This is a genomic window from Cobetia sp. PDI-12MA (genome assembly GCF_059507695.1).
Map to the genome: position 1 here is coordinate 687,979 of NZ_CM183351.1, position 57,671 is coordinate 745,649.

Consider the following 57,671-nt stretch of genomic DNA (forward strand, 5'->3'; position numbering starts at 1 on the left):
CACGTTGGCGTAGCTCTCCAGCGCGCACAGCGATGGCACCTTGACGCTGCCGGGCGCGGAGACGCGGCCCAGGTCATTGCGCAGCAGGTCGACGATCATCACGTTCTCGGCGCGGTCCTTGGGGCTTTCCAGCAGCTCGGTGGCCAGCCGCGCGTCCTCTTCCGGTGTCGCGCCACGTGCGCGGGTGCCCTTGATCGGCTTGGTCTCGACCGCGCGGTGATTGACCTCGACGAAGCGCTCCGGCGAGACGGAGACGATCGCCATCTCCTCGCCCTTGGCGTCCTGCCAGCTCAGATAGCCGGCGTAGGGTGTCGGCGTGGCCTGACGCAGGCGCAGATAGGCATCCCAGCTGTCGCCACTGCAGTCGGCGGAGAAGCGCTGGGTCAGGTTGATCTGATAGCAGTCCCCGGCATGCAGATACTCCATCACCTGGCGGAAGCGCTCTCCGTAGCCTGCGCGATCCAGCAGCGGCGAGAAGGGGGTGTCGAGGGCGAAGTCAGCGCTGCGCGGCGCCGGTTGCTCCAGCCACTCAAGCACCTGCCTACGCCGTTGGGGCGAGGCGATCAGCCAGCTCTGCTGGCGCTGATGGTCACTGATCAATGCCCAGTCATAGAGACCGAGACGCGCCCAGGGCAGCGCGATGTCGTCCTCGGTCGTGGCGGGCAGGTCTTCCAGCGCGCGCCCGAAGTCGTAGCTCCAGTAGCCCATCAGGCCGGCGATGAACGGCAGGTCCTCGGCTGTCAGGTCATGCCGGGCGAGCTCTTCGCCTGCCAGCGTCTGCGGAAGCAGGGTCAGCAGCTGGCGCTGGGCTTCGATCACCGGCAGGCGGGCGAGGCGCTCCAGTGCTTCACTTAACTGGCTCAGGTCACGCATCGTCTCCGGCAGCGGGCCAGTGAGCTTGCCACCCTGTGGGCCTTGCTCCAGTACGGCCAGCGGGTCGCTGCTGATGATGTCGAAGCGACCGCCGGCCAGCGAGGGCTGGCCGCTGTCGAGCAGCACGGCGTCGGGACGTGAGCGCAGGCGTGCGAAGCGCGACAGCGTGGAGGCTTCATCCTCGGCGGCGAGGGCATAGGGTAGGGCGTTGATTTCGAGCGAGATGGTCATGACAGCTTCCGTTGGCGGACAGGGCATTCTAGGCATCCGAAGGCGTTTTGTCCGCCCATGCGTGCGGATTCCGGTGAGGGGCGGCCCTTGTTGGCTTGCCGTTCTCCCGCGTGCTGATTAAGGTGCCTGCCTCTGAATGCCCTGCGTTGTCATCGATGACGGCGTTGGCGCACGTGCAGACATTCGCCCAGCCCTATTGCCCAGCCCCTGGCGCCCCACCGGAGCCCCTGCATGCATCCCGAGTTCGAACATGGCCAACACCTGCTGTCACGTCCCGATCAGAACATCTTCTGGCAGCGTCTCAAGCGGCATGACGCCCAGGGCGGGCGCCGACTGCTGATGTTGCACGGCGCGGGGGTGGCCGGCACGCTGACCTGGGCACCGCTGGTCGGGCATCTCACGGCCCATGATGAGCTGATCATCCCCGACCTGCGTGGCATGGGGCAGACGCTGGCGCCACAGGGTGGCGAGCCTCCTTTCACTCTCGAGCAGGTGGTCGAGGACGTGATGGCGTTGATCGAGACCCAGCGCATCACGCATTTCGACCTGATCGGCTACAGCTTCGGCGGGCTGGTCGCCATGCGTCTCGTCCAGCGCCTGCGCGCCGAGCGCCCGGAGGTGAAGGTCGGCGACATCAGTCTGCTGGAGCCGGCGCTGCTGGAGCGCGAATGCCACGCCACCATGGTCAAGGTGCGTGACGGCTACGCCGAGGCGGCGCGTGCCATGCGCGAAGCCCCAAGCCCCGAGGCGGGCATCACCGCCTTTCTCGACCTCATCTCGCCGCATCGTACGCGCAACCCGCGCGCCGAGCGCATGATGGTGGCACGTCTGGCGCATCGCCATCTGGGCTTTGCCAATGCGCTGGACTGTGTCACCCATGCCGTGCGCGAGATCGACCGCGAGGCGCTGCTGGCCGACGTGCTGGCCTCAGGCAGCGAGGTGCGCAGCCTGGTCGGTGGCAAGAGCCCGCAGACCCTGCGCGACTATCACAGCCTGCTGGCCGAGCGTCATGTAGGTTGGCAATCGCTGGAAATTCCCGGCACCGATCACTCGCTGCCTTTCCAGAAACCCCGCCGCATCGGCGCGGAGCTCAGCTTCACATAAATTGCGTGATTGTCGACAAGCCGGCCGATGAACGGTCTGGCCTTGAGACGAAAGACGCCCCGTCAGCCTGTGCTGACGGGGCGTCTTTCGTCTCGGCCTCTGCCAGCTGGAATGCCTCTGTCCTGTCGGTGTGTGAAGGCTGACATGGCGGCTTCTCAGGCGGTTCGTCCTTGTTCTTGCAGCCGTTTATCCAGCGCATGCCAACTCTCTTACGCCAAAGGTGTAGAGGATTTGGCGGATTGCGTCTTGACCCACTCAGGCTCGCTGGCTAGTCTGGCAGTCATTGAATGATTGTCGACAATGGTGCTGGAAGTCCCTCATTGCCATTGTCCTGTCTCAGCCCCTCGTCCAGCCGGATCGCCTGACCACCATGACCACCGATGCCTTTCACAATGCCACCACCGCTCGAAGCCTCGCGCGCGGCGCCACTGCCGAGGAGGCAGGCCACACCGCCTCCGCGAGTGCTCCGGCGCCTGAGGTGCGCACCCTGGCCGAGCGCGTCTTCCACCAGCTGCAGGACGCCATCGTGCGCGGCGAGCTGGCACCTGGCAGCAAGATCACCGAGCCGGGGCTGGCACAGGCCTATGGCATCTCGCGCGGCCCGCTGCGCGAGGCGATGCGTCGCCTCGAGGTCCACCGCCTGATCGAGCGCGTGCCTCACGTCGGCGCGCGGGTGGTCAAGCTCTCGATGACCGAGCTGCTGGAGCTGTTCGACGTGCGTGAGGCGCTGGAGAGCATGGCCGCGCGCCTGGCGGCGCGGCACATGACGCAGGAGGAGGTCACGCGACTGCGCAGCGTGCTCAAGACCCACGAGCAGCAGTCGGACCTCAAGACCGGCACCGCCTACTTCCAGAAGGAAGGCGATCTCGACTTCCACTATCAGATCGTCCTCGGCAGCCACAACCACATGCTGATGACGATTCTCTGCGACGACCTCTACTACCTGGTACGCATGTATCGCACCCAGTTCAGCGCCAGTGGTTCGCGTCCGCAGAAGGCCTTCGTCGAGCACCACCGTATCGTCGATGCCATCGAGGCCGGCGACGAAGAGCTGGCAGAACTTCTGATGCGGCGCCACGTCAGCGCCTCGCGGGAGAACGTCGCCCGCCGCTATGCCGCCACGCTCAAGGAAGAGCAGGGCGAGGAGTGAACTGCCACACCGCTTGCGACCGGATCATCACCAACAATTCCAACCCCGTCATGGGCCCAGCCCGGGAGATGTCATGTCACGCCATCTGAGTTCCACCGCCTTGCCAAGCCCCGGCGCCCGCTTCCGCGCGGCGCTGGAAGCCAACCGTCCGCTGCCCATCGTCGGCACCATCAATGCCTATACCGCCATCATGGCCGAGCGCGTCGGGCATCAGGCGATCTATCTGTCCGGTGGCGGCGTGGCCAACGCCTCCTACGGTCTGCCGGACCTGGGCATGACCAGCATGAATGACGTGCTGGAAGACGCGCGTCGCATCACCGCCGCCAGCGAGCTTCCGCTGCTGGTGGACATCGACACCGGCTGGGGCGGCGCCTTCAACATCGCGCGCACCATTCAGGAGATGGAGCGTGCCGGTGTGGCGGCCGTGCATCTGGAAGACCAGGTCGCCCAGAAGCGCTGTGGTCATCGCCCCAACAAGGCCATCGTCTCCAGTCAGGAGATGGTCGACCGCATCAAGGCCGCTGCCGATGCCCGCCGTGATGACGACTTCTATCTGATCGCGCGTACCGATGCCTTCCAGAAGGAAGGGCTCGAGGCCGCCGTGTCGCGTGCCAACGCCTGTGTCGAAGCCGGAGCGGACGCCATCTTCGCCGAGGCGGTGCATACCCTCGAGGACTACCGCGCCTTCTGCGAGGGCGTCGACGCGCCGATTCTGGCCAATATCACCGAATTTGGTGCCACGCCGCTGTTCAATCAGCGCGAGCTGGGCGATGTCGGCTGCCGGATGGTGCTCTATCCGCTGTCCGCCTTCCGCGCCATGAATGCCGCCGCCCTCAAGGTCTACCAGAACATCCACGACAAGGGTGATCAGAAGGACGTGGTCGACGACATGCAGACCCGCATGGAGCTCTACGACTTCCTCGATTACCACACCTTCGAGCAGAAGCTGGACACCCTGTTCGAGGCCGAAAGCCGCAAGGATTGATGCCAGACGCTCGAGGCGGACGCCATGTCTCGTCTCATGAGGCCATTGGCTTCACGGGCCGGCACTTTCGGCCCGACCGTTTCTCCCTCGCTGGCAGACGCCTGGCCGGCGAGGGGCTTGACGCTTTATGCCCTACAAGAAAAAGAACAACCCAATGACGTCACTGCCAAGGAGATCGCGCCATGTCAGATACCATCGCCAACCCGGCCACCGCTACCCCGAGCACAGGTGCTCCCAGCGGCCTGCGCGGCCAGAGCGCCGGCGAGACCGCTCTGTGCACCGTTGGCCAGACCGGCTCCGGCCTGCGCTATCGCGGCTACGATCTGGAGGATCTCGCCGCCCACGCAAGCTTTGAAGAAGTCGCCTATCTGCTGCTCAAGGGCAAGCTGCCCAATCGTGAAGAACTGGACGCCTACATCGCGCGCCTCAAGGGGCTACGTGGTCTGCCGGATGCCCTGAAGGCGGTACTGGAGCAGATCCCGGCCAGTGCCCACCCGATGGACGTGATGCGCACCGGGTGTTCGATGCTCGGCAATCTGGAAACCGAAGAGAGCTTCGAGGAACAGTCCAACCAGGCCGACCGCATGCTGGCGGTGTTCCCGTCTATCATCAATTACTGGTATCGCTTCAGCCATGACGGCGTGCGCATCGACACCGAGACTGATGATGACTCCATCGGCGCGCACTTCCTGCACCTTTTGCACGGCGAGGCCCCTAGCGAGCTGCATGCCGCGGTGATGAACACCTCGCTGATCCTCTATGCCGAGCACGAATTCAATGCCTCGACCTTCACCGCGCGTGTCTGCGCCTCGACGCTCTCCGATCTGCATTCCTGCGTGACCGGGGCCATCGGCTCGCTGCGCGGCCCGCTGCATGGCGGTGCCAACGAGGCGGCGATGGCGATGATCGAGCACTGGCGCTCACCGGAGGAAGCCGAGCGCGAGATTCTCGGCATGCTGGAACGCCGCGAGAAGATCATGGGCTTCGGCCACGCCATCTACCGTGAACGTGACCCGCGCAACGCCATCATCAAGGAGTGGTCACGCAAGCTGTCCGAGGATGTGGGCGACACTCAGCTCTACGCCGTCTCCGAGCGCGTCGAAGCCGTGATGTGGCGCGAGAAGAAGCTGTTCTGCAATGCCGACTTCTTCCACGCCAGCGCCTATCACTTCATGGGCATCCCCACCAAGTTGTTCACGCCGATCTTCGTCTGTTCACGCCTGACCGGCTGGGCGGCGCATGTCTTCGAGCAACGCGCCAACAATCGCATCATCCGACCGAGCGCCGATTACACCGGCCCGGAGCATTGCGACTGGCTGCCCATCGAGCAGCGCGACTGACCCTTTCCTCGGCCAGTCCGCGTGCTGGCCGATCGTTTTCTTGACCGCCTGATGAGTCCGGATGCCCATGAATACCGAGTATCGCAAACCCCTGCCTGGCACGGCGTCACCGGGTACCCCGGTCGACTACTTCGATGCGCGTGCCGCCGTGGAAGACATCGCCCCCGGCGCCTATGCCGGTCTGCCCTATACCTCTCGCGTACTGGCCGAGAACCTGGTGCGTCGCTGCCCCCCGGACCAGCTGCGCGACAGTCTCGTGCAATTGATCGAGCGTCGGCGTGATCTCGATTTTCCGTGGTACCCCGCGCGCGTCGTGTGCCATGACATCCTCGGTCAGACCGCGCTGGTCGACCTTGCCGGTCTGCGCGATGCCATCGCTGAGCGCGGCGGAGACCCGGCCAAGGTCAATCCGGTGGTGCCGACCCAGTTGATCGTCGACCACTCGCTGGCGGTGGAGCACGCCGGCTTCGACAAGGACGCCTTCGCCAAGAACCGCGCCATCGAGGAGCGGCGCAACGAGGACCGCTTCCACTTCATCGACTGGACCCGTCAGGCCTTCGAGAACATCGACGTGATTCCGCCGGGCAACGGCATCATGCACCAGATCAATCTGGAGCGGATGTCGCCGGTGATCGAGTCGCGCGCCGATGAGAAGGGCCATCAGGTCGCCTTCCCGGATACCCTGGTGGGTACCGACAGCCACACGCCGCATGTCGATGCGCTGGGCGTGATCGCCGTCGGCGTCGGTGGGCTCGAGGCCGAGAGCGTGATGCTGGGGCGCGCCTCCTACATGCGCCTGCCGGACATCATCGGCGTGCGCCTCACCGGGCGTCCGCAGCCGGGCATCACCGCCACCGACATCGTGCTGGCGCTGACCGAATTCCTGCGCGCCGAGAAGGTCGTCTCCTCCTATCTGGAATTCTTCGGCGAAGGCGCGGCCAGCCTGACACTGGGCGATCGTGCCACCATCTCCAACATGACGCCGGAGTACGGCGCCACGGCGGCGATGTTCTACATCGATCAGCAGACACTGGACTACCTGACCCTTACGGGGCGTGAGCCGGAGAACATCGCGCTGGTCGAGCGCTACGCGCGTGAGACCGGGCTGTGGGCCGATGAGAGCGGCCATATCGAAGGCGCGGTGGAATATGAGCGCGAGTTGACCTTCGACCTGTCCTCGGTGGTGCGCACCCTGGCGGGCCCCTCCAACCCGCACAGTCGCGTGCCGACCAGCGAGCTTGCCGCGCGTGGCATCTCCGGGGTGATCGAGCATGAGCAGGATGAGGACGGGCGCGACCTGATGCCGGATGGCGCGGTGATCATCGCCGCCATCACCAGCTGCACCAACACCTCGAATCCGCGCAACGTCATCGCCGCCGGCCTGCTGGCCAGACGCGCCAATGCGCTGGGGCTGACGCGCAAGCCGTGGGTCAAGACCTCGCTGGCGCCGGGCTCCAAGGCCGTGCAGCTGTACCTGGAAGAGGCGGAACTGCTGCCGGAACTCGAGCAGCTCGGCTTCGGCATCGTCGGCTTCGCCTGCACCACCTGCAATGGCATGAGCGGTGCGCTGGACCCGGCGATCCAGCAGGAAATCGTCGAGCGCGACCTCTACTCCACCGCAGTGCTGTCCGGCAACCGCAACTTCGATGGCCGTATCCACCCCTACGCCAAGCAGGCCTTCCTGGCCTCGCCGCCGCTGGTGGTCGCCTACGCCATCGCCGGCACCATCCGCTTCGACATCGAGAAGGATGTTCTCGGGCATGCGCCGGACGGCTCGCCGATCATGCTCAAGGACCTGTGGCCGAGCGACGAGGAAATCGACGCCATCGTCGGCGCCAGCGTCAAGCCGGACCACTTCCGTCAGGTCTACATCCCGATGTTCGAGGCCCGTCAGGATCGCGACGACACGACCAGTCCGCTCTACGACTGGCGCGAGATGAGCACCTACATCCGTCGTCCGCCGTACTGGGAAGGTGGCCTGGCAAGCGCGCCGACGCTCAAGGGCATGCGGGCACTGGCGGTGCTGGGGGACAACATCACCACCGATCACCTGTCACCCTCCAATGCCATCATGGCCAGCAGTGCGGCGGGCGAGTACCTGGCCGCGATGGGCCTGCCGGAGGAGGACTTCAATTCCTACGCCACCCACCGTGGCGATCACCTCACCGCGCAGCGGGCCACCTTCGCCAATCCCAAGCTGATCAACGAGATGGCCGTGGTGGAAGGGGCGGACGGCAAGCGCGAGGTCAAGCAGGGCTCGCTCACACGCCTGGAGCCGGATGGCAAGGTGGTACGCATGTGGGAGGCCATCGAGGCGTACATGCAGCGCAAGCAGCCGTTGATCATCATCGCGGGCGCGGATTACGGCCAGGGCTCGTCGCGTGACTGGGCGGCCAAGGGCGTGCGGCTGGCGGGTGTCGAGGCCATCGTCGCGGAAGGTTTCGAGCGTATCCACCGCACCAATCTGGTCGGCATGGGCGTGATGCCGCTGCAGTTCGCCGCCGGTACCACGCGCAAGACGCTGGCGCTGGATGGCAGCGAGATCTACGCCGTCGAGGGCGAGCCGGCGCCGGGGGCAGAACTCACGCTGGTGATCGAGCGCACCGCCGGTGACAAGGCGGGTCAGCTCGAGCGCGTGCCGGTCACCTGCCGTCTCGATACCCGTGAGGAGGTCTCCATCTACTCGGCGGGCGGTGTGCTGCAACGCTTCGCCGAGGACTTCCTGAACTCGCAGGCACCGGGCGAGACGGCGGCGGAGGTGACGGCATGAGCCAGCAGGCACAGCTCAGGATTCCCGCCACCTACCTGCGTGGCGGCACCAGCAAGGGCGTGTTCTTCCTGCGCGATGAACTGCCGGAAGCGGCGCAGGTGCCGGGCCCGGCGCGCGATGCCCTGCTGCTGCGCGTGATCGGCAGTCCCGACCCCTACGCCAAGCAGATCGACGGCATGGGGGGGGCGACTTCCAGCACCAGCAAGACGGTGATCATCAGTCGCAGCGAACAGCCGGATCACGACGTCGACTACCTGTTCGGCCAGGTCTCCATCGACTCGCCCTTCGTCGACTGGAGCGGCAACTGCGGCAACCTCTCGGCGGCGGTCGGGCCCTTCGCCATCGAGAAGGGCCTGGTGCCGACCGAGCGCCTGCCGCGTGATGGCATCGCCGAGGTGCGTATCTGGCAGGCCAACATCGCCAAGACCATCATTGCACGGGTGCCGATGTGCGAAGGGCGCGTCCAGGAAACCGGCGACTTCGCCCTGGATGGCGTGACCTTCCCGGCCGCCGAAGTGGCGGTCGCCTTCCGCGACCCTGCCGCCGGCGAAGGCAGCATGTTCCCCACCGGAAATGTGGTCGATACGCTGGAAGTGCCGGAATCGGTGGTCGCGGGCGGGAGAATCCGGGCGACTCTGATCAATGCCGGCATCCCGACCATCTTCGTCGATGCCCGCGATCTCGGCTATCAGGGCACCGAGCTGCAGGAATCGATCAATGGTGACGCCGAGGCCCTCGCGCGCCTCGAGACATTGCGCGCCCACGGCGCGCTGCGCATGGGACTGATCAATGATCTCGCAGAGGCGGCCACGCGCCAACACACCCCCAAGGTCGCCTTCGTGGCGCCGCCGGTGGATCACGTTGTCTCCAGTGGTCGCGAGATCAAGGCCGACGAGATCGATGTGCTGATCCGCGCCGTGTCGATGGGCAAGCTGCACCATGCCATGATGGGCACCGCGGCCGTCGCCATCGCCGCGGCGGCTGCGGTACCGGGCACGCTGGTCAATCTTGCCGCCGCTGGCGGAGCCAGTGCTGAGTCTGGGGCCGGGCAGACAGTCACCGCGCGTGACTCGGTGTGCTTTGGTCATCCCTCCGGCACGCTCAGGGTCGGTGCGAGTGCCCATCGTCAGTCACCCTCGGGCCAGGTCGGTGGCGGTCAGCAAGGCGAGGGCGAGTGGACCGTCAGTGAAGCGGTGATGAGTCGCAGTGCGCGTATCCTGATGGAAGGCTGGGTGCGGGTGCCTGCGGAGACCTTGATGCGCTAGCGCCGGTATTGGCAGGCGATGGTCTATTGTCACTATATCCCTCTTTGCGGCACCCCGATGAAAGCCGGCCTGGCATGCATGTGCAGAGGGCCGGCTTTCGCGTGTCTGTGGTGTGTACACAGGTATTTCGGGGGATGTGCTGGTGTCGCGGGAGCCGCACACGGGCAAAGACGATTCACGACAGGAGGTCATGTATGAGCACGCCATCCTCTGATCAGAAAGGCGAAAGCCGTCTCAGCGCCACTCAAGCCAGTACAAGTCAGGCCAGTACCAGCCAGGCCAGTACCAACCAGGCCAGCGCCAATCAGCGCCCGGACTATGACTCGGAGCTGCAGCAGATTGCCGACTATGTGCTGGGGTATTGCGACGATCCCCTTATCGCGGATTCGGATGCGGATGTCCGGGCTGGCAAGCACGAGCGCTCAGGTCCCACGGCGGAGGCGATGGACACCGCTCGGCTGTGTCTGATGGATACCCTCGGCTGCGGCATCCTGGCGCTGCGCTTCCCGGAATGCACCAAGCATCTCGGGCCGCTGGTGGCCGAGACCGTGGTGCCGCATGGTGCGCGGGTGCCTGGCACCGCCTTCAGTCTCGATCCCGTCAAGGCGGCGTGGGATATCGGCTGCACCATCCGCTGGCTGGATTACAACGATACCTGGCTGGCGGCGGAGTGGGGGCATCCCTCGGACAATCTCGGCGGCATTCTGGCGGTGGCGGATCACCTCTCGCGCCAGCGTGTCGCGCAGGGCAAGCCGCCTCTGGTGATGCGTGATGTGTTGGAGAGCATGGTGATGGCCCACGAGATCCAGGGTGTGCTGGCGCTGGACAACAGCTTCAATCGCGTCGGGCTCGACCATGTCATGCTGGTCAAGGTGGCGACCACTGCCGTGACGGCGCGCTTGATGGGGGCGAATCGCGAGCAGTTGCTGTCAGCGCTGTCGCACGCGTTCGTCGATGGCCAGAGTCTGCGTACCTATCGTCATGCGCCCAATGCCGGCTCGCGCAAGAGCTGGGCGGCGGGGGACGCCACCTCACGCGGCGTGCGGCTGGCGGATATCGCCCTGCGTGGCGAGATGGGCATCCCCGGCGCTCTCAGTGCGCCGCAGTGGGGCTTCAATGATGTTTCCTTCAGTCACGGCAACAGCGATCTCGCCCTCAAGCCTGAAAACGAACGGCACCTGACGCTGGCGCGCCCTCTGGGTAGCTATGTGATGGAGAACGTGCTCTTCAAGGTCTCCTTCCCGGCCGAATTCCATGCCCAGACCGCCGCCGAGGCGGCTATCTGGCTCCATCCCGAGGTTCGCGACCGGCTCGAGGAGATCGAGCGCATCGAGATCACCACCCACGAATCGGCGATCCGCATCATCTCCAAGCAGGGTGCGCTCGCCAATCCGGCGGACCGCGATCACTGCCTGCAATACATGGTCGCGGTGCCGCTGATCTTCGGCGAGTTGAACGCGGACCACTATGAAGATGGCTTCCATGCCGCTCACCCGGAGATCGACCGGCTGCGTGACAGGATGGTCGTCAAGGAAGAGGCGCGCTTCACCCGCGAGTATCTGGAAGCCGACAAGCGCTCGATCGCCAATGCCCTGCGGGTGGTTTTCCACGATGGCAGTGCCACTGAACAGGTGACGGTGGAATACCCGCTGGGACATCGCCGGCGGCGTGAAGAGTCGCTCGTCCCGCTCGAGGACAAGTGCCGGGCCAATCTGGCCACCTGCTTCCCGCCTTCGCGTTGCGACACCTTGATGGCGTTGCTGGGCGATCGCGAGCGACTCGAAGCACTGCCGGTGCACGAGTTCATGGCGCATTGGGTGCCGTGAGGTTGCCGGCCGCATGATGCCCCGTTGGCAATCAGTCATCCAATTGTCTGGTGCCGTCATCCGGTATGGGTAAACTGGAAGCGGATTGCACAGGAAGCCCGGCAGGGGCGCTTGTAAAGACTCGCTGGAGAGTGGGGCAACGCCTGCCGAGCCTTCATGGCAAAGGCATCATGGCAAAGGCTTCATCACAAGGGACTCATCATGAAAACATTTCTGCTGCTGGGCGCCATCGCGCTGATCGTCATCTACGTGATCTCGATCTACAACAAGCTGGTCAGCCTCAAGGCGCGCTTCGAGAATGCCTTCGCGCAGATAGAGGTGCAGCTCAAGCGGCGCTACGACCTGATTCCCAATCTGGTCGAGACGGCCAAGGGCTATCTGAGTCATGAGCGTGGCACCCTGGAAGAAGTGATCAATGCCCGCAACAAGGCGATGGTTGCCTTGAATGCCGCAGCGGCGCATCCCGGCAGCATGGACAAGCTGGCCAGCCTGGCCGGTGCCGAGCAGGGGCTGGCAGCGAGTCTGGGCAAGCTGGATGTGGTGGTCGAGGCCTATCCGGAGCTCAAGGCGGACCAGACCATGAGCGACCTGATGGAAGAGCTGACTGCCACCGAGAACCGCGTCGCCTTCGCGCGTCAGGCCTACAACGATGCCGTCACCGACTACAACGTCTATCGCCAGAGCTTCCCGCAGGTGATGTTCGCGCCGACCTTCGGTCATCGCAGTGATGCAGGTCTGCTGGCCTTCGATGACAGCGTGAAGATCCGCCAGGCGCCGGATGTCAGTTTCTCGTGAGTCGACCGGCTGATGCTTCTCTCGCAGCGGTCTTGCGCTGTGATCCGTGACTGGGTAGATGGCGAGCGCGAATGAATTTCTATCATGAGCAGGACAGTGCGCGGCGTCGTACACGGCTATTGCTGATGGCCTTCACGGTCATGTCGCTGGTGGTGTCTCTTGCCGCCGGCGCCGTGGTGCATGTCGCGATCAGCAGTTTCCTGGGGCGCCCGGCCACCACGACGTTTGAATATGTCTGGCCAGTGGCGAGCATCATCTTCCTGTGCAATGCACTGGTCGCAGCGCGTGAGCTGCGGCGTCTGCAGCAGGGCGGCGCGGTCGTGGCCGCACGCCTGGGTGGCAAGCTGGTGGATGTCGAGACGCAGGACTCGAGCGAGCGGCGGGCACTGAATGTGGTGGAAGAGATGGCGATCGCCGCCAATCTGCCCACGCCGCAGCTGTTCCTGCTTCCGCATGAGGCGATGATCAATGCCTTCGCGGCGGGCTATCGGCCACATGATGCGGTGATCGCGCTGAGTCGCGGGGCGTTGGAGCAGCTGGATCGCAATGAGCTGCAGGGCGTGGTCGCTCACGAGTTCGCCCATATCGCCAATGGCGATATTCGCCTCAACCTGCGTCTGGCGAGTGCGGTCCATGGCCTGGTGTTTCTCTCCGAGGCGGGACGCTTCCTGATGGGGACGGGGCGCATCGGCTTCGTGTTGGGCAGGGCGCGTTCCTCCGGCTCCGACAGGAAAGGCGGCATGCCACAGCTGATGCTGGTCGGTGTGGCGCTGTGGTTGCTCGGCAGTCTCGGCGGGCTGGGCGGCAGGCTGCTGCAACGCGGGGTAGCGCGCTCACGCGAATATCTCGCCGATGCCAGTGCGGTGCGTCTGACGCGCTTCCCGGATGGCATCGCCTCGGCCCTCAAGCGTATCGGTGGCATGGGCTGGCAGGGGCGCATCCAGCATCCGCGCGCAATGACCTACAACCATCTCTTCTTCGTCGAAGCGCGCCCGCCATGGCTGACGGGCTGGTTCGACTCGCATCCGCCGCTGGATGAACGCATCAAGCGCCTGGAACCCCGTTGGGACAGGCAATATCTGAGCGCGCGTCAGCAACCGGTGCATACCTTCGAGCAGCAGGGGCCCATCGGGGCAGAAGTGCTTGGCGGGGGCATGGCGGGTATCGCCGGCGCGGCTGTCCTGGGCGAGCTGTCGCGTTCCCGGGGTGAACTCGAGAACCTGACGCTGTCACGCTTTCTCTGCCCGCAGCTGGTGGTGGCGATGATCGCGCCCTCGGAGCTCACCCGGCGTGGGGTCTGGCTCACCGAGCTTGAGCGTCAGCATGACTGGCTGGATGGCAAGCGCGTGCGCGAGGCGCGGCGCAAGCTCGAGTCCTTGCCGCGAGTCGAGTGGATCCCCTTGCTCAACCGGCTGATACCGCGCTGGCGGGAAGCGGATGAGCGCGCTCATCGCATGCTCAAGGCGCAGACACCTCCGCAGGACATGTTCATCTGGTGTCTGTGGCAGTTGTTGTTGGAGTCACTGGACCCGCGAATCGATCGCAAGAGTGACTCGCTGGCCTTGCAGCAATGTCAGCCGGCCTGTCAGCACTGGCTCATGCTGATGGTCGGACTCATCGACGATGAAGCGCTGCGCGAGGGCATCTTCCTGGACGCCAGTGCGGAACTTGGTCTGGCGCTTGCGTATCCGCAGTCGCAGCCGGATGGGGATAATCCTGCGCTGCGCTGCCGTCATCTCACGCAGCTGGCTCACCTGCGCCCGATGGACAAGCAGCGCTGGTTCACGGCGCTTGCCCAGGTGGTGCATGCCGACCAGACACTGGCCGATGAGGAGGTGGCCCTGCTGACACTGCTGGCCCGCGTCATGCAGCTGCCGGAGGCACGCCTGGAAGCGGCGCTTGAGACACAGTCCCATTCGCGTGGTGGCTGGCAGGCGCGCCCAGTATCACGGCCTGCGGATGGCAGGGCGGTCTGAGTATCGATCAGGCGAGCGGCTATTTTCTGCGTCAAAGCTCTTGCCATCAAACCGATTCCTGCGTAAAGTACGCATCCGCTGCCGGGGACGCATGGCGTTGCCAGCGGTGAAAGAGGTTTGCAGGTGATTGTTTTGCTTGATGTTTTTGAAGTCCGCTTCGAAATCATCGATTGACAATCCCGGGCGATTGGCTAGAATACGCCGCACTCCTTGTGGGACAGGTGATCGAGCAATGCTCCTCACCGCTTGATGATGCTTAGAGGCAGTCGATTGACTCATCATCAAGTGCTTGACTTACCAAGCGTTCCGGGTAGAATATGCCTCCTCGCTTCACAGCGACGCTCTTTAAAAATTTGATCAGGTAATTCGTGTGAGCGCTTGCCGATGAGTGGTGACAAGGTCACCAAATATCGGAGCAAGCCTCTCACGAGAAGTTTGACTCTGAACCAAGTTTGGTCTGCTTAACAGACTATCAAGCTTTCAACTGAAGAGTTTGATCATGGCTCAGATTGAACGCTGGCGGCAGGCTTAACACATGCAAGTCGAGCGGAAACGATTCTAGCTTGCTAGAAGGCGTCGAGCGGCGGACGGGTGAGTAATGCATGGGAATCTGCCCGATAGTGGGGGACAACCTGGGGAAACTCAGGCTAATACCGCATACGTCCTACGGGAGAAAGCAGGGGATCTTCGGACCTTGCGCTATCGGATGAGCCCATGTCGGATTAGCTTGTTGGTGAGGTAACGGCTCACCAAGGCGACGATCCGTAGCTGGTCTGAGAGGATGATCAGCCACACTGGGACTGAGACACGGCCCAGACTCCTACGGGAGGCAGCAGTGGGGAATATTGGACAATGGGCGAAAGCCTGATCCAGCCATGCCGCGTGTGTGAAGAAGGCCTTCGGGTTGTAAAGCACTTTCAGCGAGGAAGAACGCCTCGGGATTAATACTTCCGAGGAAAGACATCACTCGCAGAAGAAGCACCGGCTAACTCCGTGCCAGCAGCCGCGGTAATACGGAGGGTGCAAGCGTTAATCGGAATTACTGGGCGTAAAGCGCGCGTAGGTGGCTAAGTCAGCCAGGTGTGAAAGCCCCGGGCTCAACCTGGGAACGGCATCTGGAACTGCTTGGCTAGAGTGCAGGAGAGGAAGGTAGAATTCCCGGTGTAGCGGTGAAATGCGTAGAGATCGGGAGGAATACCAGTGGCGAAGGCGGCCTTCTGGACTGACACTGACACTGAGGTGCGAAAGCGTGGGTAGCAAACAGGATTAGATACCCTGGTAGTCCACGCCGTAAACGATGTCAACTAGCCGTTGGGTCCCTTGAGGACTTAGTGGCGCAGCTAACGCAATAAGTTGACCGCCTGGGGAGTACGGCCGCAAGGTTAAAACTCAAATGAATTGACGGGGGCCCGCACAAGCGGTGGAGCATGTGGTTTAATTCGATGCAACGCGAAGAACCTTACCTACCCTTGACATCCAGAGGACTTTCCAGAGATGGATTGGTGCCTTCGGGAACTCTGAGACAGGTGCTGCATGGCTGTCGTCAGCTCGTGTTGTGAAATGTTGGGTTAAGTCCCGTAACGAGCGCAACCCCTATCCTTATTTGCCAGCGAGTAATGTCGGGAACTCTAAGGAGACTGCCGGTGACAAACCGGAGGAAGGTGGGGACGACGTCAAGTCATCATGGCCCTTACGGGTAGGGCTACACACGTGCTACAATGGCAAGTACAAAGGGTTGCAATACGGCGACGTGGAGCCAATCCCATAAAGCTTGCCTCAGTCCGGATTGGAGTCTGCAACTCGACTCCATGAAGTCGGAATCGCTAGTAATCGTGGATCAGAATGCCACGGTGAATACGTTCCCGGGCCTTGTACACACCGCCCGTCACACCATGGGAGTGGACTGCACCAGAAGTGGTTAGCCTAACCTTCGGGAGGGCGATCACCACGGTGTGGTTCATGACTGGGGTGAAGTCGTAACAAGGTAGCCCTAGGGGAACCTGGGGCTGGATCACCTCCTTATCGACACTGTCTGCTGCTCGCGGCAAGTGCTCACAACGAATTACCTGATCAGGTTAGTTTATCGAGTAGTAGTGTCGGGTCTGTAGCTCAGTTGGTTAGAGCGCACCCCTGATAAGGGTGAGGTCGGCAGTTCAAGTCTGCCCAGACCCACCAAAAGCTTCGTGCTTTTGTCGACACGGTTTTGCCGACTTTTGGGGCCATAGCTCAGCTGGGAGAGCGCCTGCCTTGCACGCAGGAGGTCAGCGGTTCGATCCCGCTTGGCTCCACCATAAAAGTCCGGTTTAGCTTCTACTACCTGATAGCGCTGCACAGTCCACAGTGACAAGCATATCGCCTTCCTCGTGAAGGTTGTGTGACTTCTCACTGTTCTCTGAACAGCCGCTCTTTAACAATGTGAATCATGCTGACGATGGAATGTGCGCCAAGCACATCTCCATCAAACGATATGTCGGAGAGGTCCGACAGATTCGTAATCCTTGACAGACCCCTTGGGGTTATATGGTCAAGCGATTAAGCGCATACGGTGGATGCCTTGGCAGCCAGAGGCGATGAAGGACGTGATAGCCTGCGATAAGCGTTGGCGAGGTGGCAAATACCCTGCGACCCAACGATTTCCGAATGGGGAAACCCACTCACCATCAGGTGAGTATCTATAGGCCAATACATAACCTATAGAGGCAAACCCGGGGAACTGAAACATCTAAGTACCCGGAGGAAAAGAAATCAACCGAGATTCCCCAAGTAGCGGCGAGCGAACGGGGACCAGCCCTTAAGCGTGACAACTGACAGGCGAACAAGCTGGGAAGCTTGACGATACAGGGTGATAGTCCCGTAGTCGAAGTCTGAGTCACGTGAAATCGAGTAGGTCGGGGCACGAGAAACCCTGACTGAACATGGGGGGACCATCCTCCAAGGCTAAATACTCCTGGCTGACCGATAGTGAACCAGTACCGTGAGGGAAAGGCGAAAAGAACCCCGGCGAGGGGAGTGAAATAGATCCTGAAACCGTATGCGTACAAGCAGTGGGAGCACCTTCGTGGTGTGACCGCGTACCTTTTGTATAATGGGTCAGCGACTTATATTCTGTGGCGAGCTTAACCGTATAGGGGAGGCGTAGGGAAACCGAGTCTTAACTGGGCGACCAGTCGCAGGGTATAGACCCGAAACCGGGCGATCTATCCATGGCCAGGGTGAAGATTGAGTAACATCAATTGGAGGCCCGAACCCAAGTATGTTGAAAAATGCTGGGATGAGCTGTGGATCGGAGTGAAAGGCTAATCAAGCCCGGAGATAGCTGGTTCTCCTCGAAAGCTATTTAGGTAGCGCCTCACGTATCACCGCTGGGGGTAGAGCACTGTTTCGGCTAGGGGGTCATCCCGACTTACCAACCCGAGGCAAACTCCGAATACCAGTGAGTGCAGCGTGGGAGACACACAGCGGGTGCTAACGTCCGTTGTGAAAAGGGAAACAACCCAGACCGTCAGCTAAGGTCCCAAAATCCTGATTAAGTGGGAAACGATGTGGGAAGGCTCAGACAGCTAGGAGGTTGGCTTAGAAGCAGCCATCCTTTAAAGAAAGCGTAATAGCTCACTAGTCGAGTCGGCCTGCGCGGAAGATATAACGGGGCTAAATCAGGTACCGAAGCTACGGGTTCATCCTCTGGATGAGCGGTAGAGGAGCGTCGTGTAAGCCAATGAAGGTGGATTGAGAAGTCTGCTGGAGGTATCACGAGTGCGAATGCTGACATGAGTAACGATAAGGGGAGTGAAAAACTCCCCCGCCGGAAGACCAAGGTTTTCTGTTCTACGTTAATCGGAGCAGAGTGAGTCGGCCCCTAAGGCGAGGCGGAAACGCGTAGTCGATGGGAAACGGGTTAATATTCCCGTACCGGATGTGGTTGCGATGGGGGGACGAAGAAGGCTAGGTGAGCCAGGCGTTGGTTGTCCTGGTGAAAGCATGTAGGCCGAGGAATCAGGCAAATCCGGTTCCTCTGAGGTCGAGATGCGAGACGAACTGACCACGGTCAGGAAGTCATCGATGCCACGCTTCCAGGAAAAGCCTCTAAGCTTCAGACCACATGCGACCGTACCCCAAACCGACACAGGTGGTCAGGTAGAGAATACCAAGGCGCTTGAGAGAACTCGGGTGAAGGAACTAGGCAAAATGGCACCGTAACTTCGGGAGAAGGTGCACCGGTTCGAGTGAAGGACTTGCTCCGTAAGCTCCTACCGGTCGAAGATACCAGGTGGCTGCAACTGTTTATTAAAAACACAGCACTCTGCAAACGCGCAAGCGGACGTATAGGGTGTGACGCCTGCCCGGTGCCGGAAGGTTAATTGATGGGGTTAGGATTCGTCCGAAGCTCTTGATCGAAGCCCCGGTAAACGGCGGCCGTAACTATAACGGTCCTAAGGTAGCGAAATTCCTTGTCGGGTAAGTTCCGACCTGCACGAATGGCGTAATGATGGCCACGCTGTCTCCACCCGAGACTCAGTGAAATTGAAATCGCAGTGAAGATGCTGTGTACCCGCGGCTAGACGGAAAGACCCCGTGAACCTTTACTATAGCTTTACACTGGATGCTGATGTTGTCTGTGTAGGATAGCTGGGAGGCTTTGAAACCGCGTCGCCAGATGCGGTGGAGCCAACCTTGAAATACCAGCCTGACATCATTGGCGTTCTAACTCAGGTCCGTCATCCGGATCGAGGACAGTGTATGGTGGGTAGTTTGACTGGGGCGGTCTCCTCCTAAAGAGTAACGGAGGAGCACGAAGGTACCCTCAGCACGGTTGGAAATCGTGCATTGAGTGCAAGAGCATAAGGGTGCTTGACTGCGAGACAGACACGTCGAGCAGGTACGAAAGTAGGTTCTAGTGATCCGGTGGTTCTGTATGGAAGGGCCATCGCTCAACGGATAAAAGGTACTCCGGGGATAACAGGCTGATACCGCCCAAGAGTTCACATCGACGGCGGTGTTTGGCACCTCGATGTCGGCTCATCACATCCTGGGGCTGAAGTCGGTCCCAAGGGTATGGCTGTTCGCCATTTAAAGTGGTACGCGAGCTGGGTTTAGAACGTCGTGAGACAGTTCGGTCCCTATCTGCCGTGGGCGTCGGAAGTTTGAGAAGAGCTGCTCCTAGTACGAGAGGACCGGAGTGGACGAACCTCTGGTGTTCGGGTTGTCATGCCAATGGCATTGCCCGGTAGCTACGTTCGGACGGGATAACCGCTGAAGGCATCTAAGCGGGAAGCCCCCTTCAAGATGAGACTTCCCTGAGGCCTTGCGCCTCCTGAAGGGCCCTTGAAGACTACAAGGTTGATAGGCTGGGTGTGGAAGCACAGCAATGTGTTGAGCTAACCAGTACTAATTGCCCGTGAGGCTTGACCATATAACACCCAAGGGGTTTGCCCAGGCAAACCGCCGGGATTGCGACAGGATCGACGACATATCGGTCAGCATGATTCATATTGCGAGTCGCGAGGTCACAAGCCTCGAGACTCAGGCATCGCAAGATGCCACCGTTTCGCCTGACGACCATAGCGAGCGTGAACCACCCGATCCCATGCCGAACTCGGAAGTGAAACCGCTTAGCGCCGATGGTAGTGTGGAGTTTCTCCATGTGAGAGTAGGTCATCGTCAGGCACTTATACTGAACCGCCCCTGTAGCCTTGCTGCAGGGGCGGTTCTCTTTGTGGTGAGAAAAATTGCGCACGGCAAGAGGCGTACGCGCTTCGCGAGGTGCCTGTCGCGCCCATGATGACGGCCTGAGCGTTGTCACAGCCCCATCACGTACATGCACGCTTGTAGAAGGCAGAGGCGAGAGGCTAGACTCCCGAGCCTTCTGTATTGGAGATGATGATGCAACCTCAAGAACTGTTGCTGTATTGCCGCCCTGGCTTCGAGGCCGACCTAGCCGCAGAAGTCAGCGAGAAAGCGGCGTATATCGGCACGCCGGGTTATCCGATTGCGGCCCGCGACAGTGGCTTCGTGCGTTATGTGGTGACGAGTGATGAGCCCGCCAACGCCCTGCATCGTGACATGCCGCTACAGGCGTTGGTCTTCGCTCGTCAGACCCTGGTGGCACTGGAGCCACTGGTCGGCATGTCGCGGGAGAATCGTGTCTCGCCGATTCTGCAGCAGGTGGTCGACGCCGGCTGGAGCTTCGAGGAGATCCGCCACGAGATGCCGGATACCAATGATGGCAAGGCGCTATCGGGGCTGGGCAAGGCCGTCGGTCGCCCGCTGGAGTCCGCGCTCAAGAAGCGGGGCGCCCTGCGCCGCAAGGCCGGTGGTCGGGCGTTGCACGTCTTCTGGACGGATGGCGATGAAGTCCAGCTGGGCATGAGCTTCCCGGGTAACCGCAGCGAATATGCCAATGGCATTCGTCACCTGCGTTCGCCGAGTCGTGCGCCCAGCCGTTCCACGCTCAAGCTGGAAGAGGCGTGGCACGAATTCGTGCCGCGCGATCAGTGGGAGCGTCGCATCGCCACTGGCATGCAGGCAGCGGATCTTGGTGCCGCCCCGGGTGGCTGGACCTTCCAGCTGGTCGAGAAGGGCATGTTCGTGTTCGCGATCGACAACGGTCCGATGAACAAGGACCTGATGGCGACAGGGCAGGTCGAGCATCTCAAGGAAGATGGTTTCACCTGGGAGCCGCCGCTGCGTCTGGATTGGCTGGTCTGCGATATCGTCGACAAGCCGATTCGTGTGACCGAGATGGTCGAGCGCTGGCTGAAGAAGCGCTGGTGCAACGAGGCCGTCTTCAATCTCAAGCTGCCGATGAAGCAGCGCTGGAAGGAAGTCTCTCGCTGCCTCGACTATCTGGCCGCCAGTCTCGAGCGCTCCAACGTCGGTGCCGAGATTCGCTGTCGTCATCTGTATCACGACCGTGAAGAGGTTACTGTGCACGTGCGTATCACGCACTGATTGGCTGTAGGCTCGATCAGCACGCACGGGCGGCATGCCCCATACAAGAACCCCACGGCCTGTACTGGCCGTGGGGTTCTTGTATGGGGATGGGGGCGCCTGCTGCCTTCGCTCGCCGGAGAGGCGCGTTCAGGTATGCTCCAGCAGGATTATCCGCTCCGGTTGGGATAGCATGGGCGCCAGGCGCGCCATCATGCGATTTCTGGCCGGGCTGACCGACCATTCCTGCCACGCTCGCGCATCGCGCCATGAGGTGATCAGGATGCGGTGGCCCGCGCGGCCGGTTTCCATCAGGTTCTCGCCCGAGATGAAGCCCGGGACATGCGTAGCCTCGCGTACGACTTCACGCGAGGCCTGTTCGTAATCCTGTTCCAGTCCCGGCATGATATGCCGTTCGATCAGAACCTTGATCATGCCTGTCTCCCCTTTTTTGTACGTGCCGCCAGCCAGGGCGGCAGGATTGTCAGGAGTCTTCGATGACCGATATCACATTGCCCGAGGCCGATGCCGAGCTGGAAACCAGTGGCCTGTATTGCCCGGAGCCTATCATGATGCTGCACAACAAGGTGCGTGAGCTTGCCTCGGGTGACCTGTTGCGGGTGGTGGCGACCGACCCTGCCACCACCCGTGATGTGCCCAAGTTCTGCGCCTTTCTTGGCCACACCCTGGAACTGAGCCACGAGACGCCGGAACAGTTCCTGTATTACATCCGCATCAGTTGAGGCCTGCCCGCACCGCTGAGTCGTGGGTCATGGCTGATCCTCAGGCTTCGCGGTCATGGACCTCGACGCAGACCTGGTCGCTCTCGCCGGTCATCATCAGCGCGAGAGCCTCCAGCGTCGCCGGGTCCTGCTCGCGAATCTGATTGGCGATGGCGCGCTGGAAGAAATAGACCACATCATGCCGACTGCGCCCCGGGTACAGGCAGTCGTCGCCGGCCAGCACCGGTGTCTGGGTGACGCGAGTTTCATCGACCAGCAAGGCCTCGATGTTGCCATCGCTGTAGAGACGCCAACCGAAGACCTGCTTGAGCTGCCACTGTGACTCGCCGTTGGTCATGCACAGCGCATGGGTACCCAGCGTGTCCGGCAGTTGCTGCAGCAGTGTCGTCCTGTCCGAGACTTCATAGTCGTAATAGGCCGCGGCATGTTCGAGCTCGAACACCTTGTGGTCAGGCGCCAGCATGAAGACTTCGTCGGTTTCCGGGTCGCGATAGCCGACGAAATGCCCCTGTTGCGGGTCTTCCAGCTCGTGGCAGGGCATCAGGCCCTCCATCCACGGCACCATGCCGACGACTTCACCATCCTCGCGTAGCCCCCAGGCCAGTACCGGAATGCTGTAATAGCTGTCCGGGTCGCTGTCGAGCTGATAGAGCATTTCCAACCCGTCGTGTTCCGGCGCCAGCCGGAGAATACGACGTCGTGCACGCATCCTGTCACGCATGACACTCAGGTCGATGACCTTGGCGGAGCGGGGGGAAGAAACTGGTACGCCCATGACGAACCCTCCTCAGCAGCTTGTCGATCGTCCTCGGCGTGTGCTGGTGCGTTCTCTCGCTTCTGCCATGTGTGTCGTCAGCGAGAGAGCACTGCCTTGAATAACCATTAGCACAGCCAGCGCCTTGACGGTAACCCCTCCTTGGACGAAATGACCGTCTATCGGCTTTGTCGTGTTTAAACGCAAAAGCCCCGCGTCACCTTGTCGGGTGTCGCGGGGCTTTCTCATCAAGGCGTTTCAGGTGGCTGTCAGACCAGTCTCCTGGCTGAGATGCGCACGTTATTTGCCAGGCGTCACTGGCTCGCCAATACCTCGTCACGTACGCCACGGCGCGCGATGATCCACAGGCGCCAGCCCAGCAGCAGCGCTGCCACGGTCAGGCCTGCCACCATGCCGATCCAGTAGCCATAGACGCCCATCTGTTCGATGGGCCAGGGCGAGATCGGGAAGGCCTCACTGCCGACACCCAGCAGGTGTCCGCCTCCCAGCCCGACCACCCAGTAGGCGAACATGGTGATTAGCATGATGATGCGCGTGTCCTTGAAACCGCGCAGTGCGCCTGCCATGGCGACCTGCAGAGAGTCCGAGACCTGATAGAGCATCGCCAGGGTGATCAGCGACATGGCCAGGGCCTGGACCTTGAGGTTGCTGGTGTAGAGCGCCACGGCCGGCTCGGCCAGTACCCAGATCACGATGTCATTCACCAGCGCCACTACCAACGAGAAGGCCACGCCATTCCAGGCCACAAAACGTGCTTCACGCATGTCACCACGGCCGATGGTGTGGCCGACGCGCACGGTCAGGGCCATCGCCATCGACAGCGGCAGCATGAACAGCAGCGAGGTGAAGTTGAGCGCGACCTGGTGGGCCGCAACCTTGATCTCGCCGAAGCTGGCCACGAACAGGGCGATGACCGTGAACAGCGTGACCTCGAAGAAGATCGCGATACCGATCGGCAGGCCAACCTTGAGCAGTTCGCCCATCTGCTTGAAATGGGGGGCACTGGGCTGGCACCACAACGCCACGGCGTGATACGCGCTGCTGTAACGCGTGTAGGCGAACATGCTCAGGCACATGATCCACATCGCAAGGCCGGTGGCGATACCGCAGCCGGCGGAGCCCATGGCCGGAATGTCGCCCAGCAGTCCCGGCAGGGTGATTCCCAGCAGGTCATCCACGCCCGCAGAACCGTAGATCAGCACGTAATTGAGCGGGACGTTCGATATCAGGCCGATCAGACTGATGATCAGTGCCGGGCGGGTATGGTTCATACCGTCCGAGTAGGCGCGCAGAACCTGATAGAAGGCTGCGCCCGGCATGCCCCAGGCAATGGCCATCAGGTAGAGAGTCGCCTGCTCTGCCACGGCCTCAGGCACTTCCATCAGCGTGAAGATCGGCGCGGCCAGATACCACAGCGCAAGCCCGGACAGGCTGCCGAGTACCAGCGAGATCCACAGCGATTGATGCACGTTGCCACGTACCTCACCGCTGCGATTGCCCCCCATCAATTGCGCGACTACCGGTGTCAGGCCCATCAGGGTGCCCGCCATCAGCAGCAGCAGGGGCACCCACAGGCTGGAGCCCACCGACACGGCTGCCAGGTCCGTGGCTGAGGAACGTCCCGTCATCAGTACGTCCACGGCACTCATGCCTGCCTGAGCCAGCTGCGCGCCACATATCGGCAGCGCCAGAGTGACCAGGCGTGAGGTTTCCGCTCTGACGCGGGGAATCAGTGGCGGAGGCGGAGAACCGGGGGCCGTCTGAGGCATGGAGGAGGGGGATGGGTCGGCGGGGGGCACGGCAGGCTCCTGCTAGTAATCGAGAATCATTCTTGCTTGGCGCGCCATCCTAGCAGATAAGCAGGTTTCATGAACGCAAGCTGATGAATTATCACGGCTATGAGTGACACTGTCAGCTGAAATGACGCGCTATAGGCTTGCCACGTACAATGAGCCATCCGGCAGAGCAGGTTTTCCTGCCGCCATCGAATGCTCCCACACTGCCAGCGCTTGCCGAGAATTGCCGTGTCGTCCCATGAGTCCCTAACTGCTGTCCATTCCTCTGATTCCGCCTGCGGGAGCCCTCGTCGTGCGCATGACCTCGCCACCTTGATGGCGTTGTTCGACGGCCTGTTCGGTGGCACCTTCAATACCTTGCTGCGCTGTGATCCCGAGGAGCCGCTCTATCTTCCGGCCGGCATGCAGGGAGAAGGCAGGCGAGTCCCGGAATCAGAACTTGGCTATCACCGTGTCTATCTGGCACGTGGCTTCTTTTCCAGCGCACTGCATGAGATCAGCCATTGGTGCATCGCAGGCGTCAGACGGCGGCTCGAGGAAGATTACGGCTACTGGTATGCACCGGATGGCCGCGACGCCGAGCAGCAGCGCGCCTTCGAAAGTGTCGAGGTTGCCCCCCAGGCGCTGGAGCTGCTTTTCCACCGGGCGGTGGGCAAGCCGTTTCATGTCAGCGTCGACAATCTTGAGCTGGAGGTGGATCGAGACGCCTTCACGCAACGTGTGATGCAGCGTGCCGCCGATGTCGAGCAGCGCGGCCTGCCCGCACGTGCCGCTGCCTTCCGCCATGCACTCGCCGGTGTCTGGCAGCAGGGGATGCCGCTTGAGCAGGCCATCGCCCATGCCATGCCCCTGTTGCCTGCAGTGGGCGAGGACGGCCGGCTGGAGTGAAGCCTTCCTGTGCATGGCAGGCAGCAGTGTCGTCGCTGGCTGGGCTTGCCTCCCGGAACCCGCCTCCTGAAGCGGGATTGCATTATCTGCAAATCAGCGTTGCACTCACGTTGCAGGCGTCAGCGCTTTGTGATTAGAATGATTCGCATTGACACAATGGTTCCGCTTCTACTGGCCTGCAGGTCTGCCCATGGCAGTCCTCGTCAGGACAGGACACCTTGAACAGGGGTATTCGATGACTGCTGTATCCATGATTTCTGCATCCTCCGCTCGCAAGCTGTTGTTGAGTGCGCTGGTCGGCGTGACGGCTGTCACGACCATGCCGGCGCAAGCCCAGGAAGAGGTGAACGTCTACTCCTATCGTCAGGCCTATCTGATCGAGCCGTTTCTCAAGGAGTTCACCGAGGAGACCGGCGTCAAGGTCAACGTGGTATTCGCCAAGCAAGGTCTGGCCGAGCGTCTCAAGCGTGAAGGTCGCAACACGCCGGCTGACGTCCTGCTGACGGTGGATATCGGTCGCCTGCAGGAATTGGTCGACGAAGAGCTGGTCAAGAGCGTCAATGACGACGTCATCGAAGCCAACCTGCCCGAGCAGTATCACGGCCCTGACAACCAGTGGTTCGGTATCACCACCCGTGCACGCGTGCTCTACACCAGTGTCGATCGCCTCGAGGCCGGTCAGGTCGCAAGCTATGACGACCTGGCGGATCCGAGCCTCAAGGGCCGTGTCTGTTCACGAGCCGGTGATCACCCCTACAACGTGGCATTGATCGCCTCGCGTATCGCCCACAACGGCGAGGAAGCGACCCGCGAATGGCTGGAAGGCTTCAAGGACAACCTGGCGCGCAAGCCGCAGGGCGGGGACCGCGATCAGATCAAGGCGATTCGTGACAACGTCTGTGACGTGGCCATCGGCAACAGCTACTACTACGGCAAGATGCTCGACAATGACGAGCAGCGTCCGTGGGCCGAGAAGGCACGCATCGAATTTCCGGACCAGAACGGTGTCGGTACGCACATGAACATCTCCGGCATGGCGATGACCAAGTACGCGCCGCACGAAGAGAATGCGCTCAAGCTGATGCGCTTCTTGACCGAGAAGACCGCCCAGCACATGTATGCCGAGGTCAATTTCGAGTATCCGGCCAACCCGGCTGCCGAAAGCTCGGAGCTGCTGACGTCCTGGGGCGAGTTCAAGCAGGATGACCTCTCGCTGACCGAGGTCGCCAAATACCGCAAGCGTGCTGCTCAGATGGTCAATGAAGTCGGCTTCAACCAGTAACGGCACTCACCGCTGGCATGAGCCATCGGGTGGGATGTCATGAACGAAGAGGGGCTGTCGCGATGCGACAGCCCCTCTTCGTTTGAGTGAACAATGTAAAATAGACGCAATTGCAGTTGGCAGGTCAGTGAGGAAGAACAGATGACGCAAGGCAAGCGGCTGTTGGCAAAGCGAGGTGCGAGCCTTGAAGAGGAAGCCTGCACGGCAACCAGCGCGACGGAGCTCGCCCTGGAGCACGCGACTCACGGCACGTCATTCGACGAAGATGCGGCGATAAGACGCCGTCAGCGGCGTCTGGGCACGCACATGGGGTGGTTCGCGACGGCCTGGGGGGTCGCCGCGCTGGTGGTGATGCCGGTGCTGGCCGTCATCTGGCTGGCGTTGTTCGGCGATGATGGCAGTGACCAGGCCGGTGACGGCGTCTGGCCGCACCTCGTCTCCACCGTGTTGCCTGACTATGTCATGACGAGTCTGGCGCTGGTGGCCGGCGTGGCGGTCCTCAGCGGCAGCATGGGCGTGGTCTCGGCGTGGCTGACCACCATGTATCAGTTCCCGCTGCGGCGCACCTTCGAGTGGTCGTTGCTGCTGCCGTTCGCGATTCCTGCCAATGTCATCGCCTACATCTACACCGATGTCTTCGAGTATGCCGGGCCCTTCCAGGGCGCGCTGCGTGCGCTGTTCGGCTGGGGCTCGCCTCAGGATTACTACTTCCCCGAGATACGCAGTCTGGGCGGTGCCATCCTGATGCTGTCGCTGGTGCTGTTTCCGTATGTCTTCATGCTGGCGCGCTCGGCGTTTCTCGATCAATCACCGTCACTGCGCGATGCCAGCCGCACCCTGGGCTGCAATGGCTGGCAGAGCTTCTGGCGCGTGGCACTGCCCAGTGCACGCCCGGCGATCGCCGTCGGTCTGGCGCTGGCGATGATGGAGGCGCTCAATGACTTCGGCACCGTCGATTACTTCGCGGTGCGTTCGCTGACTGCCGGCATCTTCAATGTGTGGCTCAACATGGGCAGCCTGCGCGGCGCGGCCCAGATCGCGCTGTGTCTGATGATCTTCGTGGTCACGCTGATCTGGCTGGAGCGACATGCCCGGCGTCGGCAGCGTCAGTTCGGCAAGGGCGATCGCTATCGTAGCTATCGTCGCCCGACATTGCATGGCTGGCGCGCCGGACTGGCGACACTGGCCTGCCTGCTGCCGTTGCTGTTCGGTTTCCTGTTGCCGGTGGGCCTGTTGACGCGGCATGCCATTCGCTATTTTGAGGAGTCGTGGACGCCGGACTTTGCCGGTTACGCGCTCAATAGTCTGATGCTGTCGGTCAGTGCTGCCGTGTTGACGCTGATCATCGGGGTGCTGCTGGCCTACGCCAAGCGGCTGGATCGCACCGCCAGCGTACAGCAGGCGCTCAAGCTCTCGAGTCTCGGTTATGCCATGCCGGGCGCCGTGCTGGGGCTGGGCGTGCTGGTGCCGCTGTCCGGGTTCGACAATGCGCTGGACAGCTTCCTGCGCGCCAACTTCGGGTTCTCCAGCGGTCTGCTGCTGACGGGGACGATGGGCGCGATCATCATCGCCTATGTGGTGCGTTTCCTCGCCATCGCCGCGGGCTCCATCGAATCGAGTCTCGACAAGGTCACGCCTTCGATGGACATGGCGGCGCGCTCGCTGGGCGAGAACACCCTCTCGACACTACGCCGGGTGCACCTGCCCTTGATCCGCCCCGGTCTGCTGACCGCGGCGCTGGTGGTCTTCGTTGATGCGATGAAGGAGCTGCCGGCCACCTTGCTGCTGCGACCCTTCAACTTCGACACGCTCGCCACCCACGTCTATCAGTACGCCTCGGATGAAATGCTCGAGCAGGCGGCGCTGCCGGCGCTGGTGATCGTGGTGGTCGGTATCCTGCCGGTGATCGTGATCTCGCGCACCATCGTGGCCTCGCGCAGCGAGTCATGACGACGACAGCATTGGTATCAGCTTATTGCCAAACGGGAGTTGTTCCTCATGTGGAGATCGCCTAGGGTGCAGCGCTCGACACTGACAGGACAATGCCGGAGATGGTTCGCACGATGTTCAAGCCTTACGTAGCCAAGATGCGTGGTGGCCCCCTGAAGCGGGGCAGGCCGCATGTTGCCGATGCCCTGTGGTCATGGCTCGGAGCCTTTCTGGGCATGGCGCTGATCGGCTGGTTGTCCTCGCACTATCTGGCAGTCAGCTCGCTGTTGCTGGTGGGGTCCTTCGGCGCGACCTCGGTGCTGCTCTACGGCGCGCCGCACAGCCCGCTGGCCCAGCCGCGCAATGTGCTGGGCGGCAACATGCTGTCGGCACTGGTCGGGGTCGCCTGCTATCACTGGCTGGGCGATGGCTGGCTGGCAGCGGCCATGGCGGTCTCGGTGTCACTGCTGGTCATGCAGCTGACGCACACCCTGCACCCGCCGGGCGGCGCCACCGCCCTGATCGCGGTGATCGGCGGTCAGCCGCTGCATGAGCTGGGCTACTGGTACGCCCTGTTGCCGGTGGGGCTGGGCTGCTTGGCGATGCTGGTGCTGGCGGTGTTGATCAACAATCTGGCGCGTCATCGCCGCTATCCGCTGCACTGGCATTGAGCCCATCGGATGCGCGCTTCTGCAGGCGACGGCGGAAGATGGTAGACTGGGCCATCGCCTGACGCGAGCGACTGGCAGCAGCCGGATGAGGTCCCTCTGACCGACTCCTTTTTCTCTGCGCCTGATACGCCTCGCTCCCTCTCCCGGCACGTGCCCGGCCAGGCGCCATTCCTTAATGATCGACCAGCACGTGGCCGGTCAGCCGAAGAGATATTGATGACTGAGACTACTGCCAATTCCGTCCCGGCGTTTGCCTCCCTGGGGCTGTCCGCTCCTGTCCTGAAAGCGATCGCCGAGATGGGCTATTCCACGCCGTCTCCCGTCCAGGCAGGTGCGATTCCTGCCGTGCTGGAAGGCCGCGATGTGATGGCTGCCGCGCGCACCGGTACCGGCAAGACCGCCGGTTTCGCCCTGCCGCTGGTCGAGCGCCTCGCGCAGAGCGCTCCCGCGGGTGCCCGCAAGATCAAGGCCCTGATCGTCACGCCTACGCGTGAGCTGGCCGCGCAGATCGACGAGAACGTCACCGCCTATTCACGTCACCTGAAGCTGCGCAATGCCGTGGTATTCGGTGGCGTGAAGATCAACCCGCAGATCAGCCGCCTGTCCTCTGGCGTCGAGATCCTGACCGCCACGCCGGGCCGCCTGCTGGACCTGCACTCCCAGAAGGCCATCGACTTTTCCGATCTCGAGACGCTGGTGCTGGATGAAGCGGACCGCATGCTGGACATGGGCTTCATCCACGACATCCGCCGTCTGCTCAAGCTGCTGCCGACCAAGCGTCAGACGCTGCTGTTCTCCGCGACCTTCTCCGATGAGATTCGCGGCATGGCCAACAAGCTGCTGAATGACCCGGCGGCGGTGGAAGCCAGCCCGCGCAATACCACGGCCGAGAAGGTCGAGCAGCATATCCACACCGTAGAGAAGAGCCACAAGCCTTCGCTGCTCAAGCACCTGATCATCAAGGAAAACTGGCACCAGGTGCTGGTCTTCACCCGTACCAAGCACGGTGCCAACCGACTGGCGACCAAGCTCGAGAAGTCTGGTATCAGTGCTGCAGCGATTCATGGCAACAAGAGTCAGAATGCGCGTACCAAGGCGCTGGCCGGCTTCAAGAACGGCGAAGTGCGAGTGCTGGTCGCGACGGATATTGCAGCGCGTGGCCTGGATATCGAGCAGCTGCCGCAGGTCGTGAACTACGAACTGCCCAACGTGCCGGAAGACTACGTGCACCGTATCGGGCGTACCGGCCGTGCTGGTGCCAGCGGGCGTGCCATCTCGCTGGTTTCCAGCGATGAGCGCAAGGAACTGGGCGGGATTGAGCGTCTGCTCAAGGGCAAGCTCAAGCGTGTCGAGGTGGAAGGTTTCGTGCCGGAAGTCGATGTCGAGCCGGAACGTGAACCGCGTCAGCCGCGTGGCGGCCAGCGTTCTGGCGGCCAGCGCTCTGGCGGTCAGCGCACAGGTGGCAAGCCTGCCGCTGAAGGTCGTGGCAATGGCGGCCCGCGCTCGGGCGGCCAGCGCACTGGCGGCCAGCGATCGGGCGGCCAGCGATCGGGCGGCCAGCGCACTGGCGGCCAGCGCTCTGAAGGCCAACGCACTGGCGGCCAGTCTCAGCAGACCGCGCGTGTCGATGATGACAACCGCGGCAACCGTGCGCCGGTGCAGCGTGAAGTCGATGGCAATCGCATCGCGCCGCAGCCGGAGGTGAACGGCAACCGTGCGCCGAGCAATGATGAGCGTCCGCGCCGCCGCTCACGCGGTGGTCGCAACCGCTCCAGCGGTGGCAACGGTGGTGGCCGCTCCAACGGCTGAGCCGCGCCGTAGAGGCCAAGGCTTGAACAGGAACGCCCCGACAACCTTGCGGTTGTCGGGGCGTTTGCGTGTCAGGGGCGAGAACGACTGATCAGACGTCTTCTTCCCAGTCGATCTCGTAATCCGGGCCAGTGCCCTGGATGTCTTGCTCGCCACGCACGCCATCACCGCGCAGGCGGGTATGGATGGCCAGCATCACCAGCACCTCGTTGTCTGGGCGGAAGGGCTGCAGGCCCTGTTCGAACAGCATGTTGTTGCGCTCGCGCGCCCAGTCGCCCGGGGCAAGCTCGGGATAGAGCCCTTCCGCAGGCGCGAACTCGACGAACGGGTCCATGTTGTAGGCGTCGAACAGGCGGGCCAGTGCCTGCTCGTCATCCATGACGCCGGTGGTATAGAGCGTGGTCTGGTAGTAGTCCTGCTCCAGCTCCTTGAGCACATCAAGGGGGCTGACGCCGAAGCTGCGCAGGTCATCCAGGCTGTAGTCGCCCAGCTCCAGCATCTCGCCATCCAGCCATTCGTCATCCGGTTGGATCAGCACATGCTTCATCTGGCCATCGGGCAGCGCCCAAGCGATGGCCAGCGGCAGACTGGAGTCCTCGCCGGTCTCGACGGCGATGAAGGCGGGGAAGTCCCCTGTTTCGGGTTCATATTCGTGCATGGTGATGTCCAGAGCAGGGAAGCGTGCAGGGAAAGTCGTGTATGCCGATTACAGGCGGAAGAAGCGGATGGCAGTGGCGGTGGTGGCCTGTGCGAGTTCTTCCATGTCGATACCGCGCAGCGCCGCGACCTCCACCATGATCCACACCAGCAGCGAGGGTTCATGACGCCGTCCCTTGAGCTTGGCGGGCAGATTGCGCGGTACCAGATAGGGACAATCGGTTTCCAGCATCAGGCGCTCGAGGGGAATCTCGCGGCACAGGCTGCGCAGGTGTTCGCCTCGGCGCTCATCACACAGCCAGCCGGTCAGACCGATGTGCAGGTCGAGATCCAGGTAGCCGTAGAGCGTCTCGCGCTCGCCGGTGAAGCAGTGCACGACGGCGTGACTGATATCGTCGCGCCAGTGCTTGAGCATCTCGAGCATCTGGCGACCGGCGTCGCGTTCATGCAGAAACAGCGGCAGGCCTGTCTCGGCGGCCAGTGTCAGCTGCGCTTCAAACGCTCGGGCCTGTTCGGCGGGCGTCGAGAAGTTGCGATTGAAGTCGAGGCCACATTCCCCCACTGCGACGACCTCCGGCTGCGCCAGTAGCTCCCGGATGCCGCGTTCGACGCCGTCGTTCCACTGGCTGGCATCATGTGGATGCACGCCGGCGGTGGCAGAAAGGCCACGATAGCGTGCCGCCAGCGCCTGGGCCTCACGCGAGCCATCCAGGCTGGTGCCGGTCAGGATCTGCCGGCTGACGCCCGCCGCGCGTGCTCGCAGCAAGGTACCCTCGATGTCGCGCGCGTAGCTCTCATGCGTCAGGTTGACGCCGATGTCGACCAGCGCAAAGGGGCTGGCGAAACGCAGCTCCGGTGCCAGTAGCGTCAGCGCGGCCGCGATTTCGGCCTCGCCGAGCTCAAGGTCGTCACACAAGGCGGCAAGCGTCTCGTCGGACAGCCGCTCGCTATCATAGTAGGGCAGGGAGGCAGGATCGGCATGCGGGGGAAGCGCGGACATCGGACACCCTTGGGATCGCGGGGAGGGAGGAGACACGTGACAGCGCAAGGCCTGACAACAGCCTGTCGGTCTGGCACTCGATAGCGCTGCATGACAGGCGGGCCTTGGCAGCGCAGGGCACGTGACGTGATTTCAAGCGGTCGGCCATTCTACCCAAGGCGCCGGCGTCTTTCAGCCCTCGCGGCGTCTTCCATCGCCTGCACGCTGTGCCTCGGGTAGAATGGCAGCATTCTCCGGCGCGCGTCGCTGGCGGCGGCCTGTCCGCCTGACTCCCACTTCCTCCGTGGCCTTCCCGGCCGTGGACCCGTCACGAGTTGCTGCTGCACATGGCATTGTTACGACTGGAAAATCTTCAGCTGGCCTACGGCCATCACGTCCTGCTCAACGGGGCGGACCTTGTCGTCGAGCGCGGCGAGCGTCTGGCGCTCGTCGGCCGCAACGGCACCGGCAAGTCGACCCTGCTCAAGCTTATCACCGGCGAATTCCAGGCAGATGCCGGTGAGCTGTGGAAGGCGCCGGGCCTCAAGATCGGCGTGCTCTCGCAGGACCTGCCGGCCGCCGAAGGACGCACCATCTTCGATATCGTCGCTGAAGGCCTGCCGAAGGCGGGCGCGCTGCTGGCGGAGTACCATCATCTGATCAGCGATCCCGAGCCGGATCTCAAGCGTCTCGAGCACGTGCAGGTCGCGCTGGAAAGCGTCGATGGCTGGCAGTTCCAGCAGCGTATCGATACCGTGCTGACCCGTCTGGGTCTGCCGGAAGACACCATGATGGAAGACCTGTCCGGCGGCTGGCGTCGTCGTGTCGCGCTGGCGCGTGCGCTGGTGTCCGACCCGGACCTGCTGCTGCTCGATGAGCCGACCAACCATCTGGATCTCGATACCATTGCGTGGCTGGAAGAGCAGGTCGCGGCCTTCTCTGGCGCTGTACTGTTCATCACCCACGACAGGGCTTTCCTGAAACGCCTCGCGACCCAGATTCTGGAGCTGGACCGTGGTCGTCTCGGTCGTTATCCGGGCGACTACGCGGCCTACCAGGCCCAGAAGCAGCACGAGATGGACGTCGAGGCCAAGGAGAATTCCGAGTTCGACAAGAAACTGGCCCAGGAAGAGACCTGGATCCGCCAGGGGGTCAAGGCGCGTCGTACCCGCAATGAAGGCCGTGTACGTGCGCTGGAGAAGATGCGTGCCGAGCGTGGCCAGCGGCGTGAAGTGCAGGGCCGTGCGCGTATCGCCGTCGACTCCGCCGAGCGCAGCGGCAAGCGGGTCGTGGAGCTGGAAAACGTCAGCTATCGCTACGACGAGGCGCAGGAGCAGTGGGTCATCCGTGACCTGAGTATCGAGATCCAGCGTGGCGACAAGGTTGGTCTGCTGGGACGCAACGGTGCGGGCAAGACCACGCTGCTGCACATCCTGCTCGGTCAGCTGGAAGCCAGCGAAGGCAAGCGTATCGAAGGCACCAAGCTGCAGATCGCCTACTTCGATCAGCTGCGCAAGGGCCTCGACATGGAAGCCACCGTCTATGACAACGTGGCGCGCGGCAGCGACCGTGTCACGGTCGGCGGACGTGACATGCACGTGATGAGTTACCTGCAGAACTTCCTGTTCACGCCGGACCGCGCGCGTCAGCCGGTACGCTCCCTGTCAGGGGGCGAGTCCAACCGTCTGCTGCTGGCACGTCTTTTCACCATGCCTGCCAACGTGCTGGTGCTCGATGAGCCGACCAACGACCTGGATGTCGAGACGTTGGAACTGCTCGAGGAGCTGTTGCTCGACTTCGACGGCACCGTGCTGCTGGTTTCCCACGACCGTGCCTTCATGGACAACGTGGTCACCAACATCCTCGCCTTCGAGGGCGACGGGGTCGTCAAGCCGTATATCGGGGGCTACAGCGACTGGATACGTCAGGGCGGGCATCTGCCGCCGGCACCGTGGGAAGTCGAGCGTGAGCGCGAGGAAAAGCACCGTCGTGATGCCCAGGCAGAAGACGAGCGTCGCAAGCGTGAGGCCGCCCAGGCGCAGCAGGCCAACAAGAAGGTCAAGCTGCCTTACAAGCTCCAGCGCGAGCTGGACCTGATTCCGGCGACCATCGAGAAGCTGGAGGCGGAGGTCGCGACACTGGAAGCCGAGATCGCGGCGCCGGAGTTCTACACCGGGGATGCCAAGGTGGTGAAGAACACGCTGGAGAAGCTCAGCCACAAGCAGCAGGTGCTGGAAGAGACGATGGAACGCTGGATGGAGCTTGAGGCCATGCAGGAAGGCTGAAGCCGCAAGTGACGGTCATGCACACGTACGGTCATGGACTACGGTCATGAATTACGGCCATGAGTGACGATGCTTGATGGCCGTGCCGTGCAGAAAGTCCGTCAGCTGAATACACAAGAGGGCTGCCCATGGGCAGCCCTCTTGTCGTCCCTCACATGTCGTCGACGTGAGGTGTCGTCTGGCAGGAGGTGTCGTCTAGCCGGTCGCCATCATTCCTCGCTGTCATCCGCGCCGACGCGCACCGCCAGCACGTCGCACTGGGCGCCGTGCAGGACACCCGTGGAGGTGGAGCCCAGCAGCAGCGCAAAGCCATGGCGACCATGCGAGCCGACCACGATCAGGTCCACGTCGTGTTCGGCCGCGAAGCGATGAATCTCGCTATCCGGCATGCCGACCACCACGTACTGGTCTTCGGCGGCGATATCATGAGGCGTGGCGATCTCGCTGAGTCGTTCACGGGCGTGGGAATCCAGCTGGTCCTGGATGCTGGTCAGGTCCATCGGGATATCACCGCCATAGGCAAAGCCCAGCGGTTCCAGCGTATGGATGATGGAAATCTTGGCGCCGTTGCGCTTGGCGATCGGCAGTGCCCGCTCCAGCACCAGATGGGAATCCTTGGTCAGGTCGACAGCGACCAGTACATGCTTGTATTCGTTGCTCATCCTGAGGTCCTCCCGCAGAGGTTGGCCATTCGAGTGGCGTCGTGCACCTGCTTCCATGCTAGGCTTGCCGCCCCCTTGAACACAATGACTTACATCAACGTAATGACAGTGCGTGATACGCAACCCCTCGGGGCTGCATAGCCTATCTTGCGCCTTTACGCCATGTCCTGCTTGATGAAACCCTTGAATAGACAACCGTTGGATAGACGATGACGACTGCGCTGATCATCATTTTTGTCGTGCTGGCGATGCTGTCGCCACTGACCTGGCTACGCCCCAGCAAACGCGAGACGCGCACCTCACTGGTCCGCAAGGCGGTGATCGCCGATGGCATGCGGGTGGACCTCAAGGCGCCGCCTCTTTCTGACGCGCCCAAGGGCATCGTCGGCTATCGCCGTCCCTGGCCGACCGAACGCGATGTCACGCCCTTCATCCTCGTGCAGGATGAATGGGCCAGTGACGCTCTGCGTGAGGCGGTGCCGGGCTATCGCTGGCGCGAAGAGAGTCGCCTGGCGGATGACCCGGACGTCGCTGCGGCGCTGCTGCGCTTTACGCGCACGCTGCCGGAGGACGCCTTGATGCTGGAGTCGTCACTCTCCGGTCTGACGCTGTGGTGGGGCGAGAGTCTGGATGTGGAGAGCTGCCACGACTGGCGGCGCGAATTCGAGGTCTTGCATGCGCTGTTGATCGACAAGGCGCCTATCTCGCACAAGCGTCGTCCGCTGGTGGGCACCGAACCGAAGATGCCGGACGCCTGACACGGGCAGCCTTCCCGCCTGTAGAAAAAAGCCCCCATCGAGTGACTCGATGGGGGCTTTTTCATATCCCGCTTGCGTTCATGTCCTGCTGGCACGGCCGGCCATTTCCGGTCGGCATGTCGGGTCAGGCGCTTTCCGGCACCTTCTCGGAGATTTCCAGGCCATTGCGCTCCATGACACGCAGGCATTCGCAGAATTGATCGACCTGCGCCTCGCTCAGGCCCTCGAGCATCTCGATGCGAGTCTGCTCGGCGATGGCATCGATCTTCTCGATCAATGGCAGCGCCTTGCGGGTCAGGAAGATGCGCTTGGTGCGGCGGTCTTCCTCACAGGCACGGCGCTCGACCAGGCCCTGTTCGGTCAGTTGGTCCAGGGTGCGAACCAGCGACGGGGCTTCGATACCGATGGAGCGAGCCAGATCACATTGGGGCTGACCATCGCCCATGCGCCACAGGTGTACCAGCGTCATCCAACGAGTCTGGGTCAGGCCTAGTGGGGACAGTCGCTGGTCCAGAATGGCGCGCCACAGGCGCGGCAGGCGGGAAAGCTTGAGTCCGATATCTTCATGCATGGATAGGTCGTCCGCTGAGTGCAAAGGTGAAGGGGCTTTTGTCATTGGCGCGCGTCCAGCATCACTCAAAAGTGAATGAGACTGATTCCTTGTCTGCGCCGCCCTTCACATCAGCATGCTAGGCAGTCTGGATAATTACAAGCCTGCGAACGAATTTTACGTCCATGGTCGAGTAACTCAGCGTTCCCGCTTGCGGAGTGACTCGTGGTGGCGACTGTCACAAACCCGGAATCAGGTTGGTGATACGCCAGCCGGGGATGCCGGGGGGCTGGCTGATGGTGCTGTCCGCCAGGGTCGCCTGCTGCGGATCATCGCTGACCAAGAAGCGCAGACTGCCGATGCGCTGTCCGTTCATCGTCTCGACATCGATGCGCCACTCGCCCTCGCTGCCCTGCGGGAAGGCCGTCTTGTGGGTCCAGGCGCGGTAGCCTTCGCTGCGTCCGCCGTTGATGTTCAGGGCGATGCGATCGACGACTTCGCCATCATGACGCCAGACGTGATAGACCTTCTCCGACAGACCGCGCGGCGCGCGAATGGCCGTGTAGGCGTAGAGGCCTCGGGCGGAGAGTTGCGCAGGTGTCAGCTGCATCTCGCCGCGCGGTGCGCGCGCCGCGGCATCGAAGTCCGGCGACAGGCTGCTGGCATTGATCCACAGCGTGGCAGGCGGAATCCAGGCACGTGCCCCCCAGGCACCCACCCCGAGCATCACGCTGATGCCGATCATCGCCAGACCGCCGACCAGACCGCGCGCGATGCGCAGGTTGGCGACGCTGGGCAGCGCGAACAGACTCATGGCGGCACAGGCGGCCAGCAGGCTCTCGCCCGTGGTCAGTTCCAGCAGCAGGGGCAGGGTGACCAACACCACGACGAACACGCACAGGGCGTGGAAGCCGAAGTACAGCCAGCGATGACGCTCGGCCAGCCGGTAGTAGAAGGGGTCGAGAATCGACAGCAGGGTCGCGCCGCACAGCAGCAGCGTGAAGCCTGCCTGGCCGCTGGCCCAGTCGGTGGTCGCCAGGAAGAACGGCAGCGTGAAACACAGTGTCTCCTGCTGGATCAGCTGGGCCACGAAGGTCGCCAGCTTGCGGGGCAGGGCATTCTGACCGCGATGGCGACGCAGGCGGCTCCACAGGCCTTCGGCAATCAGGATCAACCAGGCCAGCATCATGCCCAGAGCCAGCAGGCCGCCCAGCCATTGCTGACGGTTGACGAGAAAGAAACTGCAGATGCCGGCGGCGAAGCCGATGGGCGGCCATAGCCAGTGCCAGCGCTTGGTGCGTTCGACAAGGCCGGTCAGGCGTAGATACAGGGCGGTGAGAGTGCTGCTCATGAAAGCATGATATCGATGAGGCCTTTGAAAGCCTGCTGGCGCGCGAGGAGGTGTCGCGGTCAGCCTGCGGGTTGGGAAAGTGTTCAGGGTAACGCGGCTGCCTTGTGCGGTGTAGCGTCGATCTTTGCCTACATCGGCTGTCGATAGCGTGCGCCAGTCAGCTCAGTCCAGTATACAGACGCGCTGTGACCCCCGACCTTTCGCTAATGTCAGCAGGCTTGATCTTTGCCCGTCACTGGCCCAAGCTGGCTGTATTCAAACGCTTGTATGAAGCGCTGTGATGAGAGATGACTCTCACGTGGTGCCTCAGCCAGCGGCGAGTCCGGCGAGGCCGGTTGCCAACGCCCTCATGGCCAACGCCCAAATGGCAGTGACCATCGAGCGCCCGGCAGCCCCTTCACCTCTTTCTCTTGTGGAGATCCGTGGATGATCTATTCAGGCAAAACGCTAACCGTCGAGGCCAATCAGGACGCCATCGCCCTGTTGACCCTCGACCTTGAAGGCGAATCGGTCAACAAGCTGGCCAGCTACGTACTCAAGGAGTTGGGAGAGGCAGTCGAGGCCATCAAGGCGACGGCCGATCTCAAGGGGCTGGTCATCCGCTCCGCCAAGGAAGCGTTCGTGGTCGGTGCCGACATCACCGAGTTCCACCAGATGTTCGAGAAGGATGAAGCCTTCCTCATCGACATGAACATGAATATCCATGGCATCTTCAACGCCATCGAAGACCTGCCGTTCCCCACCGTCACTGCCATCAATGGGCTGGCGCTGGGCGGGGGCTGCGAGATTACCCTGACCACCGATTTCCGGGTCATGGCCGACAGCGCCAGGATCGGCCTGCCGGAGACCAAGCTCGGCATCATCCCGGGCTGGGCGGGCTGTGTGCGTCTGCCGCGTCTGATCGGGGCTGACAACGCCATCGAGTGGATCTGTGGTGGCACCGAGAACCGTGCCGACAAGGCGCTGGCAGTGGGCGCCGTCGATGCCGTCCTGCCGGTGGCCGAGCTGGACGCGGCGGCACTCGATATTCTGGCGCGTGCCAATGCCGGCGAGCTGGACTATCAGGCGCGTCGTCTCGAGAAGACCTCGCCGCTCAAGCTCAATGCCATCGAGCAGATGATGGCCTTCGAGACCGCCAAGGGCTTCGTGGCCGGCAAGGCCGGTCCGCACTATCCGGCACCCGTGGAAGCCATCAAGGTCATCCAGAAGGGCGCGGGGGAATCGCGTGAGCGCGCCCAGGCCATCGAGGCCAAGACCTTCGCCAGGATGGCGCTGACCGATGTGGCCTTCAATCTGGTCGGCCTGTTCATGAACGATCAGGTGGTCAAGAAGAAAGCCAAGGGTTACGAGAAGCAGGCCAGCGAGATCAAGCAGGCCGCCGTGCTGGGTGCCGGTATCATGGGGGGCGGCATCGCCTACCAGAGCGCCAGCAAGGGCACGCCGATCCTGATGAAGGACATCAATGGCGAGGCCATCGAACTGGGTCTGAAGGAAGCACGCAAGCTGTTCGGCAAGGGCGTCGAGCGCGGCAAGCTGACCACCGAGAAGATGGCGCAGGGCCTGTCCAACATTCGCCCGACGCTGTCCTACGGTGACTTCGGCAATGTGGACCTGGTCGTCGAGGCGGTGGTCGAGAATCCCAAGGTCAAGGCCTCGGTGCTGGCCGAGCTCGAGGACAACGTCGCCGAAGACGCCATTCTGACCTCCAACACCTCGACCATCTCCATCACGCGACTGGCCGAATCGCTCAAGCGTCCCGAGAACTTCTGCGGCATGCACTTCTTCAACCCGGTGCACCGCATGCCGCTGGTCGAGGTCATCCGTGGCGAGAAGTCCAGCGATGCGGCCATCGCCGCGACCGTCGCCTATGCCCGTCAGATGGGCAAGACGCCGATCGTCGTCAACGACTGCCCCGGCTTTCTGGTCAACCGCGTGCTGTTCCCCTACTTCGGTGGCTTCAGCCTGCTGGTCGAGAAAGGCGCCGACTATCAGCGCGTCGACAAGGTGATGGAAAAGTTCGGCTGGCCGATGGGCCCGGCCTACCTGTTGGATGTGGTCGGCATGGATACCGCGGTGCACGCCAATGCGGTGATGGCGGAAGGCTTCCCGGACCGCATGGCGCGTGACGGCAAGACCGCCATCCAGGTGATGTATGACAACAAGCGCCTCGGCCAGAAGAACGCTCTGGGCTTCTACCGCTACGAGGAAGACCGCAAGGGCAAGCCGAAGAAGCTGGCGGATGATGAGGCTCAGGCGCTGGTGGCACAGGTCGTCAGCGAGACGCGCGAGTTCTCCGATGACGACATCATCGCGCGCATGATGGTGCCGCTGTGCATGGAAACCATCCGCTGCCTGGAAGACGACATCGTCGGCAGCCCGGCCGAGGCCGACATGGCCCTGATCTACGGCATCGGTTTCCCGCCATTCCGTGGTGGTGCGCTGCGCTACGTCGATGCCATGGGGGTGGCCGAGTTCGTCGCGCTGGCCGACAGCCTGGCCGATGAGCTGGGGCCGCTGTATCGCCCGACCGAGGCGCTGCGCGAGCGCGCCAAGCGTGGCGACGCCTTCTACTCCTGAGCCTTGATGGCTGAGCGCCCGAGTGGCCGCCAGCACTATCCGACCAGAATTTTCGGCCCTCGCGACAGCGAGGGCCATGAGGGAGCCAGACAATGAATCTGAATCCGAGAGATGTGGTAATCGTCGATGGCGTGCGTACCGCCATGGCCAAGGCCAAGAACGGCGCCTTCCGACACGTGCGTGCCGAGAACCTGTCCGCCGCGGTAATGCAGGCGCTGTTCGATCGCAATCCCGGCCTGGTGCCGGCCGAGGTCGACGACATCATCTGGGGCTGCGTCAACCAGACCCTGGAGCAGTCAATGAACATCGCGCGCAATGCCGCCATCATGACCGGCATTCCGCGTACCGTGCCGGCGCAGACGGTCAACCGCCTGTGCGGTTCCTCGATGAGTGCCCTGCATATCGCCACCGCCAACATCAAGGCCGGCATGGGCGACTTCTATATCATCGGCGGTGTCGAGCACATGGAGCACGTGCCGATGGCGCATGGGGTCGACGTCAATCCGGCGGCCAGCAAGCATGCGGCCAAGGCGGCAATGATGATGGGCCTGACCGCGGAACTGCTCGGCAAGATGCATGGCGTGAGTCGTGAGCAGCAGGATGAGTTCGGCGTGCGCTCTCATCAGCGTGCCCAGGCCGCCGCCGATGAAGGCCGCTTCGATGATGAGATCATCGGCGTCGAGGGCCATGATGCCGAGGGTCGGCGTGTCCTGGTGACCCGCGATGAGGTCATCCGTGGCGATGCCAGCATGGAGTCCATGGGCAATCTCAAGCCGGTGTTCGATCCCAAGGGCGGTACCGTGACAGCGGGCACCTCTTCCGCGCTGTCGGTGGGCGCCTCGGGCATGGCGGTGATGAGCGCCGAGCGAGCCGAAGCGCTGGGCCTCAAGCCTATCGCTCGAGTGCTGTCCACTGGCGTGGCAGGCTGTGACGCCTCCATCATGGGCTACGGGCCGGTGCCGGCCTCCAAGCAGGCGCTCAAGGCCGCAGGCCTGACCATCGAGGACATCCAGACCGTCGAATTGAATGAGGCCTTCGCGGCGCAGTCGATTCCGGTGCTCAAGGACCTCGGCCTCCTGGAGCGCGTCGACACGGCGGTCAACCTCAACGGTGGCGCCATCGCACTGGGTCACCCGCTGGGCTGTTCCGGTTCGCGTATCTGCACCACGCTGCTCAACGTCATGAAGCAGCAGAATACTCGACTGGGGCTGGCAACCATGTGCATCGGTATGGGCCAGGGCGTCGCGACCGTGTTCGAGCGACTCGACTGAGCGTCAGCGCCTTCAGTCAGCGATCAGGTTCTTGCCTGATACTCCAAGCGGCATGTCTTCGGACATGCCGCTTTTTTTGTCGGCAGGCTTTTGTCTGGAAACGAGAGGGGCGGCGCAGTATCGTGGCAGTGGGCGATTGAGCGTGACGTCGCCCCGGGCTTGATGATTGAGGTTACGCGAGGGAGTCGCATCGATGGACTGGAATCATGTCGAGCAGGATCTGCCGCGCGCCACGCCGCCCAGACCCTTGCCACACCCCCTGACCTTCCGGTTGCCGGCGGGCAGTATTGATTGTCACCTCCACCTGTTTGGTGACCCGGTGCGTTACCCATTGGCGGCGGACAGAACCTATGACCCGGCGCCTGTGGGGCTCAGTGAAGCACTCGAGATGCATCATGCATTGGGCGCCAGCCACGGCGTGCTGATACAGCCCAGTGTCTATGGCTATGACAATCGCCTGCTGTGCGACAGCCTGCAGAGCTGTCGCGAGCGTGGGCTGGACTACCGTGGCGTGGCGGTTGTCACGCCCGACATCAGTGATGCCGAGCTTGAGCGACTCTCCGAGCTGGGAGTGTGTGGCGTTCGCCTCAACCTGATCTTCGCCGGCGGGTTGCGCTGGCGTGATGTGATGCTGTTGGCGGATCGCCTGGCACGCTTCAAGTGGCACCTGGAATGTCTGATCGATGTCTCGACCTTCCGTGACATGGAAGCGCGCCTCGGCAGCTTGCCGGTGCCGGTGGTGATCGACCACATGGGCCATCTGGCGGCCACGCGTGGCCCGGAGTGCCCCGGCTTTGCCGCGCTGTGTCGACTGCTCAAGCAGGGGCGCACCTGGGTCAAGCTGTCGGCGCCTTACCGACTGACCACTCGCGGTCGCTTGCCTTATTCCGATGTCACGGCGCTGGTGCGGGCGCTGGTGGCGGCCAATCCGGAGCGCGTCGTGTGGGGCAGTGACTGGCCGCATCCCTATATCGGTGTCGAGATGCCGGAAGAAGACACCCTGGCCGAGCTGATGCAGCGCTGGTTGCCGGAGCGCGAGATGCGCGAGAAGATCTTCCGCGACAACCCGCGCAAGCTGTACGGCTACAAGGCGTTCGTGAAGTCCAAGGCGGATGCGGCGCATTAAGCGAAGTTGCCACGCTTACAAGCCGAAAAGCCGCATAAGGCAGACAAAGCCGAATGGCAAGACGCCCCCATCAGCCTGCTGGTGGGGGCGTCTTGATGATTGGCGAGGGGAGCCGGAGAAAGACAAGAGGGGAGCCGAAGAGAAAGACAAGCGAGGAGAGGCGTGGCGCGCAGCTCTAGCGGGTCTGGAAGGCCACGCGCGTGCCATGGGCCAGCAGGCTGGCATTGTCGATCGGCGTCGTGGGCAGGCCGATCATCTCATCCTGTACTTCCGCCCAGGTCTGCACGCCGTGGGTCAGCCCCAGCGGCAACAGCAGGCGGCTTACCCATTGGGTGCCGGTGAAACGCAGGGACTGGCCGTTGTCATCGGCCAGACGACTGATGCCAGCAGCGTGGTGCAGGCGCACCATATGAAGCCCTTGATCCAGCGTCTGCACTTCCACTGTCAAGGTATTGCCTTCGGCAAGCCACAGACTCAGGGTCTCGATGTCGACGGCTTCGCCAAGCGTGCTGGAGGAAGTCTGCATGCGTTCTCCCGGGTGTCTGAATCATACCACCTTGTAGGCGTGAGGCAGTTCGGCCAGTGGGCCGCGTCCGCCGGCGAGCGTCAGGGCGAGATCGACCATCCCGTCCCAGATGGGCAGCGTCATCCCCCCCTTGATCGCCATGTCGAGTCGCTGCGAGAACAGCAGCAGCTTGTGCAGGCGCTTGTGGGGCAGGCGGTTGAGCGCCTGTTGATAGAAGGGGCGACGCTTGTCGAAGATCATCGGCTTCTGCGCCTTGCAGGCATGCTCGAAGCTCTGGCCTTGATCGAGGTGCTGGCGCAGCGAAAGCAGAGTGCGCAGCTCGCGGGTCAGCGCCCACAGGATCACCGGCGGCTCGACGCCTTCTCCCCTGAGCCCGAGCACGATGCGACCACTGCGCTCGACTTCCCCCTTCAGACACGCATCGGCCAGCGTGAAGACATCATAGCGCGCATTGTCCTCGACGCCCTGGACGATGGCATTGCCATCCAGGCGTGCGCCCGGCGGATGCAGCAGCGCCAGCTTCTGCAGCTCTTGATCTGCGGCCAGCAGGTTGCCCTCGATGCGCTCGGCCAGCAGGCGGGCGGCGTCCTGATTCAGCTCGAGGCCGTGACGACGGGCGCGGTCGCGAATCCAGAAGCCGAGGCGGGAATGGTCCACCGGCCACACCGCGATGAAGACGCCGACCTTCTCCAATGCCTTGAACCACGCCGTCTGCTGCACCTTGCGATCGAGACGCGCCGCGGTGATCAGCAGGATGTCGCCATCCTTCTCGATGCGCTCGGCGTAGGCCTTGAGGACCTTGCTGCCTTCCTGGCCGGCACTCTGGGTGCCCATGCGCAGCTCGATCAGCTTGCGCGAGGCGAACAGAGACATGCTGGCGGCAGACTCGGTCAGGCGCCCCCACTGAAAGCCGTTCTCGACATGTAGTACCTCGCGCTCCTCGACACCGGCAGCGCGTGCCGCACGCCGGATGGCGTCGCAGCTTTCCTGGTGAATCAGCGGCTCATCACCGGCCACGATATAGACGGGAGACAGGCGCTTGTTGAGCTGCTCGTCGAGCTTGTCGGGATAGACCTTCATGAATGTCCTTCGATACTGCGCGGGTCTGGTGGGCAAGTGCGCCCAAGGCTTGGGCGGTCATTCACGAGCAGGGGATAGCCTCGGCGTGATGGTGGCCCTGAACAGGCACGGCCCCATGATGATCGGTTGCCCGATATCGTGGAGCCGTGCCTGGCGAACGTTGCGATTTCCAATCTCTACCAACTGCTGCCAGTTGTCTTCCACTTCTCTTGGCTTGCCTGTCGTCAATCGCCTTGGCGTCAATCGTCTGGCCTTTCAGAACTCATGGATCATGACTCATGACTCACGAACGGGGCGACTCAGTGCGGGAGCGTGGAGCTCAGGGCTTGATCGCGCGCAGGCGCTCCAGCAACTGACGGCTCAGGTCACGATTGACTTCCCTGGCCGCACGCTCACGCAGGTCATCGGTGTTGAGCAGGTCGTCATCGTTGGTGTAGTAGAGGCTGCTGGCCTGCAGTTCCTGCTGGTTGGCCAGATAGGCCCCATCGGACTTGCGCTGCAGCGAGTAGGTCAGGCGGTAAGTCAGTTCACGCTTGATGCTGCCGGCATCGCCGTAGGTGATCTGCTGCACGTTCTCACGGACCTTGCCCAGGTTGAGGGTCAGCGGGGCGCTGTCGCTCAACTGGATGTCGGCACGCTCGAGGGCGTCGCGCAGGGCGTCATGGGTCTTGGTGATCGGTGCCTGGACGTCCAGCTCGGTGATGGCCATCGGCGCATCATCCACGCCGCGCAGCTGGAAGCCGCAGCCGCTCAGTGTCAGCGCCAGGCCGACGCCGAGGGCGGCCAGCACACGACGGCGGCCGAGGCCGCGGGATGCACGCTCTGATGTGTCTGCTGAAACACTGGAAGACTTCGCTTGCGTCACCGTGACCTCCTGTCATGAACGAGTGTCATGATTATCTTGCGAGAGCGCTGCGTGGTGCCTGTCAGCATCACGCAGCGCACGGAATATGGCCGTCAGAGACCGACATCCTCTACTTGCCTGTCGGTCTCTGACGGAACCGGCGACTCGGGCCGCCGGTATCTTGCACTGCCTGGTCGGGTCACTATCAGTTGGCGACGATATTGACCAGCTTGCCCGGTACCACGATCACCTTGCGCACTGTCTTGCCATCGGTGTGCTTGGTGACATTGGCATCTGCCAGCGCCGCGGCTTCGATGGCATCGCGATCGGCATCGGCGGCGAAGGACAGACGCGCACGCAGCTTGCCGTTGACCTGTACGACCAGCTCGATGCTGTCCTTCTTCATCGCGTCGGCATCAGCGACCGGCCAACTGGCGTCGATCACGGCTTCGTCGTGACCCAGTGTCGCCCACAGCGAGTGGCTGGCATGCGGGATGATCGGCGACAGCAGCAGCACGCAGGCCTCGACGGCTTCACGGCTGACGGCCAGGCCCTGCTCGGAGGTGTCCTCGAAGCGGCTGATGGCGTTGACCAGCTCCATCACGGCCGCGATGGCGGTGTTGAAGGTGGTGCGGCGGCCGATGTCGTCGCTGCACTTGGCGATGGTCTCGTGTGTCTTGCGACGCAGTGCCTTCTGATCATCGTTCAGGGCCGTCACGTCCAGCGCGGCCGGGGTGCCGGCAGCGACGTGCTCGTGAACCAGACGCCAGACGCGCTTGACGAAGCGATGCGCGCCCTCGACACCGGAATCGGACCATTCCAGCGACTGCTCGGGCGGCGCGGCGAACATCATGAACAGGCGCACGGTGTCGGCACCGAAACGGTCGATCATCGACTGCGGGTCCACGCCGTTGTTCTTTGACTTGGACATCTTCTCGGTGCCACCGATTTCCACCGGCAGACCATCGGACTTCAACACGGCCTTGACGGCGCGGCCCTTGTCGTCGGTCTCGACGTCCACGTCCAGCGGGTTGAACCAGTCGCGGCCGCCTTTCTCATTGATGCGGTAATAGGTATCCGCGACCACCATGCCCTGGGTCAGCAGCTGCTTGAACGGTTCGTCGCTGTCGACCAGGCCGAAGTCACGCATCAGCTTGTGGAAGAAGCGCGAGTAGAGCAGGTGCAGGATGGCGTGCTCGATGCCGCCGATGTAGTAATCGACCGGCAGCCAGTAGTTGGCGCGTTCGTCCAGCATGGCATCGGCGTTGTCCGCACAGCAGAAGCGCGCGTAGTACCAGGAGGACTCCATGAAGGTGTCGAAGGTATCGGTCTCGCGCTGCCAGCCATCGCCCAGGTCACTGAAGGACGGCATCTTCTTGATCGGCGAGCCACCGGAGGCGTCGAATTCGACTTCCAGCGGCAGAGCGACCGGCAGCTCGTCGTCGGTCAGCGGGATGGATTCACCGTTCGGGCCATTCTTGACCGGAATCGGCGCACCCCAGTAGCGCTGACGCGAGACGCCCCAGTCGCGCAGGCGGAAGTTGGTCTTGACCTCGCCACGGCCCTGCTCGACCAGGCGCGCGGCGATGGCATCGAAGGCACTCTCGAAGTCGAGGCCATTGAAGTCACCGGAGTTGATCAGCACGCCGTGCTCGGTGAAGGCGGCGTCGCTGACGTCGGGCGCATTGCCGTCGGCATCGGCGATCACGGCTTCGATCGGCAGGTCGTACTTGGTGGCGAATTCATGGTCACGCTCGTCGTGGGCCGGCACGGCCATCACGGCACCGGTGCCGTATTCCATCAGCACGAAGTTGGCGACGTAGACCGGCACTTCACGGCCGGTCAGCGGGTGGATGGCCTTGAAGCCGGTATCCATGCCGCGCTTTTCCATGGTCGCCATGTCGGCTTCGCTGGTACCGCCACGCGCGCATTCGGCGTTGAACTCGGCAAGCTCCGCATTGTGCTCCGCCGCGGCCTTGGCCAGCGGGTGAGCAGCGGCGACACCGACGTAGGTCACGCCCATCAGGGTGTCCGGACGGGTGGTGAAGACGGTCAGGGATTCCTGCACCTGGCTTGCCTTGGCATCGAGGCCGAAGCTCAGCTCGACACCGCGCGACTTGCCGATCCAGTTGCGCTGCATGGTCTTGACCTGCTCCGGCCACTCGACCTTGTCGAGGTCGGCCAGCAACTCTTCGGCGTAATCGGTGATGCGCAGGAACCACTGCGGGATTTCCTTGCGCTCGATCAGTGCGCCGGAACGCCAGCCACGGCCGTCGATGACCTGCTCATTGGCGAGCACGGTCTGGTCAGCCGGGTCCCAGTTGACGATGGAACTCTTCTTGTAGACGACACCCTTCTCGACCAGCTTGGCGAAGAACCACTGCTCCCAGCGATAGTATTCCAGGTCGCAGGTGGCGAACTCACGGCTCCAGTCGTAGGCGAAGCCCAGCGCCTTGAGCTGATCGCGCATGTAGGCGATGTTCTCGTGGGTCCACTTGCCCGGCGCGACGTTGTTCTTCATCGCGGCGTTTTCCGCCGGCAGGCCGAAGGCGTCCCAGCCCATCGGCTGCATGACGTTCTTGCCCTGCATGCGCTGGAAGCGCGAGATCACGTCACCGATGGTGTAGTTGCGCACGTGACCCATGTGCAGCTTGCCACTGGGGTAGGGGAACATCGACAGGCAGTAGAACTTCTCGCGGTTGGCGTCTTCCACCGCCTTGAAACACTGATTTTTCTCCCAGTACTGCTGGGCAGCCTGTTCGATCTGATCGGGAGCGTACTGTTGAGAAGTATCCTGTGAATCCATCGGGTCCGTCACTACCTTGGCATTGGCCGCTACCCGTCACCAGGGACAGGCAGGGCGTGAAGAGGTGGGCGGTCACATCGGGATGGGCCGCCACTGTCTGCGATGGGGTCAAGTCTACCCCAGACGCCAGGACTCAGGTAGGGGAGGCGAGCCCTGTGGCGCCAGGCGAATGCGCTTCATGCTGCCAGTGCCACGCGCTTGATGCGTGTCAGGGAGTGGAAGCGTGTGGCTTGTGTCGCAACGCCAACGCCACCATGCTGAAGGTAGAGCGCCATGCCCTCCCGCAGTACGGGAGAAGGTGAAGACACAAGGAGAGTCCATGAGCCAACCACGTGAACCCCGCGATCCCCATGAGCCGATCAGCGCCACGGAGCGTGATACGGCTGCCACGTCCTCGCACGACAGTGGCTTTGAAGATACGCCGATGCCTTCGCGTTCAGCCGCCAGTCAGCCGCAGGGCGAAGGGGAAGGACGTCTCGGCGATGCCTATGGGCGAATCCTGACGCGGCTGGAAGACAGCAGTGGTGAGCTGTCGTGGGATGGCCTCAAAGCCGAGCTGGATGAGGCGGTCAAGTTCGAGGCCGAGGTCGAGGAATTCACGCTCGACGAGCTGGCGCTGCTGCGTGCCTGGGTCGAGCGTGACATGCGTGAATTCCGCCGCCACCTGGCGACCGGTGGAGAAGGGATCGCCAGCTGGCTGGGGATCGATCTCTCGGTGCTGTCGCGCAGTGTCAGTTCCGCGCTGATGTCGATCGCGGACCGCACCGTGGTGGACCGCGCCCACTTCGAGGAGGACCTCGAGGCCGCGCGCGCCGACTACACCAGCGGCGAGGTCATCGCGCCGGGGCTATTGCATTGCGTGCACTGTGAGTCGACCACCACGCTCACGCGGCCCAGCGTGCTGGAACCCTGCCATGCCTGTGGACATCGTTTCTTCTCGCGTGGCGCGCCGCCCGTTACTCGTCAGCCCCCCACGACCGACGAGAGTGATCAGAGCTGATGGCGACACCGTCAGACTGGTTCGCCCCGGCGCACGCCACCTGGAGCGCCGGTCAGCGCCACAAGGCGTTGCAACAGCTGATCGAGCACTTCAACCAGCGCCCGCGTCCACGTGATGCGGGCCTCTTCAAGCAGATCTCCTATTACCTCTTTCTGCTCGCGGATTATCGCTCGGCCAGCCAGATTCTGGCCCAGGGGCATGTGGAGTGTCCGGCCGATGAAGAGATCGCGCTCAACCAGGTGGTGTGTCTGTCGCGTGCCAATGATGCCGCTGGCTCGCTGGCGGCCGGTGAGGCATTGGCCGCACGGGGCTGTCTCAATCCGGTGCTGTTCGACTCGCTGGCCAGCAGCGCGGCCAGGCTCAAGCGCCACGATGAGGCACGCGAGCATGGCAGTCGCGCCCTGGCGCTCAAGGACGAGCAGCATGGGAGCCTGCCGTTGGCGAAGGGCTGGCGACTGCCCGCTGCCCCCCCCTCGGCAGTCGCGGCCGGCAAGACGCGAGTGCTGGCCTTCGGTCTCTGGGGCAAGGGGCCGCGCTACTTGAACGGCATGCTGCATAACCTGCTGTTGGCGCCGGTGCTGTATCCGGGGTGGCGGGTTCGGCTCTATCACGATGACAGCGTGCCCGACGACTTCCTGGCTCTGGCGCGGGAACTGGACGCCGAGCTGATCGAGCGTCCCTCCAGTGACACCTTGAGGCAGCGGCTGTGTTGGCGCTTCGCGGTCGCCGATGACCCGACGGTGGGCTACTTCGTGGTTCGCGACTGCGACAGCGTCATCAGCCTGCGCGAAGTGCGCGCGGTGCAGATGTGGCTGACGTCCGGGCGCTTCTTCCATGTCATGCGTGACTGGTGGAGTCATACCGATCTGGTGCTGGCGGGGCTGTGGGGCGGGGTGGCCGGAGTCCTGCCGCCACTCGAGACATTGCTGGCCCGATGGCAGCCACAGCATGTCGAGACGCCGAATATCGATCAGTGGTTCATGAAGGAATGCGTGTGGCGTTATCTGCGCGAAAGTCTGGTCAGCCACGACCGGTGTTACTCGCTGCAGATCAAGGGCCGCGACAGCCTGAAGTTCCCGGACGACGTGCTGGGAGAAGCGCCTGGCGGCACGGCGCATGTCGGCAGTGACGAGTGGACGCGCGATCGCGCCTTCCAGCGCCGCCAGCTGGGGCCATGGCTCAAGGAGGCCAGCTGGATGCGTGGCAGCGAATGAGCACAATCAATCCTGCGATAATCGACTGATGAGCGGGTTATAAAGACACACGAAGGGCTGTCCATAGGCAGCCCTTCGTGTGTCTTGCCAGCAGTCCTTCGCTTGTCTTGCCAGCAGTGCTGTCGGGGCTAGCGACCCACCAGCCAGCCGATCCATTCATGCAGTGCCCAACGTGACTGGGTCAGCGCGGAGCTGTTGGGGATCCAGGCATCGATGCCCAGTCCCGACACCGTGGTGTAGCCCACCGGCGCCGGGATGATGGTGCGGAAGCCCTGGTTCTGGAAGTTGCGCATCGCGCGCGGCATGTGCCAGGCGCTGGTCACCAGCACGATCTTGTTGATGTCGTCCTGCTCGAGCATCTCGCGCGTGAAGAGCGCATTCTGCTGGGTGTTCTCGCTGCGGTTTTCCAGCCAGCGCGCCGGGTAGTCGAATTCATCGATCAGCGAGCGCTGCATCAACTCGGCGAGGGTGCCGTCATCGGAGGATGATACCTTGCCACCGGTGAGCAGAATCGGCAGCTCCGCGTTGCGTGCCACGCGTACGCCTTCGTCCAGACGGCTGAGCGTCTCGCCATTGATGCGATCACGGCCCTGCAGCTCCGGGGCGTCGTAGTAGCGTCCGCCGGAAAGCACTACCACGGCCTGCGCCTGGATCCACTCTGCCGGTTCACTGGGCTGGATGCGCTCCAGCCCTGACATCAGCCGCGTGGAGACGACCGGAGAGGACAGCAGCCACATGCCCAGAATGGCCACGACCATCATGGCGCGTGCCAGGCCCGGCCAGCGCTTGAGGACGAGCATGGCCAGGAACAGCAGCAGGAGAGGCCCGCCGGGCGGCAATACCAGGTCCTTGATGATGCCGAGTAACTCGGTGATGCCCATTGTGGTCTCGCTTGTGCAGAGGCAGTGCCGGGCATCGGCCCGGCAGCGGGTAAGGTTGAGCGTTCAAGCATCTGAGGCCCCGGAGGCTCAGGCGTTCTGGGGCTCAGGCGTTCTGGGGCTCAGGCGTCCTGCGGGCGCTGACGGCGCGCCTTGAAGCATTCGTTGATGCCAAGCACGAGGCCCGGCGCCAGCAGCAGCGCGATCAGGATCCACACCGGCAGCAGGCCGTAGTGCATCCAGGGCGTCATGCCCAGTTGCAGCCGGATATCGCCAGTGACGGTGGCCTCCTCGAACTGGGGGGCCTGGGCGATGATCTCACCCTGCGGCGAGATGATCGCCGTGACGCCATTGCTGGTGGCTCGCAGCAGATAGCGGCCGTTTTCCAGCGCGCGCAGCTGGGCCATCTGCAGATGCTGCAGCGGGCCGATGGAGTGACCGAACCAGGTGTCATTGGAGACGGTCAGCAGCACGGTAGAGCTCAAGGCGCGCTGGCGGACCAGCTCCGGGTAGACGATCTCGTAGCAGATCGCCACGCCGATACGCAGACCGCTGACCATCAGCGGAGGCTGCTGGCTGTCGCCTGACTGCATGCTCGACATCGGCAGGTCCAGGAAGCCGATGATGCCCCGCAGCCAGCTTTCCAGCGGTACATACTCGCCGAAGGGCACCAGGTGCTCCTTGCGATACTGGGCCGACGGGTCATCGATGGGAATCACGCTGTTGTAGAAGCGATTGTCGGCGTCACGCTCGACGATCCCGGTGATCAGACCGGTCTTGGGCGGCAGAGTTGCCTGGATGCGCTCGAGGAAGGGCTCGGCCTGGTCGCGCAGCATCGGCAGTGCCGTCTCCGGCCAGACGATCAGGTCGGCATCGTCCTGCACGGCGCGCGTCATCGCGGCGTAGGTATTGGCCGCACGGCGCTGACCTTCGGCGCTCCACTTGATCAACTGCGGCAGGTTGCCTTGCAGCAGGGCGACGCGCGCCGGCTGGCCGCCGGACTGTGTCCAGCTGGTTGGCAGCAGCAGCCCCGCGCTCCACAGCACGATCAGCGGCGCGATCGCCCACCAGCGGCGACGCAGGGCCAGATTCCACAGCAGCGCCCCGGACAGGGCGATGATCAGCGAGATACCGTAGACACCAAGCACCGGCACCCAGCTGGCCAGCGGCGAGCCCACGGCACTGTTGCCCAGCAGCAGCCACGGGAAGCCGGTGAAGGCCCAGGTGCGGAACAGCTCGCTGAGCACGAACACCGCGGCGAATGACAGCACATCGAGCTTGCGTGAGCAGAAGCGTTGCCACAGGCCCATCCACAGCATCGGGAACAGCGCCATGCAGGCCACGAACAGCATCGTCAGCAGCACCGCCAGCGGCATGCCGGTATAGCCGTAATCATGGATCGAGACGTAGACCCAGCTGGCCCCGCTGCCGAACAGGCCGACCCCGAACCACCAGGCGCGCAGGAAGCCACCGCCTTCCATGCGCAGCGCCCCGTAGAGCAGGCCTGCGCCGATCGGGCCCAGCCACCACTGCTCGAAGGGGGCAAAGCTCAGGGTGACCAGTACCCCGGCAATGATCGCCAGTACATTGGCCAGCAACGAGGCGCCCGGGAAGCTCCTCGCGCGGGGGGAATCTGACATGCCGCTCTCCTTGTAAAATGCCAGACACATCGGCGGATGTGTCTGGCATTGTCCTCTATCGGGTCAGCCTGTGATCAGGCCATGAATCACTCGCCGCTGATGTGCGCACGATGCTCGGCCGAGGGCGGCGCGTCACCGGTGGCATCTTCCAGACGGCATACCTGTACCTGACGAATGCGACGATTGTCCGCATTGAGCACCGTGAAACGCCAGCCGGCGAAATCGGTGGATTCCTGACGGCGTGGCATGTGGCCGAAGCGCTGGATCATCAGACCGCCGATGGTGTCGAATTCCTCATCGGAGAAGTCGGTATCGAAGTGCTCATTGAAGTCATCGATGGTGGTCAACGCGCTGACGGCGAATTGACCATCGCCCAGCTCGCGGATGTCCTCATCCTCATCGGTGTCGTGCTCATCCTCGATATCCCCGACGATCTGCTCGAGAATATCCTCGATGGTGACAAGGCCTGCCGTACCGCCGTACTCGTCGATGACCACCGCCATGTGATTGCGAGTCTCGCGGAATTCCTTGAGCAGGCTGTTGAGGCGCTTGGATTCGGGGATGAACATCGCCGGACGGATCGCTTCGCGCAGATCGAAGCGCTTGCGCTCGCTGTCATTTTGCAGAATCAGCGGCAAAAGGTCCTTGGCCAGCAGAATGCCGAGCACCTCGTCGAGGTTCTCGTCGATGACGGGATAGCGGGAGTGAGCCGATTCGAGAATCAGCGGCAGGTATTCCTCCGGGCGCTGATCGACCTGAATGGCCTGCACTTGGGAGCGGGGGATCATCACCTCGCGCACCTGCTGGTCGCTGATTTCCAGCGCGCCTTCGATGATGGCGATGGCGTCCTGATCGAGGTTGAGGCGTGGGCCTACCTCAGCCAGAAACTGGAGCAGCTCGCTACGGGAGCTGGGTTCGTCGGTGTCGCTTGAGAAGGCGCCGAACAGCTTATCGAGCCAGGTTTTCGAATGGCTTCCCGATCGGTCTTCGCTCATGCGTTAGTTTCTCTTTTCCTCGGTGGCGATACCCCATCGTCGTGGTGGTATCGGGGCAGCCGAGCGACCCGGGGACAAGCCCCGAGTCACCCGACGGCGGGGGCTGCCGATGCGCAACGGCACCGGCATCAGTGATTCTCTTCCCGGTAGGGGTCGGCGATGCCGAGCCCTGCCAGCACATGACGCTCGAGCGCTTCCATGCGTTCGGCTTCATCGTCCTCGATATGGTCATAGCCGAGCAAGTGCAAGGTGCCATGGACCAGCATGTGGGCGAAATGATTTTCCAGCGTCTTGCCCTGTTCCCGCGCTTCGCGGGCGACGACATGCACGCTGATGATCAGGTCGCCCAGAAAGCGCTGCTCATCCTGGCCTTGCTCATCAAGGGCCTGTTCACCCAAGGCCTGCTCAGCTGCGGTCTCGGGAGCCGCAGACGCGGTATCAGAGGAATCTGACTCGTCAGCTTTGCTCATGGTGTCTGACGCCAGCATGACATCGTCGCTGTTGTGGCCGTCGAGACCTTCCTCTTCGCCGGCGTCCAGATCGCCCTCCGGCATGCCCGCAAGCGGCAGGCTGTCGTCCTCGCCTTCCTCGGCGAAGCGCGCGGCCAGTTCCGGCGGCAGGGCGAAGTCGTCCAGATCCAGCGGCTCATGCGGGAAGGACAGCACGTTGGTCGGGGAATCCTTGCCACGATAATCGCGATTGAGGCCCTGACTCTCTGCTTCTTCCACCAGACGCACGGTCAGCTCGTAAGGCGCTGCGGCGGCGCTGTCATCGTGCTCGAGTGCGCCATCTTCCGCGGCGGCCAGCAGTGCAGCCGCCACCCAGGCTTCCAATTGATGGCTGGCCGGCAGCGGCTGGCCGTCGAATTCACTCTCGCCGATGGCCAGTTGCAGGTCCACGACGACCGCAGGGGCTTCGCTCACTGGCTACCTCCCGTCGGGGTGTTGGCAGGCGGCACGTTGCTCTGGGCATTCAGCGCCGCCATGCGTGCTTCGCGCTCGGCCTGACGCTGCTCGCGACGCTCGCCTTCCTGCTGCTCTTCCGCGGCTTCGAAGGAGTCGTAGGCCTCGACGATGCGCTGCACCAGCGGGTGACGCACGACGTCCTTGGCCAAGAAGCGCGTGATGCTGATCCCCGGGGTGTCCTTGAGCACTTCCAGCACATGGGCAAGGCCGGACTGGGTGCCACGTGGCAGATCGACCTGCGAGACGTCACCGGTGATGACGGCGGTGGAGCCGAAACCGATGCGCGTCAGGAACATCTTCATCTGCTCGCGCGTGGTGTTCTGGGATTCATCGAGAATGATGTAGGCGTTGTTGAGCGTCCGGCCGCGCATGTAGGCCAGCGGCGCGATCTCGATGATCTGGCGCTCGATCATCTTGTTGACGTGTTCGAAGCCGAGCATCTCGTACAGGGCGTCGTAGAGCGGGCGCAGGTAGGGGTCGATCTTCTGGGCCAGGTCCCCCGGCAGGAAGCCGAGTTTCTCGCCGGCCTCGACCGCCGGACGCACCAGCAGGATGCGTCGCACTTCGTTGTTGTTGAGCGCTTCCACGGCAGCGGCGACGGCAAGATAGGTCTTGCCGGTACCGGCCGGGCCGATGCCGAAGTTGATGTCGTGATTGCGCATCTCGGTGACATAGCCCTGCTGGTTGAAGCCGCGTGGGCGCACCAGCACCTTGGGCGTGCGGATCACCACATCACCGTAGGTGGCGCCTTGGTCCTCGGCGGCTTCGACCAGCGCCTCGACGCCGGATTCCTGCAGGAACAGATGGACGGTCTCGGCATCGACGTTGCCGGCGCCGGTCTCGCGATACAGATGCTCCAGCACGTTGGCGGTCGCCTTCACGGCCGCCGCGGGGCCTGCGACCTGGAAGTCGTTGCCGCGGTTGCGCAGGGTGACACCGAGCCGGGATTCGATCAGCTTGAGATGCTCGTCGCGCTGGCCGGTCAGGCTGGCCAGACGCTGCGGGTCTGCCGGCTCAAGCGTCATGTTGAGAATGCGATTGGCTTGCTGTGACTGGTGGCTCAAGGCGTCGAATATCCTGATAGTGATGAGTGACGATGATGCTTGGCGATGAGGGGCAGCCGCGATGGCGTGATGCACGGAGCGCTCTGCCCGCCGCGGCGCATGACGGCGCCATTTCAGTGTCAATGGTGACGCGTTGCCGAAGTCTCAAGAGAGCTTAATGCGCGATGGCCGTACAGGGCAATTGTCCTGTACGGCCAGCGTGGCTATCTGCTTGATAGCGGGGGCTGATGGCGCCTCGTCAATGCCGGGAGCGACGTGCGATCAATAGCGGTAGGGTGAGCTGAGCTCACCGCGCAGGGAGTTGGGATAGGCCTCGGTGATCTCGACATCCACCAGGTAGCCGATCAGCTCGGTCGGGTTGGCAGCGCGGAAGTTGACCACCCGATTGTTCTCGGTGCGCCCTGACAGCAGGCCCGGATCACGCGGCGAGAAGCCGGAGACCAGGATGCGCTGGGTGGTGCCGACCATCTTGCGACCGATCTGCATCGCCTGCTGGTTGATGCGATCCTGCAGGATGAGCAGGCGCTCCTTCTTCACCTCTTCCGGGGTGTCGTCTTCGAGATTCGCCGCCGGAGTGCCCGGGCGTGCGGAGTAGATGAAGCTGAAGGAGTGATCGAAGCCGATCTGGCCGATCAGGTCCATGGTGTCCATGAAGTCCTGATCGGTCTCGCCCGGGAAGCCGACGATGAAGTCGGAGGAGAAGCTGATGTCCGGGCGCAGTGCGCGGATGCGTTCGAGCTTGTCGATGTAGAGGTCACGCTCGTGGCCGCGCTTCATCGCCGCCAGAATGCGGTTGGAGCCTGACTGCACCGGCAGGTGCAGGTGGCTGACCAGCTCCGGGATTTCACCGAAGGCCTCGATCAGCGAGTCCTTGAACTCCAGCGGGTGCGAGGTAGTGAAGCGGATACGGTCGATGCCCTCGACCTGCGCCACGCAGCTGATCAGCTCGGCGAGGTCGATCTCCTCGCCCAGCTGGTTGAGACCGGCGTAGGCGTTGACGTTCTGGCCCAGCAGGTTGATCTCGCGCACGCCCTGGTCGGCCAGGTGGATGACTTCATCCATCACCTTCTCGAAGGGACGCGAGACTTCCTCACCGCGGGTGTAGGGCACCACGCAGAAGGTGCAGTACTTGGAGCAGCCTTCCATGACCGAGACGAAGGCGCTGGCACCGTCGCTCTTGGGTGCGGGCAGGTTGTCGAACTTCTCGATCTCGGGAAAGGTCACGTCGACGACGGAAATCTGCTTGAGGCTGTCGCGGCGGGTATCGAGCATCTTCGGCACGCGGTGCAGTGTCTGCGGGCCGAACAC

43 protein-coding genes, 2 tRNA genes, 3 rRNA genes and 1 pseudogene (2 of these 49 only partly in view) are annotated in these 57,671 nt (G+C 62.9%); 28 read left to right on the forward strand and 21 right to left on the reverse strand.

Annotated features, from left to right (window positions below; all coding sequences use genetic code 11):
• Positions 1-1,104, reverse strand: partial view of an aminodeoxychorismate synthase component I gene (gene pabB / locus AC5WNI_RS02935; protein WP_487886296.1) — the 5' portion only. Its footprint begins 348 nt before the window's first position; 1,104 of the gene's 1,452 nt are visible here — the first part of the coding sequence; its start codon is at positions 1,102-1,104; the stop codon falls past the left edge of the window.
• Positions 1,105-1,335: 231 nt separating this feature from the next.
• Here pabB and AC5WNI_RS02940 point away from each other — a divergent pair, with 231 nt between their 5' ends.
• The 15 genes from AC5WNI_RS02940 to rlmM all read left to right on the forward strand — a co-directional run bounded on the left by AC5WNI_RS02940 (position 1,336) and on the right by rlmM (position 21,263).
• Positions 1,336-2,208 carry an alpha/beta fold hydrolase gene (locus tag AC5WNI_RS02940; RefSeq protein ID WP_175090496.1) on the forward strand — a complete coding sequence of 291 codons (873 nt, stop codon included), beginning with the start codon at positions 1,336-1,338 and terminating at the stop codon, positions 2,206-2,208.
• A gap of 370 nt (positions 2,209-2,578) precedes the next feature.
• Complete coding sequence (locus AC5WNI_RS02945; protein WP_175090497.1) at positions 2,579-3,358, forward strand: GntR family transcriptional regulator; 780 nt, start codon at positions 2,579-2,581, stop codon at positions 3,356-3,358.
• Between the two features lie 73 nt (positions 3,359-3,431).
• Positions 3,432-4,343: a methylisocitrate lyase gene (gene prpB / locus AC5WNI_RS02950; RefSeq protein WP_175090498.1), complete on the forward strand. Its 912-nt coding sequence runs from the start codon at positions 3,432-3,434 to the stop codon at positions 4,341-4,343.
• 182 nt (positions 4,344-4,525) lie between these two features.
• Positions 4,526-5,683 carry a bifunctional 2-methylcitrate synthase/citrate synthase gene (gene prpC, locus AC5WNI_RS02955; protein WP_368448259.1) on the forward strand — a complete coding sequence of 386 codons (1,158 nt, stop codon included), beginning with the start codon at positions 4,526-4,528 and terminating at the stop codon, positions 5,681-5,683.
• A 67-nt stretch (positions 5,684-5,750) separates the two neighbouring features.
• Positions 5,751-8,453 carry a Fe/S-dependent 2-methylisocitrate dehydratase AcnD gene (gene acnD / locus AC5WNI_RS02960; protein WP_487886297.1) on the forward strand — a complete coding sequence of 901 codons (2,703 nt, stop codon included), beginning with the start codon at positions 5,751-5,753 and terminating at the stop codon, positions 8,451-8,453.
• Positions 8,450-9,718, forward strand: coding sequence for a 2-methylaconitate cis-trans isomerase PrpF (gene prpF, locus AC5WNI_RS02965; protein WP_285461756.1), 1,269 nt, complete (start codon positions 8,450-8,452; stop codon positions 9,716-9,718). The genes acnD and prpF overlap by 4 nt, the downstream gene beginning before the upstream one ends.
• A gap of 194 nt (positions 9,719-9,912) precedes the next feature.
• Positions 9,913-11,544 carry a bifunctional 2-methylcitrate dehydratase/aconitate hydratase gene (locus AC5WNI_RS02970; RefSeq protein WP_487886295.1) on the forward strand — a complete coding sequence of 544 codons (1,632 nt, stop codon included), beginning with the start codon at positions 9,913-9,915 and terminating at the stop codon, positions 11,542-11,544.
• Between the two features lie 201 nt (positions 11,545-11,745).
• The gene (locus AC5WNI_RS02975; RefSeq protein ID WP_487886294.1) at positions 11,746-12,339 is read left to right on the forward strand and encodes a LemA family protein; all 594 of its coding nucleotides are present in this window, start codon (positions 11,746-11,748) and stop codon (positions 12,337-12,339) included.
• Between the two features lie 71 nt (positions 12,340-12,410).
• Positions 12,411-14,315 carry a M48 family metallopeptidase gene (locus AC5WNI_RS02980; protein WP_487886293.1) on the forward strand — a complete coding sequence of 635 codons (1,905 nt, stop codon included), beginning with the start codon at positions 12,411-12,413 and terminating at the stop codon, positions 14,313-14,315.
• Between the two features lie 481 nt (positions 14,316-14,796).
• Positions 14,797-16,337: ribosomal RNA gene (locus tag AC5WNI_RS02985) — 16S ribosomal RNA — on the forward strand.
• Positions 16,338-16,413: 76 nt separating this feature from the next.
• Positions 16,414-16,490: transfer RNA gene (locus AC5WNI_RS02990), tRNA-Ile, on the forward strand.
• A gap of 40 nt (positions 16,491-16,530) precedes the next feature.
• Positions 16,531-16,606 (forward strand) — tRNA-Ala (locus AC5WNI_RS02995).
• A gap of 231 nt (positions 16,607-16,837) precedes the next feature.
• Positions 16,838-19,725: ribosomal RNA gene (locus AC5WNI_RS03000) — 23S ribosomal RNA — on the forward strand.
• A 138-nt stretch (positions 19,726-19,863) separates the two neighbouring features.
• Positions 19,864-19,979: ribosomal RNA gene (gene rrf, locus AC5WNI_RS03005) — 5S ribosomal RNA — on the forward strand.
• The 16S, 23S and 5S rRNA genes sit together here with 2 tRNA genes alongside, the layout of an rRNA operon.
• A 210-nt stretch (positions 19,980-20,189) precedes the next feature.
• Positions 20,190-21,263 carry a 23S rRNA (cytidine(2498)-2'-O)-methyltransferase RlmM gene (gene rlmM / locus AC5WNI_RS03010; protein ID WP_175090612.1) on the forward strand — a complete coding sequence of 358 codons (1,074 nt, stop codon included), beginning with the start codon at positions 20,190-20,192 and terminating at the stop codon, positions 21,261-21,263.
• Positions 21,264-21,392: 129 nt separating this feature from the next.
• Here the strand turns inward: rlmM and AC5WNI_RS03015 are convergent, their stop codons facing one another.
• Positions 21,393-21,677, reverse strand: a complete 285-nt coding sequence (locus AC5WNI_RS03015) for an antibiotic biosynthesis monooxygenase family protein (protein ID WP_175090611.1) — start codon at positions 21,675-21,677, stop codon at positions 21,393-21,395.
• Between the two features lie 62 nt (positions 21,678-21,739).
• On the opposite strand from AC5WNI_RS03015, the gene tusA reads away from it, so the two are divergent.
• On the forward strand, positions 21,740-21,985 hold the full coding sequence (gene tusA / locus AC5WNI_RS03020; protein ID WP_054555155.1) for a sulfurtransferase TusA: 246 nt from the start codon (positions 21,740-21,742) through the stop codon (positions 21,983-21,985).
• A 40-nt stretch (positions 21,986-22,025) separates the two neighbouring features.
• Here tusA and AC5WNI_RS03025 read toward each other — a convergent pair whose 3' ends face one another.
• Positions 22,026-22,760: a hypothetical protein gene (locus AC5WNI_RS03025; RefSeq protein WP_175090610.1), complete on the reverse strand. Its 735-nt coding sequence runs from the start codon at positions 22,758-22,760 to the stop codon at positions 22,026-22,028.
• A 293-nt stretch (positions 22,761-23,053) separates the two neighbouring features.
• Positions 23,054-24,529 (reverse strand): MATE family efflux transporter, encoded by a 1,476-nt coding sequence (locus AC5WNI_RS03030; protein ID WP_495929158.1) that lies wholly within the window; start codon positions 24,527-24,529, stop codon positions 23,054-23,056.
• 342 nt (positions 24,530-24,871) lie between these two features.
• Between AC5WNI_RS03030 and AC5WNI_RS03035 the strand changes: the two genes are divergently transcribed.
• The 5 genes from AC5WNI_RS03035 to AC5WNI_RS03055 all read left to right on the forward strand — a co-directional run bounded on the left by AC5WNI_RS03035 (position 24,872) and on the right by AC5WNI_RS03055 (position 31,135).
• Positions 24,872-25,444, forward strand: a complete 573-nt coding sequence (locus AC5WNI_RS03035; RefSeq protein ID WP_487886199.1) for an elongation factor P hydroxylase — start codon at positions 24,872-24,874, stop codon at positions 25,442-25,444.
• Positions 25,445-25,679: 235 nt separating this feature from the next.
• A complete protein-coding gene (locus AC5WNI_RS03040) occupies positions 25,680-26,726 on the forward strand; it encodes a Fe(3+) ABC transporter substrate-binding protein (RefSeq protein WP_254627208.1) in 1,047 nt (348 codons plus the stop codon).
• Positions 26,727-26,867: 141 nt separating this feature from the next.
• Complete coding sequence (locus AC5WNI_RS03045) at positions 26,868-28,676, forward strand: ABC transporter permease (protein ID WP_495928654.1); 1,809 nt, start codon at positions 26,868-26,870, stop codon at positions 28,674-28,676.
• A 113-nt stretch (positions 28,677-28,789) separates the two neighbouring features.
• Positions 28,790-29,326 (forward strand): HPP family protein, encoded by a 537-nt coding sequence (locus tag AC5WNI_RS03050; RefSeq protein ID WP_175090608.1) that lies wholly within the window; start codon positions 28,790-28,792, stop codon positions 29,324-29,326.
• Between the two features lie 216 nt (positions 29,327-29,542).
• Entirely contained in the window at positions 29,543-31,135 is a 1,593-nt protein-coding gene (locus AC5WNI_RS03055; protein WP_495928657.1) for a DEAD/DEAH box helicase, read from the forward strand.
• A gap of 91 nt (positions 31,136-31,226) precedes the next feature.
• On the opposite strand, the gene AC5WNI_RS03060 is transcribed toward AC5WNI_RS03055, so the two are convergent.
• Both AC5WNI_RS03060 and AC5WNI_RS03065 read right to left on the reverse strand, forming a co-directional pair.
• On the reverse strand, positions 31,227-31,793 hold the full coding sequence (locus tag AC5WNI_RS03060) for a hypothetical protein (RefSeq protein ID WP_240916687.1): 567 nt from the start codon (positions 31,791-31,793) through the stop codon (positions 31,227-31,229).
• 48 nt (positions 31,794-31,841) lie between these two features.
• A complete protein-coding gene (locus tag AC5WNI_RS03065) occupies positions 31,842-32,792 on the reverse strand; it encodes a TatD family hydrolase (protein ID WP_487886196.1) in 951 nt (316 codons plus the stop codon).
• 326 nt (positions 32,793-33,118) lie between these two features.
• Here AC5WNI_RS03065 and AC5WNI_RS03070 point away from each other — a divergent pair, with 326 nt between their 5' ends.
• Positions 33,119-35,056, forward strand: a complete 1,938-nt coding sequence (locus AC5WNI_RS03070; protein WP_175090605.1) for an ATP-binding cassette domain-containing protein — start codon at positions 33,119-33,121, stop codon at positions 35,054-35,056.
• 209 nt (positions 35,057-35,265) lie between these two features.
• Here AC5WNI_RS03070 and AC5WNI_RS03075 read toward each other — a convergent pair whose 3' ends face one another.
• Positions 35,266-35,718: a universal stress protein gene (locus AC5WNI_RS03075; protein WP_175090604.1), complete on the reverse strand. Its 453-nt coding sequence runs from the start codon at positions 35,716-35,718 to the stop codon at positions 35,266-35,268.
• Between the two features lie 209 nt (positions 35,719-35,927).
• Between AC5WNI_RS03075 and AC5WNI_RS03080 the strand changes: the two genes are divergently transcribed.
• Positions 35,928-36,476 (forward strand): preprotein translocase subunit YajC, encoded by a 549-nt coding sequence (locus tag AC5WNI_RS03080; protein WP_175090603.1) that lies wholly within the window; start codon positions 35,928-35,930, stop codon positions 36,474-36,476.
• Positions 36,477-36,600: 124 nt separating this feature from the next.
• Here AC5WNI_RS03080 and slyA read toward each other — a convergent pair whose 3' ends face one another.
• Both slyA and AC5WNI_RS03090 read right to left on the reverse strand, forming a co-directional pair.
• A complete protein-coding gene (gene slyA / locus AC5WNI_RS03085; RefSeq protein ID WP_043335305.1) occupies positions 36,601-37,047 on the reverse strand; it encodes a transcriptional regulator SlyA in 447 nt (148 codons plus the stop codon).
• 217 nt (positions 37,048-37,264) lie between these two features.
• Positions 37,265-38,377 carry a DUF5924 family protein gene (locus AC5WNI_RS03090; protein ID WP_175090602.1) on the reverse strand — a complete coding sequence of 371 codons (1,113 nt, stop codon included), beginning with the start codon at positions 38,375-38,377 and terminating at the stop codon, positions 37,265-37,267.
• A 426-nt stretch (positions 38,378-38,803) separates the two neighbouring features.
• Here AC5WNI_RS03090 and fadB point away from each other — a divergent pair, with 426 nt between their 5' ends.
• The 3 genes from fadB (at position 38,804) to AC5WNI_RS03105 (ending at position 43,351) form a co-directional block, all read left to right on the forward strand.
• On the forward strand, positions 38,804-40,954 hold the full coding sequence (fadB, locus tag AC5WNI_RS03095) for a fatty acid oxidation complex subunit alpha FadB (protein ID WP_285461926.1): 2,151 nt from the start codon (positions 38,804-38,806) through the stop codon (positions 40,952-40,954).
• 92 nt (positions 40,955-41,046) lie between these two features.
• Entirely contained in the window at positions 41,047-42,225 is a 1,179-nt protein-coding gene (fadA, locus tag AC5WNI_RS03100) for an acetyl-CoA C-acyltransferase FadA (RefSeq protein WP_368448272.1), read from the forward strand.
• A 193-nt stretch (positions 42,226-42,418) separates the two neighbouring features.
• A complete protein-coding gene (locus AC5WNI_RS03105) occupies positions 42,419-43,351 on the forward strand; it encodes an amidohydrolase family protein (RefSeq protein ID WP_175090599.1) in 933 nt (310 codons plus the stop codon).
• Between the two features lie 175 nt (positions 43,352-43,526).
• Here the strand turns inward: AC5WNI_RS03105 and AC5WNI_RS03110 are convergent, their stop codons facing one another.
• The 5 genes from AC5WNI_RS03110 to AC5WNI_RS03130 all read right to left on the reverse strand — a co-directional run bounded on the left by AC5WNI_RS03110 (position 43,527) and on the right by AC5WNI_RS03130 (position 48,915).
• Positions 43,527-43,877, reverse strand: a complete 351-nt coding sequence (locus tag AC5WNI_RS03110; RefSeq protein WP_285461927.1) for a hypothetical protein — start codon at positions 43,875-43,877, stop codon at positions 43,527-43,529.
• Positions 43,878-43,898: 21 nt separating this feature from the next.
• Complete coding sequence (gene holA, locus AC5WNI_RS03115; protein ID WP_043335288.1) at positions 43,899-44,957, reverse strand: DNA polymerase III subunit delta; 1,059 nt, start codon at positions 44,955-44,957, stop codon at positions 43,899-43,901.
• Between the two features lie 319 nt (positions 44,958-45,276).
• Positions 45,277-45,822 (reverse strand): LPS-assembly lipoprotein LptE, encoded by a 546-nt coding sequence (locus tag AC5WNI_RS03120; RefSeq protein ID WP_175090597.1) that lies wholly within the window; start codon positions 45,820-45,822, stop codon positions 45,277-45,279.
• A gap of 184 nt (positions 45,823-46,006) precedes the next feature.
• A complete protein-coding gene (gene leuS / locus AC5WNI_RS03125; RefSeq protein WP_495928663.1) occupies positions 46,007-48,607 on the reverse strand; it encodes a leucine--tRNA ligase in 2,601 nt (866 codons plus the stop codon).
• Positions 48,608-48,783: 176 nt separating this feature from the next.
• Positions 48,784-48,915, reverse strand: coding sequence for a hypothetical protein (locus AC5WNI_RS03130; protein ID WP_282627795.1), 132 nt, complete (start codon positions 48,913-48,915; stop codon positions 48,784-48,786).
• A gap of 11 nt (positions 48,916-48,926) precedes the next feature.
• On the opposite strand from AC5WNI_RS03130, the gene AC5WNI_RS03135 reads away from it, so the two are divergent.
• Together AC5WNI_RS03135 and AC5WNI_RS03140 are read left to right on the forward strand one after the other, a co-directional pair.
• Positions 48,927-49,607 (forward strand): zinc ribbon-containing protein, encoded by a 681-nt coding sequence (locus tag AC5WNI_RS03135; RefSeq protein ID WP_487885904.1) that lies wholly within the window; start codon positions 48,927-48,929, stop codon positions 49,605-49,607.
• Positions 49,607-50,821 (forward strand): tetratricopeptide repeat protein, encoded by a 1,215-nt coding sequence (locus AC5WNI_RS03140; RefSeq protein ID WP_175090595.1) that lies wholly within the window; start codon positions 49,607-49,609, stop codon positions 50,819-50,821. Before AC5WNI_RS03135 ends, AC5WNI_RS03140 begins: the two co-directional genes overlap by 1 nt.
• Before the next feature lie 128 nt (positions 50,822-50,949).
• Here AC5WNI_RS03140 and AC5WNI_RS03145 read toward each other — a convergent pair whose 3' ends face one another.
• The 7 genes and pseudogenes from AC5WNI_RS03145 to miaB form a co-directional block, all read right to left on the reverse strand.
• A complete protein-coding gene (locus AC5WNI_RS03145) occupies positions 50,950-51,702 on the reverse strand; it encodes a YdcF family protein (RefSeq protein WP_043335281.1) in 753 nt (250 codons plus the stop codon).
• Positions 51,703-51,821: 119 nt separating this feature from the next.
• Positions 51,822-53,339, reverse strand: a complete 1,518-nt coding sequence (gene lnt, locus AC5WNI_RS03150) for an apolipoprotein N-acyltransferase (protein ID WP_175090594.1) — start codon at positions 53,337-53,339, stop codon at positions 51,822-51,824.
• An 86-nt stretch (positions 53,340-53,425) separates the two neighbouring features.
• Positions 53,426-54,334 (reverse strand): CorC family transporter, encoded by a 909-nt coding sequence (locus AC5WNI_RS03155; protein WP_175090593.1) that lies wholly within the window; start codon positions 54,332-54,334, stop codon positions 53,426-53,428.
• A gap of 128 nt (positions 54,335-54,462) precedes the next feature.
• Positions 54,463-54,888: an rRNA maturation RNase YbeY gene (gene ybeY, locus AC5WNI_RS03160; protein ID WP_487885913.1), complete on the reverse strand. Its 426-nt coding sequence runs from the start codon at positions 54,886-54,888 to the stop codon at positions 54,463-54,465.
• 93 nt (positions 54,889-54,981) lie between these two features.
• Positions 54,982-55,257 (reverse strand): annotated as a pseudogene (locus tag AC5WNI_RS03165) (rRNA maturation RNAse YbeY); the annotation flags it as partial.
• Complete coding sequence (locus AC5WNI_RS03170; protein WP_487885907.1) at positions 55,254-56,363, reverse strand: PhoH family protein; 1,110 nt, start codon at positions 56,361-56,363, stop codon at positions 55,254-55,256. The gene AC5WNI_RS03170 and the pseudogene AC5WNI_RS03165, both read right to left, overlap by 4 nt.
• Before the next feature lie 261 nt (positions 56,364-56,624).
• A protein-coding gene (miaB, locus tag AC5WNI_RS03175; protein ID WP_175090591.1) for a tRNA (N6-isopentenyl adenosine(37)-C2)-methylthiotransferase MiaB crosses the window boundary here: on the reverse strand, positions 56,625-57,671 show its 3' portion. It continues 303 nt past the right edge of the window; 1,047 of the gene's 1,350 nt are visible here — the last part of the coding sequence; the start codon falls outside the window, past its right edge; its stop codon occupies positions 56,625-56,627.

Coding starts and splice junctions, on each gene's coding strand:
- holA (WP_043335288.1), bottom strand. CDS start 44,957: ATGAAGGTCTATCCCGACAAGCTCGACGAGCAGCTCAACAAGCGCCTG.
- AC5WNI_RS03090 (WP_175090602.1), bottom strand. CDS start 38,377: ATGAGCAGCACTCTCACCGCCCTGTATCTACGCCTGACCGGCCTTGTC.
- prpB (WP_175090498.1), top strand. CDS start 3,432: ATGTCACGCCATCTGAGTTCCACCGCCTTGCCAAGCCCCGGCGCCCGC.
- AC5WNI_RS03065 (WP_487886196.1), bottom strand. CDS start 32,792: ATGTCCGCGCTTCCCCCGCATGCCGATCCTGCCTCCCTGCCCTACTAT.
- tusA (WP_054555155.1), top strand. CDS start 21,740: ATGACCGATATCACATTGCCCGAGGCCGATGCCGAGCTGGAAACCAGT.
- leuS (WP_495928663.1), bottom strand. CDS start 48,607: ATGGATTCACAGGATACTTCTCAACAGTACGCTCCCGATCAGATCGAA.
- AC5WNI_RS03110 (WP_285461927.1), bottom strand. CDS start 43,877: ATGCAGACTTCCTCCAGCACGCTTGGCGAAGCCGTCGACATCGAGACC.
- acnD (WP_487886297.1), top strand. CDS start 5,751: ATGAATACCGAGTATCGCAAACCCCTGCCTGGCACGGCGTCACCGGGT.
- lnt (WP_175090594.1), bottom strand. CDS start 53,339: ATGTCAGATTCCCCCCGCGCGAGGAGCTTCCCGGGCGCCTCGTTGCTG.
- AC5WNI_RS02975 (WP_487886294.1), top strand. CDS start 11,746: ATGAAAACATTTCTGCTGCTGGGCGCCATCGCGCTGATCGTCATCTAC.
- AC5WNI_RS03070 (WP_175090605.1), top strand. CDS start 33,119: ATGGCATTGTTACGACTGGAAAATCTTCAGCTGGCCTACGGCCATCAC.
- AC5WNI_RS03155 (WP_175090593.1), bottom strand. CDS start 54,334: ATGAGCGAAGACCGATCGGGAAGCCATTCGAAAACCTGGCTCGATAAG.
- AC5WNI_RS03135 (WP_487885904.1), top strand. CDS start 48,927: ATGAGCCAACCACGTGAACCCCGCGATCCCCATGAGCCGATCAGCGCC.
- AC5WNI_RS02945 (WP_175090497.1), top strand. CDS start 2,579: ATGACCACCGATGCCTTTCACAATGCCACCACCGCTCGAAGCCTCGCG.
- AC5WNI_RS03045 (WP_495928654.1), top strand. CDS start 26,868: ATGACGCAAGGCAAGCGGCTGTTGGCAAAGCGAGGTGCGAGCCTTGAA.
- ybeY (WP_487885913.1), bottom strand. CDS start 54,888: ATGCCGGAGGGCGATCTGGACGCCGGCGAAGAGGAAGGTCTCGACGGC.
- AC5WNI_RS03075 (WP_175090604.1), bottom strand. CDS start 35,718: ATGAGCAACGAATACAAGCATGTACTGGTCGCTGTCGACCTGACCAAG.
- AC5WNI_RS03015 (WP_175090611.1), bottom strand. CDS start 21,677: ATGATCAAGGTTCTGATCGAACGGCATATCATGCCGGGACTGGAACAG.
- AC5WNI_RS03140 (WP_175090595.1), top strand. CDS start 49,607: ATGGCGACACCGTCAGACTGGTTCGCCCCGGCGCACGCCACCTGGAGC.
- slyA (WP_043335305.1), bottom strand. CDS start 37,047: ATGCATGAAGATATCGGACTCAAGCTTTCCCGCCTGCCGCGCCTGTGG.
- rlmM (WP_175090612.1), top strand. CDS start 20,190: ATGATGATGCAACCTCAAGAACTGTTGCTGTATTGCCGCCCTGGCTTC.
- AC5WNI_RS02970 (WP_487886295.1), top strand. CDS start 9,913: ATGAGCACGCCATCCTCTGATCAGAAAGGCGAAAGCCGTCTCAGCGCC.
- AC5WNI_RS02940 (WP_175090496.1), top strand. CDS start 1,336: ATGCATCCCGAGTTCGAACATGGCCAACACCTGCTGTCACGTCCCGAT.
- AC5WNI_RS03105 (WP_175090599.1), top strand. CDS start 42,419: ATGGACTGGAATCATGTCGAGCAGGATCTGCCGCGCGCCACGCCGCCC.
- AC5WNI_RS03025 (WP_175090610.1), bottom strand. CDS start 22,760: ATGGGCGTACCAGTTTCTTCCCCCCGCTCCGCCAAGGTCATCGACCTG.
- AC5WNI_RS03055 (WP_495928657.1), top strand. CDS start 29,543: ATGACTGAGACTACTGCCAATTCCGTCCCGGCGTTTGCCTCCCTGGGG.
- AC5WNI_RS02980 (WP_487886293.1), top strand. CDS start 12,411: ATGAATTTCTATCATGAGCAGGACAGTGCGCGGCGTCGTACACGGCTA.
- AC5WNI_RS03080 (WP_175090603.1), top strand. CDS start 35,928: ATGACGACTGCGCTGATCATCATTTTTGTCGTGCTGGCGATGCTGTCG.
- AC5WNI_RS03050 (WP_175090608.1), top strand. CDS start 28,790: ATGTTCAAGCCTTACGTAGCCAAGATGCGTGGTGGCCCCCTGAAGCGG.
- AC5WNI_RS03040 (WP_254627208.1), top strand. CDS start 25,680: ATGACTGCTGTATCCATGATTTCTGCATCCTCCGCTCGCAAGCTGTTG.
- fadA (WP_368448272.1), top strand. CDS start 41,047: ATGAATCTGAATCCGAGAGATGTGGTAATCGTCGATGGCGTGCGTACC.
- AC5WNI_RS03030 (WP_495929158.1), bottom strand. CDS start 24,529: ATGCCTCAGACGGCCCCCGGTTCTCCGCCTCCGCCACTGATTCCCCGC.
- prpF (WP_285461756.1), top strand. CDS start 8,450: ATGAGCCAGCAGGCACAGCTCAGGATTCCCGCCACCTACCTGCGTGGC.
- fadB (WP_285461926.1), top strand. CDS start 38,804: ATGATCTATTCAGGCAAAACGCTAACCGTCGAGGCCAATCAGGACGCC.
- AC5WNI_RS03145 (WP_043335281.1), bottom strand. CDS start 51,702: ATGGGCATCACCGAGTTACTCGGCATCATCAAGGACCTGGTATTGCCG.
- AC5WNI_RS03060 (WP_240916687.1), bottom strand. CDS start 31,793: ATGCACGAATATGAACCCGAAACAGGGGACTTCCCCGCCTTCATCGCC.
- AC5WNI_RS03035 (WP_487886199.1), top strand. CDS start 24,872: ATGGCGTTGTTCGACGGCCTGTTCGGTGGCACCTTCAATACCTTGCTG.
- prpC (WP_368448259.1), top strand. CDS start 4,526: ATGTCAGATACCATCGCCAACCCGGCCACCGCTACCCCGAGCACAGGT.